Raw genomic sequence first — 57,671 nt, forward strand, 5'->3', positions numbered from 1 at the left:
GTCTGTCAGATCCAGTGAGCGCAGCATGCCGGCGTTTTCCAGGTGCGGCAGACATTTTTCCAGCGCGGCCAGCTCAGCTTTCGCGTCTTTATCGCCGCCTTTGGCTTTCTTCTGCACGCGGTGAATGGCGCGTTCACAGGTATCAAGGTCGGACAGCGCCAGCTCGGTGTTGATAACGTCAATATCTTCCGCCGGGTTTACTTTCCCCGCAACGTGGATGATGTTGTCGTTTTCAAAGCAGCGTACTACGTGACCAATCGCTTCGGTTTCACGGATGTTTGTCAGGAACTGGTTACCCAGGCCTTCGCCTTTCGACGCGCCTTTTACCAGACCGGCAATGTCGACGAACTCCATGGTGGTAGGGAGAATGCGCTGCGGCTTGACAATCTCAGCCAGTTTGTCCAGACGCGGATCGGGCATCGGCACTACACCGGTATTTGGCTCGATGGTGCAGAACGGGAAGTTTGCCGCTTCAATACCGGCTTTAGTCAGGGCGTTGAACAGGGTGGATTTCCCGACGTTGGGCAAACCAACGATACCGCATTTGAATCCCATGATTTAAATCACCTTAATATCTTGATAATCAACCTGTTGTAGAAAACAGATTGTAGAAAAGTAAACAACTTTGCCTATTATACACAGCGCACGGCAAAAATGCCGCACATCACTGCTTATTGTGCTTTAAAGGCATGTAATCGGTTCGTCGCTTTGGTTAACCCTTCTTTGAACCAGACTTCAGTACAACGTGCCGCTTCGTCAATGGCGTCGTCAATTAACTTTTGTTCCGACACCGGCGGTTTACCCAGAACAAAACCGACAACTTTATTTTTATCGCCCGGATGACCAATTCCGACACGTAAGCGATGAAAGTTAGGGTTATTACCCAGTTTGTTGATGATGTCTTTCAGGCCATTATGACCACCGTGTCCGCCGCCTAACTTAAATTTCGCGACGCCAGGGGGGAGATCCAGTTCGTCGTGGGCAACCAGAATCTCATCAGGCATGATGCGGTAAAAACTGGCCATCGCGCCGACGGCTTTACCGCTCAGATTCATAAACGTGGTCGGTACTAGCAGGCGAACATCTTCCCCTTCGAGGGTCACTCTGGAGGTGTAACCGAAGAATTTCGGCTCTTCACGCAGAGGCGCGCGTAGTCGCTCTGCCAGTAAATCGACGTACCATGCGCCCGCATTGTGGCGTGTCGCCGCGTATTCTGCGCCGGGGTTCGCCAGGCCGACAATCAATTTAATCGTCACGTTTTTTGTCCTGAGTGTGTCCATAACTGGCGCGTAGTTTACTGTCTGCGGCCGCGCTTGACAAAAAACAGCGTAGATTGCGCCGGAAGCTGAATAATTGCCTGTTTGAACTATTGGAAAGTCAAGCTGTTCAGAGGGTTATTTGTAAAGTTTTGTTGAATAACAGGTTGTAATTGTGATCGCCCACGCACTCATAAAGCACAGTGTTGTCTATACTTTACACATAAGGATTAGGGGTATTCCCTGAAACAACCCAAAAGTTCCGGAGGTGACATATGAAACGCAAAAACGCTTCGTTACTCGGTAACGTGCTCATGGGGTTGGGGTTAGTGGTCATGGTGGTTGGTGTTGGTTATTCTATTTTAAACCAGTTACCGCAGTTTAACCTGCCACAATTTTTTGCACATGGTGCGGTGCTGAGCATCTTTGTCGGTGCCATTCTCTGGCTGGCAGGCGCCCGCGTAGGTGGGCATGAGCAGGTGAGCGATCGTTACTGGTGGGTTCGCCACTACGACAAACGCTGCCGCCGTAACGACAATCGCCGTCACAGCTAAGGTATCGCGTCGGTTTAAGACCAGTCAGCGTTGGACTGACTGGTCATTGTCTTAACCATTCTCACTCGTTTTTTCTGACGAGCGTCTCTTTAATCGGCGCAAAATCAGCAGCAATGCCAGCATAATGGCCAGATAACTCATTACGTAATGGCCCTGATGCTTTCGCTGTTCAAGCGCCGGATCGGCAGCCCATGTCAGAAAAGCCGTAACGTCTCGCGCGTACTGCTCTTCGGTTTCTGGTATATCGTCCTTTTCTGACCAGTTGATCTCCCCATCAGACAACGGTTTCGGCATGTTAATTATGCCGCCGGGAGCGTATCGGTTTGCCTTCATTTCCGGGTCGTCAGGCAGATAACCGGTCAACAAGGCATAGACGTAATCCGCCCCCTGATCGGTATAGGGCAAGAAGGCATCGAACAGAAATTGCGGGAACCCCCGGTCGTACGTTCTGGCGCGAACGATATAGGTTAAATCGACGGGAAGGGCGCCATTATTGAGATATCTTGCTTCCTGATCGTTAAGGTAGGGAGAGACAAACGTATCATTGAGATTGCCTTCCCGCTCGCCGGTTTGACCATCATCCTGAATGTCGGGAAAGACGTAGCCGCTGGCAAGACGCTTTGCCTCTGTGAGCGAGAGTTCGGGTCCGCCTGGCTTTGTCAGGGTGCGAAAATTAAGATGAACCATCCCGTGGCAGGCGCGGCATTTCTCTTCGTAGACCTGTAAACCGCGCCGCAGTTGTTCTTTATCATAGTGGCCCGTTATGCCGCTAAAACTCCACGCCTGGCGAGGTGGCGTCTCTTGCGCACAGACAGCGCTGGCGCCCAGAATGCACAGCCATAAAACGCTATATCTCACTAATCCCTTCATGGCGGTTAATCCTGCTTTTCCAGAAAACGTCGGCAGGGCAGTACGATGACAAACCATCCGAAGTAAACCAGCGTTGAAAGTTGCGATGCCGCGCGTATCCAGCCCTCTTCATTACTGAAACCGTCAGGCAGGTCGGGACCGACCAGCGCTTTTGAACCCAGCCATCCTAAAAAGAATGCATTAGCAACCCAGAGCCAAAAACCACATTTAACGAGTTTGCTGTAATTGCGAAAGCGGGCGCGTGAAGTGTCGAGCCAGGGGAGAAAATAAAAAATCAGCACTGAAGCACACATGGCGACTATCCCGAGAAGTTCGTTTGGGAAGCAGCGCAAAATGGAAAAGAACGGCAAAAAATACCACTCAGGCGCCACGACAGCGGGCGTTACGGTGGGATCTGCCGGGATAAAATTATCGGCGCTGCTGAGATAGTGCGGGGCAAAGAATAAAAACCAGGCGAACAGCATCATGAAAAGAGTGAGCTTGATGGCATCACTGTCGGTGATTTTATAATCGAAAAACAGTTTCCGGGACTCGCTCTGCGTAAATGTCTTTTTCATTGCCTGCGCAAATGCGGACTGCACGGTGCGGATATGCCATATCGTTCCCCCGACAATGACGAAGGGGATAATAAAATGAAGCACATAAAACCGGCCTAATGTGGGTGTTCCTGGAGCATACCCGCCGACTAAAAACGAATACAACGTATCTCCCACCCACGGGATCGCACGAGTGAATCCGGTAATAACGGTAGCGGCCCAGTAGCTCTTTTGCCCCCAAATCAGGCTATATCCCAGAAATGCGGTGATCATCAGTAACACGTATAACGTCACGCTTATCATCCACATTTTGAGATAGGGCTTTCGGTACACGTTGTAATACATGGCGCGGAAGATGTGCAGGTAACAGGCGAAGAAAAATAGCGATGCGCCAATAGAATGCGCGTTGCGCACCAGTTCGCCGTGTCTCACGGATCGCATAATATGAATGATTGAATCAAAGGCCAGCCCTTCCGTGGGTACATAAAACATCGCCAGAACGAGACCAGAAAGGATTTGTACTCCGAGCATCACCAGCAGAATGATCCCGACGGCAAAAACCCAGACGCCTGCGACCGTACGAGGGAAGGGAATACGCCACACTCGTTCTCGTCGGGGTACGGATAGATGTTCTGCCGCCATTTCAGACTTCCTTCGCGCCAATACGCACAGTCAGGCCATCGGGATGAAACGCGTAATCGGGGATTGCGAGGTTCGCCGTAGCGGGCCCCCGCGTGACGCGCCCTGAAGTGTCAAACTCCGAGCCATGACAAGGGCATATCCAGCCTTGCCCACCGGGTTTGGCATTGGGCACACAGCCTGCGTGGGGGCAGTAACCTTGAATGACCAGCCACTGCGGATACTCTGTCTTGATACGTTCGCCGTCAGCCTGCGGATCGATAAAATGATGGACGTCCGCCTGCTGCGCTGAGCGAATTTCCTCCGGGGTACGGTGATGAATAAGGATAAGCTTTCCCTGCCAGACCCTTTTCACCGTCTGGCCGACGGCAACCCCGGCGAGAGAGACATCGACAGGTTCGTTTTCCGCTACGGTTTTATCATCCGGCCCCAGTGCGGAGATGAGCGGCCAGACGGCGGCGGTGACACCCGCAGCCCCGACAAATTTTGTGAGTTTACACAGGCATTCTCGCCGCTGTACCTGAACGTCTTCATTGCTCTGTTTTTTATCCGCCACCGTGCGCCCCTCACCATTTTCGCGTATCTGGATTACTGTTTCTCAATGCGTGTATAAATGTCCTGGAAACGCTTATCCGCGATCCCCGGCGCCTTAAAGGTTCGATAGCTGTCAGGCAGGGTTGCATCACCCACTTTAATGAGCATCACCATCCCTTGCGCGTAATGCGGGGTGCATTTAATACCGTAAAATCCAGGTTTGTCGTACTTGACCTCTATTTCCTCATCAATCTTGCCGACAAATCCGGGGTAGCCTGCTGGCGAAAGCTCTGCGATTGACGCAGCGTTATGGCTCTTATGCTTGCGAATAAACTTCACGGTGTCGCCTGGCTGAATCGCCAGATAATCCGGTTCATATACCATCGGGCCGCCCGCGCCTCTGTTTTTCATCAGCACTTCGTGGGTCTGAGCGAAAGCCGTGGTGGTCAGCGCTAACAGACATAACATGCTCAGGCTTTGCTTAATCAATTTCATGGGTTCTCCCTTAGGTGTTTATTCCGGTCGTTGGTAGCGGATGAAGCAGCTCAATCCATCCGGCGCCTGCTCAACGATGGCATTAATGCCAAACCACTGGCTGAGGTTTTCAGGCGTAAAAATGGTTGCAGGGCTGCCCTGCATTGCCAGTTGACCCGCTTTCATTACGAGAATGCGGTCGCAGAACATGGCGGCATGGTTCAGGTCGTGCAGAGCCGCAATGACGGTGAGCTTCTGGCGTTTCACCAGATTAAGCAGACCTATCTGATGTTGAATGTCGAGATGGTTCGTGGGTTCATCCATCAGCAGCACTTTCGGTTGCTGCGCCAGGGCCCGGGCGATATGCAGACGCTGTTTTTCCCCGCCAGAAAAGGTATTCCAGCAGCGATTTTGTACGCGCTGTAGATCTACCTTCTCCAGCATGGTCTGGACAATATCGTCATCTTGTTTAGACCAGGGCGAGAGCAGACTCAACCACGGGGTGCGCCCCAGAGAGACAGCCTGCAATGCGGTGAGACGTTCACTGGTTTCCGCTTGTTGTTCCACCAGCGCCACTTTTTGCGCTAAATGGCGGCGCGAGTAATGGCGGATATTTTTATTCTCCAGCGTTACGCTGCCTGACGAGGGTTTCAGTAAACCGGCAAGCAATGAGATCAGTGATGTTTTGCCTGAGCCATTGGGGCCGATAATGCCGACAAACTCACCGGGTGCGACGTGAAAAGAGACGTCGCTGACGATGGCTTTGCCTTTTACTTCCCAGTGCAGTTGCTGCGCCTGCACCAGGCTTCGGACTGTTGCAGAAGGATAGCGTGGAGCGGTGAGAGCAGAATTTACCGTCATTTTGTCTGGTTTCCTCTGATCAAAATGATGGAAAACGCAGGTGCGCCTACAAGCGCCGTAATCACCCCGATGGGTAACACCTGCCCGGGAAGTAATGTCCTGGAGATTACGTCGGCGATAATGAGAAAAATGGCGCCGATCATGGCGCTGACCGGCAGCAATCGATGGTGTTGATTACCCACCAGCAGGCGGGCGGCATGAGGGATCACCAGGCCAACAAAACCAATCGCCCCGACAATGGAGACCATAATTGCCGTCATCCCGGTAACGGCGGCAATCAGGACTCCGCGCGTGCGTTTTACCGGGATGCCAAGTGACGCTGCGGACTCTGCGCCAAACGAAAACGCATCCAGATGACGGGCGTAACAAAAACATAACGCCACACCGACCAGCGCGGTAGGGACGGCCAAAACGACATCTGGCCAGCGAACGCCGCTCAGATTGCCCAGCAGCCAGAACATAATCCCACGGGCCTGTTCTGCATTCGCTGAGCGAGTGATGATTAGTGAGGTGAGGGCATTAAATAACTGTGAACTGGCGATCCCGGCCAGGATGATTTGTGTGGTGGCGCTTCCCTGTCTCCCCCCGGCGGCGATCGCCAGTAACGCCACGAAAAGAAAAGCCGTTAACGCCCCAATAAAAGCCCCGAGCGACATGCTGACGATCCCAGCGCCAAGCCCTGTTAAGGCGATCAGAACAGCGCCGGTCGAGGCGCCGGCAGAGATCCCCAGTAGATAAGGCTCTGCCAGCGCGTTTCGTAGCAATGACTGCAATACGACGCCGGAAACCGCCAGACATGCGCCACAACAGGCAGAAACCAACGCCCGCGTCAGGCGATAGTTCCAGATAATGCCCGCATCCAGCGCATCAACGGCATAGCGCGTATCAAAGAACTGGTTAGAAAGCGTATGGATGACATGCTGCCAGGGGATAAACGTCTCGCCAATGGAGATCCCCGCCAGTAGAACGCAGCACATCAGCACGCTGACCCAAAGGGCGTGTCCCCCGATTCTTATCGTTAACTGGCCGACAGCGCGACGCGTCCTGCGAGTTTCGCTCATCATCTACCTGCAATCCTGAATACCAGAGGCGCGCTATGCCCGGTAAGACATAGCGCGACATAACGATTATTGAGCCGTTTTCGGATGCGCCAGACCGTATTCAACCAACGCATCGGCGAGTTTTTCGACGCCATCTATCGTTCTGATGCCGGCGTTCATTGTTTGCACATCCACCACTGGCAGATGGTTCTCCTTCACGGCGGGGATGAGTTTAGTCACGGGATCGGACTTGAGATATTCCAGTTTGACCTGCCAGTCATCTGCCGGGAAACGACGGCGGCTCATTTCACCGAGAACAATGACGGACGGGCTGGCTTTCGCGATGGTTTCCCAGCCAACGGTTGGCCACTCTTCAGCAGAATCAATCACATTTTTCACCCCCAGCGTCTGGGCGATCCATGCGGCAGGGCCAAATTTCCCGGCCACATAGGGGTCCAGTTGCAGGTCGGCGCTGGAAAACCAGAATACGGCGGAAACGTTCTTATCCATCCCGGCAATTTTGTTTTTGGCGGCAGCTTCACGGGCTTTCAGACTGGCGATCAATTCATCACCTTTGTCCTGCACGTCAAAAATTTTCGCCAGATCGGAGACTTCCTGATAAACCATAGCAATATCAAACATGCCTTTACGTACACCGTCGCCACCGTCTTCGTTGTCTTTAGCGCAGTCCGCAGGCGCGGTATATACCGGTACGTTCAACTCGCTAAACTGCTCGTAAGAGGCGACGGTTCCGGCAGGTCCAATTTGCCATTCAAACTGGCTGGCGACCAAATCCGGTTTTTTGGCAATAATGCCTTCAAAGCTGGGGATGTTCTGCGCAATCACGGCCACTTTTTCATTTGCCGCTTTGTAAGCATCCGGGACGGGACCGAACCACAGCGATGTGCCGACAACGCGCTCGGCCAGCCCCAGGGAATAAAGAATTTCAGTGCTGTTTTGCCCGACCGTGGCAACGCGTTCCGGGGCTTTATTGAAGGTAATATCACGGCCGCAGTTTTTAATCGTCAACGGATAGACTGTTTTTGCCGCATGAGTCAATCCTGATGTGAATAATAACGCTGCGCCAGCCACAGCCAGAAGGTATTTTTTATGAGGTAAAGTAAAGTCTGCGTACATTGTTATCGTCCTGTACATGCCAGAATCTGAACGTCTGGTCATGGTTTATTTGGTTCCATATATCGGGACAGGTACATGACGATAGATGACATTGAATGATGAAATTATGAGAATGCAAAATCTCAGCAGGAATAGGCTCATCAATTCATAATGGTATTTATGCCAAATAAATCATCCCATGGACCATCCCGTCCACTCAATGTGTACAACCCTGACAGCAGGTCTCCTGGCTCACGGTAATCAGAATATCGGCCTTCCCATAAAGCAAATCTTTACAGTGACCGGTGGTTACAATAACCACACGCAGATATTCGGTATCCGCCTACAGTTGCGGGGGCAGCTATGGAATGAGATTAAAATAATCCGCACCATATTCCTTTCAAAACAACGGCTGTGTTATGAATACTGTCACTGGCGACTGTATCGGCAATCAATAACCTCGTCAACCGTATGAAAAAAGAACAAAAACATCATACTTTATGGTGATTTTTATATTAATTAATTTAAATTCAAATGGTTGTGTTTTTGTTGGAGTGGTGATTATTGCAACCGCAAGTAATAACGGAAAGGCAAATGAGAATTGATTGACGTTGATCAATTAATCGCGATGAGAAAGAAGGCGTTATTATAAACAGTGAATGTTATCAATACTGTCGATGGTAATAATATATTTACACGGTTTTTCCATATGCACGATCTGCCACTCGTCGCCCACATCCATGAAGACGTTAAACAGATTTCGTCGCCAGAATTGATACCCGCCGGGTAAAAAATGATGGGTGTGCAAATATAATATTTTATAGTGTTGCTGCTCGCAAAATTGTTCAGCCAGCGAGACCAGCTGGCTGCCAATACCTTGCCTGCGATAATGCTGATCGACATAGCAGCGACAAATCTCAGCTGTCTCCGGTAAATTATAACGACCGTGCAACATCTCTATTCTGTCATCGTACTGACATATCGCCAGCGTCCCAATTATCTGCTGTTGTTCATTCCAGACGCCGAACAATTGGTTTCTTTCCCGCTCAAGATAATTTCCCTGGAGGTCGAATACGTCGTCACTCGCAGTGGGTAATGCTCTTCCGGCATTAAAATAAAGATTAAGATGCCGAATAATAAAGGACTGTACGGCAGGAATATCGTCCCGCGTTATTTCACGAAAAACAAACGGAGAGGTTGGTTTCATATCGGTTATCGCTAACAAATATCAGGAAAACGATAATAACAAGCCAGACGCAGAAAACCAGTTTTCAATAAGAAAACTTGCCGGTCTGTTGAGATACAGACCGGCAGTCGAGATTAGATATCCGCCAGCGCGGCATCTTTGTTCGGGAAGAATGCCAGACGACCTGGAATGGGTTTGATACCGGCGCGGGCCATGGTGCGCAGCGGCTGGAATTCCACGTTACTGACGCGCAGTTCACAGCCTTCCGGCAAACGCTTCACAAAGCGCTGGAAGGCGTCCAGACCACCGGCATCCAGCACCGGAACGGCGTCCCACTTCAGCACCACAATGCGTTTACCCTCAATGCGTGATTCGAGGTCGGTAAATAACCCTTCCGCGGCGGCGAAAAAGAGCGGCCCGATAACGCGTAATACCAGCACATCATCGGGAACCGTGATGTTTACCGCCGCGAGGCGCGTCATACGGGCAATACGGCGCATAAACAGCAGGGAAGCCAGGACAATCCCGACGCTGATCGCAATCACCATATCGAAGAGCACCGTCAGCGACATACACATCATCATCACGATGATGTCGTCTTTGGGCGCATGTCGCAGTAAATCGACCACCTTATGGGCTTCACTCATGTTCCACGCGACCATCAGCAGCAGCGCGGCCATGGCGGAAAGCGGCAGCCATGACAACAGGGGAGCCAGCGCGAGGAGGGCGAGGATGACCAGAATTGCGTGGATAACGGCGGAAATGGGCGAGGTCGCGCCTGCGCGCACGTTTGCCGCAGAACGGGCGATCGCCGCCGTCGCGGTGATCCCGCCAAAGAACGGCGCCACGATATTCCCCAGCCCCTGGCCGATCAGTTCGCTGTTTGCTTTGTGTTTGGTGCCCGTCATGCCGTCGAGCACGACCGCGCACAGCAGGGACTCAATCGCCCCCAGCATCGCCATCGAGAAAGCGGCTGGCAATAACGCCCGCAATGAATCCCAGCTTAGCGTGAAATCTGAATCCGGGAGATTCCACGGCAATACCAGCTGCGGCAGCAACTGAGGAATGCCGTTGCCCTGCGAACCATCGGCCAGCACATAGTGGAACTGTGAACCAATCGTCGCCACATGGCCACCCAGCAGATTAACCACGGCCATAACGGCGCAGCCCGCCAGCAGAGCCGGAAGATGGCCCGGCAGACGAATCCCCAGACGCGGCCAGAACATCAGCATACCGAGCGTCACCACGCCAATAGCGGCATCGCCCGGATTAATGGTCGGCAACGCCATAACCAGCGCCCCGACTTTTTGTAGGTAATGCTCCGGCACATGGGCCATTTGCAGACCGAGAAAATCTTTAATCTGCATTGTCCCGATGGTGATGCCGATCCCTGATGTAAAACCTAACGTGACCGATACGGGAATGTATTCGATCAGACGGCCAAAACGCGCGAGGCCGAAGAGGATCAGGAACACCCCGGACATGAGGGTGGCGACCAGCAGACCTGCCAGCCCGAATTGTTGCGATACCGGGTAGAGAATAACGACAAATGCGGCGGTCGGGCCGGAGACGCTGAAGCGTGACCCGCCGGTTAAGGCAATAACAATTCCCGCCACAGCGGACGTATAAAGACCGTACTGCGGTGCAACACCACTGCCAATTGCCAGCGCCATCGCCAGCGGGATAGCGATGATCCCGACGGTTACCCCGGCAATCACATCACGGGTGAACCGTGAGGCGGTATATTTTTCTTTCCAGCAAGCGTCGATGAGGGCGCGGAAAGGCATCACATGTGAGGAAAATATTCTGTTCACAATAATGTTTCATCCATGAGCGCATCATCTGTCAACTAAATGGCAGGTGAAGGAGGCATTGGTCATACAAATAAGAGTTACAGACAAAAAAACCCGCCGCAGCGGGTTTTTTAGCCGGGTTCGGTTAGTGTTCGAACATAGCTGAAATGGATTCTTCGTTGCTGATACGACGAATCGCTTCGGCCAGCATACCCGACAGTGTCAACGTGCGCACGTTCGGCAGTGCTTTAATTTCGTCGGTCAGTGGAATGGTGTCACAGACAACGACTTCATCAATCACCGAATTGCGCAGGTTGTTTGCCGCATTGCCTGAGAAAATCGGGTGAGTCGCGTAGGCGAATACGCGTTTGGCACCACGTTCTTTCAGTGCTTCTGCTGCTTTGCACAGCGTACCACCGGTATCGATCATATCATCAACCAGTACGCAGTCGCGGCCGGCAACGTCACCGATGATGTGCATCACCTGAGAAACGTTAGCGCGCGGACGACGTTTGTCGATGATCGCCATATCGGTATCGTTCAGCAGCTTAGCGATAGCGCGGGCACGCACAACGCCACCGATATCTGGAGAAACCACAATCGGGTTATCCAGGTTCAGTTGCAGCATATCTTCTAACAGAATTGGGCTACCGAATACGTTATCAACCGGAACGTCAAAGAAGCCCTGGATCTGTTCAGCATGCAGGTCAACGGTGAGAACGCGGTCAACGCCAACGCTGGACAGGAAGTCAGCGACGACTTTTGCGGTAATCGGTACACGAGCGGAACGTACACGACGGTCCTGACGCGCATAGCCAAAGTAAGGGATAACGGCGGTGATACGGCCTGCGGAAGCACGGCGCAGCGCATCGACCATAACAACCAATTCCATCAGGTTGTCGTTAGTAGGGGCACAAGTGGACTGGATGATGAAAATATCACCACCGCGTACATTTTCGTTAATTTGTACGCTGACTTCGCCGTCGCTAAAGCGACCTACAGCGGCGTCGCCGAGAGAAGTGTACAGGCGGTTGGCAATACGTTGTGCTAGTTCCGGGGTGGCGTTACCAGCAAAAAGCTTCATATCAGGCACGAGAAGAACCTCAGGCATGCGTCCATTGGTGGATAGAATCTGCCGAAAACTGTGCGGGCCAGGCAATATCCTATCCAGGCGGTGTATTAAAGAGCGCGATGCAACGTCTGGAACAGGGTGACGTTGTCACCGAAACTCAGCTTGCCCGGCTTAAAGCATGGCTTTTTGCAATGGAGAGAGGTTGACACCCTTCGCCACAAACGCATTGAGCCATTCCGGGGCTTGCTTAAGCACCTGACGAGCAGCGGATTCTGTATCGAATTCAGCAAAGACACAGGCCCCTGTACCAGTCAGGCGCGACGGCGCGTATTCTAACAGCCAGGAAAGCGCCGCATCAACCTCGCGAAAACGTTTTCTTGCGATAACCTCGCAATCATTGCCGAATTCACATTTTAATAACGTTTCTATTGACCTTTTTGGCGTGTTGCGCGGTAATTCGGGGTCCTTGAAAATAACCGGCGTGGGGATGCTTACTCCAGGGTGGGCAACCAGATACCACTTCTCCGGCGGGTCTACCGGCGTCAGGATTTCACCCACGCCCTCGGCGAAGGCCGCATGTCCACGGACAAACACCGGGACGTCTGCGCCCAGCGTTAAGCCTGTTTCCGCCAGTTCATCGACCGATAATCCGCACTGCCAGAGATGATTCAGCGCCACCAGAACGGTCGCCGCATTGGACGAGCCGCCACCCAGACCGCCGCCCATGGGCAAACGTTTCTCGATGCTGATATCCGCGCCGCTGCCTGCGGGCAAACGCCCGTGGGCGGACGCTGTCTTCATCAGCAACCGCGCCGCGCGGACGATCAGATTGTCGTCATTTTCGACGCCCTCGACAGGCGTCAAAAGATGAATTTCGCCGTCACCGCGCGGCGTAATGCCGATCGTGTCGCCGTAATCAAGAAACTGGAACAGCGTTTGCAATGTGTGATAACCGTCCGCACGCTGTCCGGTGATGTATAAAAACAGATTCAGTTTTGCCGGAGATGGCCAGTGGGTCATCATTTTACAATCCAGTTATCCATCTTCAGTTTGATGCGCTGACCGCCGTCAGAGAGTTCCATATTTGCCGGCATGGCGGGCTGCGTTTTACTGTCGTATCCGCTGTATACCACTTTCCAGTTTTTACCGTCCTGGCGGTAGTTCACTTCGCTCAGGCGGTACTGGTCGTCGAGGGTGTAATCGGTGGCGTCGCCCGGCAGACCGAGGATCCACTGGCGTAAGCTGTTAAGCGGAATGGGCATTCCGGTCAGCTTGCCGATCATCTCTTCGGCGTCGTCGGCGGTGTAACGCTGCCCTTTATTATCGACCAGTTGCACATTGCCCGGCTGGGCGTTCAGCTCCAGTTCGGTACTGCCCAGCGGATTGGTCAACAGCAGACGGTAGCGATCCTGACCGGTTTGCTGCCAGAAGAAGCGGGCATACACTTTCTGATCGTCGGAGATATAAGCAAACGCGCCACGCGTCTGATACTGATTCAACTTGCGCACGTCCTGCTGATGCTGACGCCACTGAGGGGAGTCGGGACTTTTGCCAGGACCTTTCGGCGCATTGATCGTACAGGCGGTGAGGACCAGGCTAGCCAGCGGGAGCAGGCGGATCAGGCGAAAATCAGGCAGGGTCATAGTGATGACGAATCCTTGTAATACGGTGCGATAATTGCCTGATGGCGCTATGCTTATCAGGCCGACAAACTGAACCCGTCGGTTGGTTGCAGTTATAACCCTTAATGCTAGCGCTGACCGGGTACATCGTCTACGTTCACGTTATCTTAATTTAAACAGTAAGCTATTACTCCAAAAGGAGGCTGTCTCTTTTATTGACCACGAGCATCCTGTATGATGCACCCAGTCTAACCTTATCAACGCTGGTACTATTCCCGCACACATGACCCTTTTAGCGCTCGGTATTAACCATAAAACGGCACCTGTATCGCTGCGAGAACGCGTAACGTTTTCGCCAGATACGCTCGATCAGGCGTTGGACAGCCTGCTTGCGCAGCCGATGGTGCAGGGCGGTGTGGTGTTGTCGACGTGCAACCGCACGGAGCTGTATCTCAGCGTTGAAGAACAGGATAACCTGCAAGAGGCGCTGATTCGTTGGTTATGTGATTACCATAATCTCAATGAAGACGACCTGCGCAATAGCCTCTACTGGCACCAGGACAACGACGCCGTCAGCCACCTGATGCGCGTCGCCAGCGGGCTGGACTCGCTGGTGCTGGGCGAACCGCAAATTCTCGGTCAGGTGAAAAAAGCGTTTGCGGATTCGCAAAAAGGCCATCTGCATGCCAGCGCGCTGGAACGCATGTTCCAGAAATCGTTTTCCGTCGCCAAACGCGTACGCACCGAAACAGACATCGGCGCCAGCGCCGTGTCTGTTGCTTTTGCCGCCTGTACGCTGGCGCGTCAAATTTTCGAATCCCTCTCCACGGTGACGGTGTTGCTGGTCGGGGCGGGTGAAACCATTGAACTGGTCGCGCGCCATCTGCGTGAACATAAAGTACAGAAAATGATCATCGCCAACCGCACCCGCGAACGCGCGCAAATGCTGGCAGATGAAGTGGGAGCTGAGGTTATTTCGTTGAGCGACATCGACGAACGTCTGCGGGAAGCCGATATTATTATCAGCTCAACCGCAAGTCCGCTGCCGATTATCGGCAAAGGGATGGTGGAGCGCGCATTAAAAAGCCGCCGTAACCAACCGATGCTGTTGGTGGACATTGCCGTGCCGCGCGACGTGGAGCCGGAAGTCGGGAAACTGGCGAATGCCTATCTGTACAGCGTTGATGACCTGCAAAGCATCATTTCGCATAACCTGGCGCAGCGTAAAGCGGCGGCAGTGGAGGCCGAAACGATTGTCGCGCAGGAAGCCAGCGAATTTATGGCCTGGCTGCGCTCGCAAAGCGCCAGCGAGACCATCCGCGAATACCGTAGTCAATCAGAGCACGTACGCGATGAACTGACAGTTAAAGCGTTGGCAGCCCTTGAACAGGGCGGCGACGCGCAAGCCATTTTGCAGGATCTGGCATGGAAACTGACCAACCGCCTGATCCATGCGCCAACTAAATCTCTTCAACAGGCCGCCCGTGACGGGGATGACGAACGCCTGAATATTCTGCGCGACAGCCTCGGGCTGGAGTAGCAGCACACCAATCTATTTTTTACAGGGTGCATTTACGCCTATGAAGCCTTCTATCGTTGCCAAACTGGAAGCCCTGCACGAACGCCATGAAGAAGTTCAGGCGCTGTTGGGTGATGCGGGAACCATCGCAGACCAGGAACGCTTTCGCGCGCTGTCGCGTGAGTATGCGCAATTAAGCGATGTTTCTCGCTGTTTTACGGACTGGCAACAGGTTCAGGATGATATCGAAACGGCACAGATGATGCTCGACGATCCTGAAATGCGCGAGATGGCGCAGGATGAACTGCGCGAAGCCAAAGAAAAAGGTGAACAACTGGAGCAACAGTTGCAGGTTCTGCTGCTGCCAAAAGATCCCGATGACGAACGTAACGCTTTCCTCGAAGTGCGCGCCGGAACAGGCGGCGATGAAGCCGCGCTGTTCGCAGGCGATCTGTTCCGCATGTACAGCCGTTACGCTGAAGCGCGTCGCTGGCGAGTAGAGATCATGAGCGCCAGTGAAGGCGAGCATGGCGGCTATAAAGAGATCATCGCCAAAATCAGCGGCGATGGCGTTTACGGGCGACTCAAGTTTGAGTCCGGCGGCCATCGCGTTCAGCGCGTCCCGGCGACCGAATCGCAGGGGCGTATCCACACATCCGCCTGTACCGTCGCCGTTATGCCGGAACTGCCGGAGGCCGAACTGCCGGATATTAACCCGGCTGATTTACGTATCGACACCTTCCGCTCTTCGGGCGCGGGCGGTCAGCACGTTAACACCACCGACTCCGCAATTCGTATTACGCACTTGCCGACCGGTATCGTGGTGGAGTGCCAGGATGAACGTTCACAGCATAAAAACAAAGCGAAGGCGCTGTCGGTGCTGGGCGCGCGCATCCATGCCGCAGAAACGGCGAAGCGCCAGCAGGCTGAAGCCTCAACCCGGCGTAACCTGTTAGGCAGCGGCGACCGCAGCGATCGCAACCGTACCTATAACTTCCCGCAGGGTCGCGTGACGGATCATCGTATTAACCTGACCCTCTACCGTCTGGATGAGGCGATGGAGGGGAAACTGGACATGCTCATTGAGCCGATTGTTCAGGAACATCAGGCCGACCAACTGGCGGCGTTGTCCGAGCAGGAATAATGGATTACCAGCACTGGTTGCGTGAGGCGATAAGCCGCTTACAGGAGAGTGAAAGCCCCCGACGTGATGCCGAGATTTTGCTGGGTCACGTTACCGGTAAGGCGCGCACCTTTATTCTGGCATTTGGCGAAACGGCGCTGACCGACACGCAGCGTGAGCAACTGGCGCAGTTGCTGGCGCGTCGTCAGCGCGGCGAACCGGTCGCACACCTGACTGGCATGCGCGAGTTCTGGTCACTGCCGCTGTTTGTCTCGCCCGCTACGCTGATTCCGCGCCCGGACACCGAATGTCTGGTCGAGCAGGCGCTGGCGCGTCTGCCTGATTCGCCGTGTCGGATTCTCGACCTCGGCACCGGAACCGGCGCGATTGCGCTGGCGCTGGCGACAGAGCGACCGGACTGCGAAGTCACGGCGGTAGACCGTATACCAGACGCCGTGGCGCTGGCTGGCCGTAATGCGCAACATCTGGCGATTCACAATGTTCGCATATTGCAAAGCGACTGGTTCGCGGCGTTGCCGGGGCAGCAATTTGACATGATCGTCAGCAACCCTCCGTATATTGATGCGCATGATCCCCATCTCGCGCAGGGCGATGTGCGTTTTGAACCGCTGTCGGCGCTGGTCGCAGACGATAACGGCATGGCGGATATCACGCACATTATCGCGCAGGCGCGCCATGCGCTGGCGCCGGGGGGGTATCTGTTGCTGGAGCACGGCTGGCAGCAAGGGGCGGCGGTCAGAACCGCGTTGACGCAGGCGGGGTACGTTCAGGTTGAGACCTGCCGTGATTATGGCGACAACGAACGAATCACGCTTGGGCGGATCGTGCCATGAATACATTTACGCTGCTGCTGGGCGTCCATCTGACCAGCGTTACGCTTTCCGTTAGCCTGTTCGTGCTGCGTTTCTGGTGGCGCTATACCCGCCATGCGCTGGCATCCGCACGCTGGACGCGGGTTGTCCCGCCGATTATTGACACCGTTTTGCTGCTTAGCGGAGCGGGGTTGATCATAAAAACGCACATCCTGCCATTCACCGAACAGGGGACATGGCTGACTGAGAAGTTGTTTGGCGTTATCATCTACATCGTTTTGGGTTTTATTGCGCTTGATTATCGTCAGGCGCGCAGTCAGCAGGCGCGCGTTATCGCCTTCCCGCTGGCGCTGGTGGTGCTGTACATCATCATTAAACTCGCCACCACAAAAATACCGTTACTGGGGTAAGTCATGAGGTCGTTAGCTGATTTCGAATTTAATAAAGCGCCACTGTGCGATGGGATGATCCTGGCATCGGAATCGATCCGCCTGGATTTTCCGACGCAAGCGGTCTATGACGAACTGGAACGTCTGGCCAGTCTGGCGCATGAAGAAATTAGCCAGCTCCTGTCTCAGGATGAGCAACTGGAAAAATTGCTGGCACTTTTTTATGGCGAGTGGGGGTTCAGAGATACCCACGGCGTCTACCGTCTTTCTGATGCATTATGGCTCGATCAGGTTCTGAAAAACCGCCAGGGGAGCGCGGTATCGTTAGGCGCAATCTTATTGTGGCTGGCTCACCGGCTGGGTCTCCCATTGGTGCCGGTCATTTTCCCGACCCAGTTGATTCTGCGTATTGAATCGCTGGAGGGGGAAATGTGGCTGATCAACCCATTTAACGGCGAAACGCTCGATGAGCATACGCTGGAAGTCTGGCTGAAGGGCAATATTAGCCCGGTCGCTGAGCTGTTTAACGAAGATCTGGATGAGGCGGATAACGCTGAGGTCATTCGCAAATTGCTGGATACGCTGAAATCTTCCTTGATGGAAGAGCGGCAAATGGAACTGGCGTTGCGCGCCAGCGAAGCGTTACTGCAATTTAACCCGGAAGACCCTTACGAGATCCGCGACCGGGGCCTGATTTATGCGCAACTGGAGTGTGAACATGTTGCGTTGACGGATTTAAGTTATTTTGTTGAACAGTGTCCAGAAGACCCGATCAGCGAAATGATTCGTGCGCAGATTAATACCATTGCGCACAAGCAAATTGTTTTGCATTAATTAATCGACATTTTACCCATGGTTAAGGCGATCCTATGAAACAAAAAGTGGTTAGCATTGGCGACATCAACGTGGCAAATGACCTGCCGTTTGTGCTGTTTGGCGGTATGAACGTGCTGGAATCACGCGATCTGGCGATGCGTATCTGTGAACACTACGTAACCGTGACCCAGAAGCTGGGTATTCCTTATGTGTTCAAAGCCTCTTTTGATAAAGCCAACCGTTCCTCTATTCACTCTTACCGTGGCCCGGGTCTGGAAGAAGGGATGAAGATTTTCCAGGAACTGAAACAAACGTTTGGTGTGAAAGTGATCACCGACGTTCATGAAGCCAGTCAGGCGCAGCCTGTCGCTGACGTGGTGGATGTCATTCAGCTTCCGGCATTCCTCGCTCGCCAGACCGACCTGGTGGAAGCGATGGCAAAAACCGGCGCGGTCATTAACGTGAAAAAACCGCAGTTCGTCAGCCCTGGTCAGATGGGCAATATCGTGGACAAATTCCACGAAGGCGGCAACGATAAAGTGATCCTGTGCGATCGCGGTGCGAACTTCGGCTACGACAACCTGGTTGTTGATATGCTGGGCTTTAGCGTGATGAAGAAAGTTTCCGGTAACTCGCCTGTTATTTTCGACGTCACCCATGCGTTGCAGTGCCGCGACCCGTTTGGCGCCGCGTCTGGCGGTCGTCGCGCGCAGGTTACTGAACTGGCGCGCGCCGGTATGGCGGTAGGTCTGGCCGGCCTGTTCATTGAAGCGCACCCGGACCCGGAGCATGCGAAATGTGACGGTCCGTCCGCGCTGCCGTTAGCGAAGCTGGAACCGTTCCTGAAGCAAATTAAAGCGATTGACGATCTGGTGAAAAGCTTCGGCGAGCTGGATACCGAACACTAAGCGGGAATGATGTGTGCCGGATGGCGTCTGACGCCGTATCCGGCCTACAATAAACGCGGTTTCGTAAGCCCGGTAAGCGTAAGCGCTACCGGGCTTTTTTGTCCGTCAGGCAAAAATGGTCATCAGGTAAGCGATAAACAGAGCCAGATGCGCCGCGCCGTTCAACACATTGGTTCGCCCGGTCGAGAAGGAAATGTGGCACAGTACCAGTGAGGCCACCATTACCACCATCTCCGGGGCGCCCAAACCGAAGAGCAGGTCATTTCCGGTAGCCCATGCAATCAGCGTCACCACCGGTACGGTCAGGGAGATGGTTGCCAGTACCGAACCAAAGAACAGGTTCATGGCTCGCTGTACCTGGTTATTCAACACCGCTTTCAGCGCGCCCAGCCCTTCAGGGGAGAGGATCAGCAAGGCCACGAGGAAACCGGTAAATGCCACTGGCGCATTCAGTTCGGTTAACAGCGTCTCCAGCGGATTGGCGTTCATTTTCGTCACGGCGATAACGGCAATCAGATGTACGATCAGCCATACAGCGTGCCAGATGTTGCTGTGCGCGGACGGTTTGCCGTGGTGCGGGTCATCGTCATCACTTTCATCTTCATGCTCGTAAACGAATAAACTCTGGTGCGTTTTCGTCTGAATCAGCAGGAAAACGCCGTACATCGCGGCGGAAATAAGCGCCACTAACAGCGCCTGAGCCGTAGTAAAATTCGCCCCTGGCAACGCCATAGGGAAGACCAGCACGATAATCGCCAGCGGAAACAGGGCAATTAAATACTGTTTAATGCCAAACAGGTTCATATATTGCGTGGCGAATTTACGACCGCCAAGCAGCAGAGAAAAACCGACCAGTCCGCCAGTTACAATCATGATGATTGAATAGAGCGTATCGCGCATCAGCGTTGGCGCGGCGTCGCCGGTGGCCATCAATGCGGAAATTAAACTCACTTCCAGAATAACGACAGAAAGACTTAAGATAAGGGAACCGTAAGGTTCGCCGAGTCGGTGCGCTAATACATCCGCATGGCGGACAACGCTGAAAGCGCTGCTTAAAATACCAATAAGGGCAAGTATATTAATACCGATGACCACTGGTAGTGACTGACTGCTTCCCCATAAGAACAGCACCACCAGTGCCAGAACCGGGAAAATAAGCGAGGTCTCCTTGTGGCGGGTTTTCACCGCCTCATGTGCGTGTGTCATTATGATTCTCCATCTCCGCAGGTGTTTTTAATTATAAATGTATTAAAGATTGTAAAAAATAACAGAAATCGCGGCTTCATCATTGTGTTTTTACGTAATTTTACGGCATGGGCTATTTTTCCCCGCAGAGTGAATAAAAAAGTACGTCTTGTTTAGAGAGTATATGAATAACAGTGGGTTAGTGACAAATAAAAAGTAAAATAGCACCCGACTGGCGAGACAAAACATTGTTGACCACACTAAAGGTTTACAGCAAAAAGAGGAGTCAGCAATGCCTTATAAAACGAAAAGCGATTTGCCGGAAAGCGTTCAGAATGTGCTGCCTGCGCACGCGCAGGATATCTATAAAGAGGCGTTTAATAGCGCCTGGGAACAATATAAAGATAAAGCGGACAGACGTGACGACGCCAGCCGGGAGGAGACCGCGCATAAGGTTGCCTGGGCTGCCGTCAAAAATGATTACCAAAAAGGGGATGATGATAAGTGGCATAAAAAGCGCTGATCGTCTTCATACCAGACCAGGCAAATGATGCGCGTTGAGCGTCTGTTGCCTTGCAAGCGGCGATTGAATTGCATATTGTCCTGTTAGTGGTTTCAAAATGAGCAGTTAAAATGCCCGGAAGGCGTCAAAAAAGTGTTGCAGGGAAGTTTGCAGTGGCGGAGGTGTAAGGTGTTAACGCGTGATTTTTTACTGAATGCCGATTGTAAAACGGCGTTTGGCGCTATTGAAGAATCACTACTTTGGTCAGCAGAACAACGGGCCGCTTCACTGGCGGCGACGCTTGCCTGTAGGCCCGATGATGGGCCGGTGTGGATCTTCGGTTATGGATCGTTGATGTGGAATCCGGTGTTAGAATTTGACGAGTCCTGTACCGGTACGCTGGTCGGCTGGCACCGGGCGTTTTGTCTGCGTCTGACGGCAGGGCGTGGAACGGCGTGCCAGCCCGGACGGATGCTGGCGCTGAAAGAGGGCGGGCGAACTACTGGCGTGGCTTATAAACTGCCGGAGAACGCGCTGGAGCAGGAGCTGACGCTGCTGTGGAAGCGGGAAATGATTACCGGCTGCTATCTTCCCACCTGGTGCCAGCTGGCGCTGGATGATGGCCGGACGGTCAATGCGCTGGTGTTTATTATGGACCCGCGACACCCGCTGTATGAGTCGGATACTCGCGCTCAGATTATCGCGCCGCTGATCGCTGCCGCCAGTGGGCCGTTGGGCACCAACGCGCAATATCTGTTCTCGCTGGAACAGGAGCTTGCCAGACTGGGGATGCGGGACGATTGTCTGAACGATCTGGTGGCGAAAGTCAGAGGCTTGTTAGGCGAGAATCAGCCGGAAAGGGGATTCAACCCCGGATTTGCCTGAGCGTTGCCCCTGAATCCAGGGGCAAAAACATCAGGCTGCGATATAACTGATGGAGTGTTCCAGTGACTGGCTGTGGCTGTCGATCAGCACGTTCCAGACACCGGTGTACGGTACGGTCAGCCAGGCATTATCACGGTTCTGCACGCTTAAAATATCGGTCTGCGTGTCTTTGACGTGTTTTTTCTCGCTCATTAAATGGATGTGGCAGCGTTCAGAACAACGCACTATCACCGTATCCCCACCAAACAATTTCAAACTTGCTTTCACTAATGCCATTTTTCACCCCGTTCTTGAAAACAACGTACTCCCTTGCGGAAGTGCTGCGTGATGTTGTTCACATTTCACTCACTGCATAACACCAAAGGGTGAGCTCACGGATGCTGATTTTGATCAAAAAATGGCATAACCATTAAACAAAAATGACAAAATGCCTGAAAATCATTGAAAGGGCGTGGTAACTTTCGACAAAAACACGCCCTTATAAGATTAAATTCGGAAATGCCCGGCAGTTTCAGCCAGCTCGCCTGCCTGGCTCTGCAAGGCGCCTGCGGCGGCGGCAGACTGCACCACCAGTTCAGCGTTCTGTTGCACCATGCGATCAAGGTGGTTCACGGAGTGATTTATTTCCTGAATGCCTTTCATCTGTTCACTGGTGGCGATGCTGATTTCATGCATGATGCCGGAGACATGGCCGATGCTGGACAGGATCTCCTGCATACTTTCTCCGGCCAGATGAACATAACGTGAACCTGTCGCGACGCTGGTAGTTGTGGAGTCGATCAGAGATTTAATCTCTTTTGCCGCCTGTGCGCTGCGGCTGGCAAGGTTGCGCACTTCACCCGCGACAACGGCAAACCCGCGGCCTTGCTCTCCCGCCCGGGCGGCTTCGACCGAAGCATTCAGCGCCAGAATATTGGTCTGGAACGCAATGCCGTCGATCACGCTGGTGATATCGCCGATTTTCGCCGATGCCCCTTCAATAGATTGCATTGTCGTGATTGCCTGCGAGACCACGTCGCCGCCGCGCGTGGCGGCCTGTGAGGCTTTTTGCGCCTGATCGTTGGCTTCGGCGGCAGATTCCGTGGACTGGGCGACCGATGCGGTGATTTGCTCAACGGCGCTGGCGGTTTCACGCAGGCTGGAGGCGGCCTGCTCGGTACGGCCTGAAAGGTCGCGGTTACCGGCGGCAATCTCCTGCGCGGCCATTTTCACCGAGGCGCTGGCATCGCGTAGCTGTACCATCACTACGGACAGCTTATCGCTAAAACCGTTAAACGCCCTGGCGATTTGCGCGACTTCGTCCGTGCCGCTGTCCGGCAAACGCTGAGACAAATCGTTCGTCCCGTTGGCAATGGCATGCATCGCGTCGCGGATCGTGGACAGACGCTTCATCAGGCGAGCCACCAGAAGGTGCATCACTGCGCCGCCCGCGAGAACCAACAGCAGCAGGGACAGGGTGGACGCCTTCAGCAGCGCCAGCATGCCGGAGGTCGCCTCTTTTTCGTCTAACGCCACGACCAGCCACCAGTGGGTTCCTTGCACCGGCGTCGCCAGCAGCGTTTTACTGCTCTCGCCGATCAGCGCCTGAACAGGGTGTCCGCTTTTTACCTGATTGAAATCCACGCCGCTGACGACCTGCGCGAAAGGTTTCATCGTCAGCGCCGGATCGTTGGCGGCGATGAGCGTTCCGTTTTGGTCGAGCAACATACCGCTGCTGGCGGGCGTCGGTTGAATACCGTGTACATTCGCCACGACGGCATCCATCGCGACATCACCGGCGACCACCGCTTTCAGTTCGCCGTTCTCTTTCACCGGAACGGCGAACGTTACCACCAGCTTGCCGGTTCCGGCATCAACATAGGGGGCCGTAACGACGGCAGCGTCAGCGCTGACAACCTGTTGATACCAGGGACGTGACGTCGGATCGAAATCTGGCGGTATGCCTGCCGGGTCGGAGAATTTTGCTGTTTTGCTGGCATACCCGACATAGATATTCGTAAAGCCGCCGCCCAGCGCCATTTGACGAAATACCGGCACCGGATCGTCGGTTAGCGCCGCCTGCTGCAACGAGGAAATCATATTCATTTTACCGCTAACCCAGTCGGCAATCGCCAGACTGTGGCTGGCGCTGGTACTGATGAGCGTATCCTGCTGCGCTTGTCGGTTATCGAGACGCGTTACCTGAAGGTTAATCAGCGTGTTAAGGAGGAGGGCGACAACCAGACATCCCGTTGTCGCCGCAATAATACGGGCGCGAATTGAGCTGAACATAGTATTTCCTTCAGTGTGGTATTGGAAATCCTATCGGCTACCGGGCGGCGAATCTTGAGGCTGCAACCGCGTCCATAAGAAAATAGTATCAGCAGGGCTAAACGCGCGTTAAGCGCTAATGAAGGTGCGCGGAAACCAGGGGCAATTCCCGCGCCGGGGATCAGAAGGTCAGAACTTTATCCGCCGCCAGCGTCCACTGGGCCAGTTCGACCAGCGTACCGACTTCCACGCCGTCAATGAGCGGCAATGTGGTGATTCCCCGCCCGTCGGTACAGGTTTTACACAGTTTCACCGGGACGTTCTGCGCGGTCAGGATCTCCAGCATTTGCTGGATATTGTAACCTTCCGCAGGCTTCTGTCCGCGTAATCCTGCGGTGACGGCATCCGACATTAAAAATAAACGCAGATCGAGGTCGCCGGCCTGTTCACGTAGCGCAATGGCCAGACGCAGGCTGTTAAATAACGCTTCGCTACCGTATGCCGCACCGTTTGCGACGATCACTATCTTTTGCATTTTGACTCCTGTTGTCAGGGGGGCATGGATATTGCTTGTAGTACGGGTAGACCTGTTACCCGGGAGAGCAACGATGATGACGAATATGGAAAGCCGCCCCGGCGCCACCCAATGGTTTCATTATGCGCGCCAGCTTGAGAATACGCAGCTTCGCCAACTGGCGCAGTCAGGGAAGCTGGTGTCCCGGATTAGCCATCTGGTGCATATGCTACAGTGCGAACGCGGCGCATCCAACATCTGGTTGTGTTCCGCAGGGCAACTTTATGGGCCGGAGATACGCGCCAGCCGCGCGCTGGTGGACGAAGAACACGCCCGGTTGCAGTCCCTGTTGCAGGAGATGAGGCCGATGGCGAACAGCGCGCTCTGTCATCGCATCGCCGGGGCTGTCTGGTGTCTGGAGCAGTTGCCGCAGCTGCGCGAAGCGGTCAGTGGACGGCATGGCGATGCGCCACAGGCGATGGATCAGTACAGCCGCACGCTGCGCCACCTGCTAAGCATTGTGCCGCAGCTTAACGACAACATCGACCATCCCCACATCGCCGGAGGGATGGTCGCGCTGTACAGCTTTATGCAGGGTAAGGAGCTGGTGGGGCAGGAGCGGGCGCTGGGGGCGATAGGGTTTACGCAAGGGGCGTTCAGCCACGAGATGCGACAGGAGCTGGTGGATCGCATTGACGGACAGCAGCTCTGCTTTGACACCTTTATATCGCTGGCGTCTCCGACGGTGGTTCACGCATTTCGCCAACAGTGCGAAGCGGAAGCCGCTATCGAACAGTGGCGCCGTCTGGCCTGTACGCGCCAGCCTGCGCCCGATAAGGGCGAAAGCGCTTTACGCTGGTTCACGCTCCAGACGCAACGGCTGGAGCAACTGCGCAGCATCGAGGAGATGCTGATCGCCGAGTTAATGTCTGCGGTGGAGCGTCGTCTGGCGCAGGATGAGACAACGTTGCCGCTCGCCAGCTGGCTGGATGATGCCACCGACGATACGTTCTCATTGCGCCGGGATAAGCAGTTGCTGCTGGTTGTGCGGCAACAGGCGCGGGAGCTGGAGCAGCTCAGCGGGCAACTGGCGTCGCTACAGGATGCGCTGGAGGAGCGAAAGGTTATTGATAAGGCTAAATATGTGCTGATGCATCACCAGAATCTGTCTGAAGAGCAGGCCTGGCAGTCGCTGCGCAAAATGGCGATGGATAAGAATCAGCGGATGGTGGACATCGCGCGTGCGCTGCTCACGGTGAAATCGCTCTGGCAGGTGACAACCAAAGGGTAGCTGCACAATGGCTGGGCATCGTGTGCCAGATTCGGGTGCAAGCGCGTTCGCGTACCGCCTGAAAAGCGGCGGGATAAGGGCATGTTGATGTTGGCATCTGAATTGCAATACTGAAATGGTAAAAGAGTTCTGAAAACAGTTTAGCGGCAAACCAACGACGGTTTGCGCGCGTTTGGGATAAAGGCGTCCTGCAATGCTTCGGCATTGCCGGGCGCTTTTTTTTGCAATGGGGAGCATGTATGGGTGACAGGTCTGTTTCATTGACGCGACGTCGATTATTGCAGGCAGGGGCCGCGATGGGCGGGGCGCTGCTGGTACCCGGTTTGATGCAGTCCGTGTGGGCGGCAGGGTCGGACAAACCCGAACTTGAAACCGTCAGAGTCGGCTTTATTCCACTCACCGACTGCGCGCCGCTGATCATCGCCGCGTTGAAAGGGTTTGATAAGAAATACGGCATTACCCTTGTGCCGACCAAAGAGGCCAGTTGGGCGGCGGTGCGCGACAAACTCGTTTCCGGCGAACTGGACGCGGCGCATGTGCTGTATGGCCTGCTCTATGGCCTTGAGCTTGGTATTGCCAGTAAGCCGCAGCCGATGGCGAACCTGATGACGCTAAATCAGAACGGGCAGGCAATCACGCTGTCGACGGCGCTCCAGGAGAAAGGCATTACCGATGCTGGCGGATTGAAAAACATGATCGCCGGACAAGCGCCCGGCACTTACACCTTTGCGCATACATTTCCGACCGGAACGCATGCGATGTGGCTCTATTACTGGCTGGCCAGCGCGGGGATTAACCCGTTCTCTGATGTCCGAATGGTCGTCGTGCCGCCGCCGCAAATGGTGATGAACATGCGTATTGGCAACATGGTGGGTTTTTGCGTCGGTGAACCGTGGAATGCCCGTGCGATTAATGATCGCATTGGTTTTACTGCCACGACCTCGCAGGCCATCTGGCCCGATCACCCGGAAAAAATCCTGGGAACGCGCCGTGACTGGGTCGAACAGCATCCAAACACCGCCAGAGCGCTGGTCAGCGCGGTACTGGAGGCGGCGCGCTGGATCGACGCCTCAGTGGAAAACCGACGCGAAACCGCACAAATACTGGCTCGTCGCGCCTGGCTCAACACTAAAGAGCAGTACCTGACCGGACGTATGTTGGGCGAGTACGACAACGGCGCAGGGCATCGCTGGCAGGACGCGCACGCCATTCGTTTTTATCACGATGCGGAAGTGAGTTTTCCGTGGCATTCCGACGGGATGTGGTTCCTGACGCAGTTTCGTCGCTGGGGGCTGCTCAAGGACGCGCCGGATTATAACGCCATCGCCGCCCGGATTAACCGCACGGACATCTGGCGGGACGCCGCCGCAGCGGTAGGCGGCATCACGCCGCCTTCTCAGCTGTTACGCACCAGCACCCTCATGGATGGTTCCGTATGGACCGGGCGGGACCCCGAACGTTACGCCAACAGCTTCACTCTCCATCATCAAGGGGCCTGACATGAAAACAGTACAAAACGCGCAAAGACGCATTCCTGAACCCGCCGCCGGTGAAGTGATTACGCTGCCGCCCGTTACGGTGCGCAGGCGTAATCCGCCGCTGTCGCATCTGATGCGAACGCTGGCGCAGCGAACCGTTCCCGCATTGCTGGGGCTGGCGCTGCTGGTGGTGGGCTGGCAACTGGCGGCCATTAACAGCAAAGGCTTCCCGACGCCGCTCAGCACCCTTGATTCCGCGCTGACGCTGTTTGCCGACCCGTTTTATAACGGTGGGCCTAATGATATGGGGATTGGCTGGAATGTGCTGGCGTCGCTACAGCGTGTGGCGATTGGTTTTGGGCTGGCGGCGCTGGTGGGGATTCCGCTTGGCTTCCTGATCGGCCGGTTCACCTTTTTCTCACGCATGTTTACCCCGCTGATCGCGCTGCTGCGACCGGTCAGCCCGCTGGCCTGGTTGCCAATTGGCTTGCTGCTGTTTCAGAAAGCGGAACCGGCATCAAGCTGGACCATTTTTATCTGCTCTATCTGGCCGATGGTGATCAACACCGCCGAAGGCGTGCGCCGCATCCCACAGGATTACCTTAACGTTGCCCGTGTCCTGCAACTCCCGGAATGGACGGTGATGCGCCGTATTCTCTTTCCGGCGGTTCTGCCTGCGGTGCTGACCGGCGTACGCCTGTCTATCGGCATCGCCTGGCTGGTGATTGTGGCGGCGGAAATGCTCACCGGCGGTCTCGGCATTGGCTTTTGGATCTGGAACGAGTGGAACAACCTCAATGTGGAAAACATTCTCATCGCTATCGTCATCATCGGCGTGGTTGGCCTGCTGCTGGAGCAGGGCTTAATGCTGGTGGTGCGTCGTTTTAGCTGGCAGGAAAAATAAGGGGAACACCATGAAACCGTTAATTCAGGTACAGGCCGTCAGTCAGCGTTTTTCTACCGCCAGCGGCGAATTTCTGGCGTTGCAAAACGTCTCTTTCGACATTCATGAAGGTGAAACCGTCAGCCTTATTGGGCATTCCGGCTGCGGGAAATCGACGCTGTTGAATCTGATTGCCGGAATTACGCTCCCTACCGACGGGGGGCTTATTTGCGACAACCGGGAAATCGCCGGGCCGGGGCCGGAAAGGGCGGTGGTCTTTCAGAATCACTCGCTGCTGCCGTGGCTGACCTGCTTCGATAACGTTGCGCTGGCGGTTGATCGGGTCTTTCGCCGCACGATGGGGAAAACAGAGCGTCGGGAATGGATTGAACACAATCTTGAACGGGTGCAAATGGGGCACGCCATGCACAAGCATCCGGGAGAAGTGTCCGGGGGGATGAAGCAGCGCGTCGGCATCGCCCGGGCGCTGGCGATGAAACCCAAAGTGCTGCTGATGGATGAACCGTTTGGCGCGCTGGACGCCCTGACGCGCGCGCATTTGCAGGACACGGTGATGCAAATCCAGCAGTCGCTCAATACCACCATTGTGCTGATTACCCACGATGTGGATGAAGCGGTGCTGCTCTCCGATCGCGTGCTGATGATGACCAACGGCCCGGCGGCGACGGTAGGCGACATTTTGCCCGTCACGCTTCCTCGCCCGCGTAATCGCGTGCAGTTGGCTGACGACAGCCGATACCACCAGCTGCGCCAGCAGATTCTTCACTTCCTCTACGAAAAGCAGCCGAAGGCGGCGTAGGGAGGTGGTATGACGCAGCGACTGGTCATTATCGGCAATGGAATGGCTGCCACCCGTCTGGTGGAGGCGCTGTTGGCGCAGGCGCCGCAGGCCTTCACGATAACCGTGGTGGGGGAAGAACCGCAGCATGCGTATAACCGCATTCAGCTTTCGCCCGTACTGGGCGGCGAAAAGCGCTTTGCGCAGACGCTGCTGCATCTGCCTGAGTGGTATCAGCGCCACGGCGTCACGGTGCTGACGGGGGAAGCCGTCATCGCCGTTGACGTGATAGCGCGTACCGCCACCACCACCGGTCGAACGCTGGCGTGGGATGCGCTGGTGTTTGCCACCGGCTCGGTTCCGTTTATTCCGCCGATCCCCGGCGCTGATTTACCCCATGTGCATGCTTTTCGCACGATTAACGATGTGGACAGCATCCTGCATGGCTGCGGGCCGGTTGCCGTGCTGGGCGGCGGTGTGCTTGGCGTCGAGGCGGCTGCCGCGCTGCGACTAAAAGGTGACAATGTCACGTTAATTCATCGCGGCAATCGGTTCATGGAGCAACAGCTTGATGAGCAGGCCGGGGAACTGCTGGCGGAACACCTTAACGCACGCGGGATTGACTGCGTGCTGTCGTCCGGTATCGACAGGATTACGCCTGATGACGTCACGTTGACGAACGGTTGCGTGCTGTCTGCAACGCGCGTGGTGATTGCCACTGGCGTAAAACCCAATACGGCGCTGGCGCAGGCAAGCGGGGTGCCCTGTCAGCGTGGAATTGTGGTGGACGGGCAACTGCGCACGGCGGTGGCGGGGATCAGCGCGATAGGCGAGTGCTGTGAAATCGACGGCCAGACCTGGGGGCTGGTCGCGCCCTGTCTGGCGCACGCGGAGGTGCTGGCGGCTCGCCTGGCGGGAACCCCCGGCGCTGATTTTCACTGGCAGGACAGCGGTACGCGTCTGAAGGTGACGGGCATCGATCTGTTCAGCGCCGGGGAGGTAAACGCCACGGCAGGTGATGACCTGCTGCGCACATTTGACCCGCTGAGCGGTCATTACCGTCGTCTGCTGATCCGCAATGGACGGTTACAGGGGGTGCTGCTGATGGGCGATTGCCGCAGCGCCGCGCCGTTGACTGATTTGCTGGCGCAGGCTGCGTCGGCGAATCCTGACTGGTTATTCGACAGATTCGATACGCAGCCTGCGGCTGCAGGACAGGTGACTATGACAAAACCCACGTTGGCTGTTGTTGGACACGGTATGGTTGGCCACCATTTTCTTGAGCAATGCGTTAGCCGCAATCTGCATCTTGACTATCAGATTGTGGTCTTTGGCGAAGAGCGTTATGCCGCCTATGACCGCGTTCATCTGTCGGAGTATTTTGCCGGGCGCAGCGCAGAATCGCTCTCGCTGGTGGAAGGCGATTTTTTTGCCCGCCACGGTATTGAGCTGCGGTTGTCGCAATGCGTCACGGCGATCGATCGGGATGCCCGCATTATTCGCACCGCCAGCGGACATGAAACGCACTGGGATAAACTGGTGCTGGCAACCGGATCATATCCCTTTGTTCCGCCGGTGAAAGGCGGTGATTCGGCGGCGTGTTTCGTCTATCGCACGCTGGACGATCTGGATGCGATTGCCGCGAAGGCAAAACACTCTCGCCGTGGGGTGGTGATTGGCGGCGGGCTGTTGGGGCTGGAGGCGGCGAACGCCTTGCGGCAATTAGGGCTGGAGACGCATGTTGTCGAGTTCGCGCCATCTTTAATGGCGGTTCAGCTTGATAACGCTGGCGCGGCGATGCTGCGCGAAAAAATCGAGGCGCTGGGCGTGAGCGTGCATACCTCGAAATCCACTGCGGAAATTGTCTCCACCCCGCAAGGGTTACAGTTGGTGTTTACGGATGGTGAGCGTCTGGAGACGGATATGGTGGTGTTTTCTGCCGGTATTCGCCCGCAGGATGCGCTGGCGCGCGGCGCCGGACTTCGTATTGGAGAACGCGGCGGGGTGTGTATTGATAACCACTGTCTGACCTCTGACGCGGATGTTTTTGCCATCGGTGAATGTGCGCTCTGGGACGGCAGGGTGTTTGGGCTGGTTGCGCCGGGATACCAGATGGCGCGCGTGGCGGCAGCGCAGCTGGCCGGTGAAGATGCGGCGTTCAGCGGGGCGGATATGAGCACTAAACTCAAATTACTGGGGGTGGATGTGGCCTCGTTCGGCGATGCGCAGGGGCGCACGCCAGGCGCGCAAAGCTATCAGTGGACGCATGGCCCGGAGCAAATCTACAAAAAAATTGTGGTCAGTGCGGACGGCAAGACACTGCTGGGCGGCGTGCTGGTGGGGGATGCGGCGGATTACGCCACGTTATTGCAAATGATGCTTAACGGTATGGCGCTGCCTGGGCAGCCGGAATCGCTGATTTTACCTGCACTGGCGGGCAGCGCGCCGAAAGCGTTGGGCGTTGCGGCATTACCGGACAGCGCGCAAATATGCTCTTGTCATAACGTCAGCAAGGCAGATATTTGCCAGGCGGTCAGCGCGGGCGCAACGGAGATGGGTGCAATCAAGCAGTGCACCAAAGCGGCAACCGGCTGCGGTGGGTGCAGCGCGCTGGTGAAACAGGTGATGGAGTTCCAGCTGGCGGCACAGGGCGTGGAGGTTAAAAAGGATATCTGCGAACACTTTGCGTACTCGCGACAGGAGATTTACCACCTGGTGCGGGTGAACCGCATCCACACCTTTGAGCAGCTGATTAGCCGCTATGGTCGCGGGCATGGTTGTGAGATTTGCAAACCGCTGGTGGGCTCGGTGCTGGCTTCCTGCTGGAATGAGTATCTGCTAAAACCTGCGCATCTGCCGTTGCAGGACACCAACGATCGTTATTTTGCCAATATCCAGAAAGACGGTTCGTATTCCGTCGTACCGCGCATGGCGGCTGGCGAGGTAACGCCGGATGGGCTGATCGCCATTGGCGAAATCGCCAAACGTTATCAGCTCTACAGCAAAATTACCGGCGGGCAGCGTATCGACTTGTTTGGCGCGCGCCTCGAACAGCTGCCGGATATCTGGCGCGATCTGGTTGCCGCCGGTTTTGAAACCGGGCACGCCTACGGGAAGTCGTTGCGCACGGTGAAATCCTGCGTCGGGTCAACCTGGTGTCGCTATGGCGTTCAGGATTCAACCGGTCTGGCCGTCACGCTGGAGAACCGCTACAAGGGACTGCGCGCCCCGCACAAAATCAAAATGGCGGTCTCCGGCTGTACCCGCGAGTGTGCCGAAGCGCAGGGGAAAGACGTTGGCGTGATCGCCACCGATAAGGGCTGGAACCTGTATGTCTGCGGAAACGGCGGTATGAAGCCACGTCATGCGGATCTGTTCGCCAGCGATCTGGATGACGCCACGCTGATTAAATTCGTGGATCGCTTCCTGATGTTCTATATCCGTACCGCCGATCGCCTGCAACGCACCAGCACCTGGATGGATAATCTTGAAGGGGGCATCGACTATCTGCGTGAGGTGGTTATACACGACAGCCTGGGTATCGGCGACGAGCTTGAACAAGAGATGGCGCGGATTGTGGAAACATACCAGTGTGAATGGCAAACCACGCTGAACGATCCGCAGCGTCTGGCGCTGTTCCGCTCTAGCGTGAACGGCGACGAACCGGATGAAGCCGTAGCACGCCAGATGCTACGTGGACAACCGCAGCTGGCGAAACCGGCGGCGCCAGCGAGAACCATCCTGCCGACAAAACCCTGGCAGGAGGTTTGTCAGCTGGAGGAGATCCCCGAGCAGGCGGGCATTGGCGCCCGTCTAGGCAACCTGCAAATTGCGCTGTTTCGCTTTGGTCAGACGATTTACGCCCTTGATAACCATGAACCCGGCAGCGACGCAAACGTGCTTTCCCGGGGAATTCTGGGGGATGCCGGCGGTGAACCCGTTGTCATTTCACCGCTCTACAAACAGCGTATTCGCCTGCGCGATGGTCGGCAGTATGACAGCGGTGAGCCCGTTGTGCGCGCCTGGCCGGTGAAAGTCGAAGCAGGCAAGGTATGGGTAGGGAATCAGGCGCTACTGCTGCGTGCGGAGGCGTCATGAATGAAACCCGGACAACGTGCCCTTACTGCGGCGTCGGCTGTGGGGTGATCGCCCGCGTCAGCGAACAGGGCGTCACGGTTCAGGGCGATCCCGATCACCCGGCCAATTTTGGGCGACTGTGTGTGAAAGGCGCCGCGCTGGGGGAAACCACCGGACTGAGCGGGCGGTTATTACACCCGCAGGTTAACGGTGAAACGGTAAGCTGGCAGCAGGCGCTGAACACGGCGGGCGAGCGCCTGCGCAGCATCATCGCGCAATATGGCCCAACGTCGGTGGCTTTCTACGCCTCGGGGCAACTGCTGACAGAAGACTACTATGCGGCGAATAAATTGATGAAGGGATTTATCGGTGCGGCCAATATCGATACCAATTCGCGCCTGTGCATGTCGTCAGCCGTTACGGGCTACAAACGCGCGTTTGGCGCGGATGTGGTGCCATGCAGCTACGAAGATATAGAGCGCAGCGATCTGGTGATTCTGGTCGGCTCGAACGCGGCGTGGACGCATCCGGTGCTCTATCAGCGCCTGGTGCAGGCGCGAAAAGAGAACCCGTCCATGAAAGTGGTGGTGATTGATCCCCGGCGCACCGCCACCTGTGATATTGCGGATATGCACCTTGCCCTGACGCCCGGCAGCGATGGCGGGCTGTTTGTCGGGCTGTTGCACGCCATCGCGACAAGCGGCGAACATGACGTCGATTTTGATGATGCGCAGGCGGCGTTTGCCCGCGCCAGCCGCTGGCCTGTTGAGCGAGTCGCGCAATTTTGTGGTCTGGAACCCGCGGAAATCCGCCGGTTTTATGATGGTTTTCTGACCGCGCCGCGCGCAATCACCCTTTACACGATGGGGATTAACCAGTCCGCCAGCGGCAGTGATAAATGCAATGCGATCATTAACGTACACCTTGCCAGCGGTAAATACGGGCGGGAAGGCTGCGGGCCCTTTTCGCTGACCGGACAGCCAAATGCGATGGGAGGGCGTGAAGTCGGCGGGCTGGCGACACAGCTGGCGGCGCACATGAATTTTGAGCCGCAGGATCTGTCGCGGGTTGCCCGTTTCTGGGGCACGGAGCGGCTGGCGCAGACGCCGGGGCTGATGGCGGTGGATCTGTTCGACGCTATTGCGCGCGGTGAGGTGAAGGCGGTGTGGATCATGGGCACGAATCCGGCGGTATCGCTGCCGGACACTCATGCCGTTTGCCAGGCGCTGTCTGCCTGCCCGTTGGTCATTGTCTCGGAGGTGGTAGCCGATACCGATACCAGTCGACTGGCGCATATCCGGTTTCCGGCGCTGGCCTGGGGGGAGAAAAACGGCACCGTCACCAACTCTGAACGGCGCATCTCGCGTCAGCGCGTATTTTTAACCGCCCCCGGCGAGGCCAGAGCAGACTGGTGGATTGTCGCGCAGATGGCGAAACAACTCGGTTTTGGTGAGGCATTCGCCTGGCAGGATGCGTGGGATGTCTTTCGGGAACACGCTGCGCTGTCGGGGTTTGAAAATGACGGCGACCGCGCGTTTGATATTGGCGCGCTGGCGGATCTGAACCGCGCGGCGTGGGATGAAATGGCGCCTGTCCGCTGGCCGGTCAGCCGTCACCACGGAGCGCTGAACCTGGCTCGCGGCTGGCATCGCAATAAGCGTCTGCGGCTGGTGCCCGTTGAACCGGAGGGCATGAGAACGCGCTGTGACGCGCTCTATCCGCTTATTTTAAACAGCGGCCGCCTGCGCGATCAGTGGCACACCATGACCCGAACCGGAACGGTGGTTCGGCTTATGCAGCACATTAGCGAACCGATTGTTGAGGTTTCACCGTCCGATGCCGCCCGTTTTCACCTGGTGGATGGCGCATTTGGCCGTATCAGCTCTTCGCGTGGGGTAATGGTCGCCAGAGTGGTGATTCAGGCCGGCTTGCGGGAAGGGACGGCGTTTACGCCGATGCACTGGAATAATCGCTTTGCCCGTCAGGGAAGGGTGAATGCGCTGGTCGCGCCCGTCTGCGATCCTCAATCAGGGCAGCCGGAGAGTAAACAAACGGCGGTGCGCATCACGCCGTGGCAGCCGCGCTGGCAGGGGGAACTGTTCATCCGCGAGGAGATAACCTTTCCTCCTTTTGTTCACTGGTGGCGTAAAGCGGCGGAAGGCGTGGCGCGTTTCACCCTCGCAAGCGATCGTGACGATCGCGACTGGTTGCTGGCGATGTGCCGCGAACAGCGCTGGCAATTGCAGACCGCGCAGACGCCGCAGGGGCTGAATATTCTGGCCTGGCAGGCGGGACAATTAATGCTGGGGTTCTGGTCAGATGCGATAAAACCCGAAACAGACGATGCGGCGGTGATTGCCGCGTTCCGCCATCCGCCGGAAAACGCCCCTGAACGGCATGGCCTGTTGAGTGGCAAACCGGGCGGCGGGATGCCCGACCAGGGACGCATTATCTGTAGCTGCTTTAGCGTGGGGGAGTGTGCTATTCAGCAGGCTATCGTACAAGGGTGCGACTCCGTTCAGGCGCTGGGCAAAACATTACGCTGCGGCACCAACTGCGGCTCATGTGTACCGGAGCTGAAAGCGCTGCTGGCGCAAACGGCATCCGCCGGAAGCCTGGGATTCTCCTGAAAATGCGATAAAGGGCTGCAAAACGCGGATGGAAACGTTATGGTTTTAGTTAAGTGTGAGATTTCATTCGTTTAATGTAAAAGCAGCTGACAATTTGAGCCGTATTGTTTATCGCCCTCTTTCCCTTTGCATACTCTTGCTGCTGGCAGGCGGTACTGCCAGCGCGCAATCCTCGTTTATTCAACAGGCGGAAAATCCCTTCGATAACAACCAGGATGGTTTACCTGATTTGGGCATGACGCCTGAGTCACACGAAGGTGAAAAACAGTTTGCTGAGATGGTGAAAGCCTTTGGCGAAGCGAGCATGACCGACAATGGGCTGGATACCGGCGAGCAGGCGCGTCAGTTTGCGTTTGGCCAGGTGCGGGACGCCGTGAGTGAACAGGTTAATCATCAACTGGAGTCCTGGCTTTCGCCCTGGGGGAATGCGAGTGTCGATCTCAGGATTGATAACGAAGGGAGCTTTACCGGCAGTCGTGGAGGCTGGTTTATTCCCTGGCAGGACAACACGCGGTATCTGACCTGGAGTCAACTCGGGCTGACTCAGCAGGACGATGGCCTGGTCAGTAATGTCGGCATCGGCCAACGTTGGGCACGCGACGGCTGGCTGTTAGGGTACAACACTTTTTATGACAATCTGCTGGATGAAAATCTGCAACGGGCGGGATTTGGCGCGGAAGCGTGGGGCGAATACCTGCGATTATCCGCCAATTACTACCAGCCTTTCGCTTCCTGGCATGAACAGACCACCGCCTTAGAGCAGCGTATGGCGCGCGGCTACGATGTTACCGCGCAGATGCGTATGCCGTTTTATCAACACCTCAACACCAGCGTCAGCGTGGAACAGTATTTCGGCGAACGGGTGGATCTGTTTGACTCAGGCACGGGATACCATAATCCGGTAGCGGTAAAACTGGGGCTTAATTACACGCCGGTGCCGTTGGTGACGGTGACGGCGCAACATAAACAGGGCGAGAGCGGGGTGAGCCAGAATAATCTGGGGTTGAACCTGAATTACCGTTTCGGCGTGCCGCTGAACAAACAGCTGTCGGCCAGCGAGGTGGCGGAGAGTCAGTCGTTGCGCGGCAGTCGCTATGACAACCCGCAGCGCAATAATCTCCCGACGATGGAGTATCGTCAGCGTAAAACGCTCACTGTTTTTCTGGCGACGCCGCCGTGGGATCTCCAGCCTGGCGAGACGGTGCCGCTGAAGGTGCAGATTCGCAGTCGGCATGGCGTTCGTCATGTGACGTGGCAGGGCGATACGCAGGCGCTGAGTCTGACGGCAGGAGCGAAGGCGGACAGCGCAGAGGGCTGGACCATTATCATGCCGGCCTGGGACAGCAGCGAAGGGGCGACAAATCGCTGGCGGCTGTCGGTCGTTGTTGAAGATGAGCAGGGCCAGCGTGTCTCCTCCAATGAGATCACGCTATCACTGACTGAACCGTTTATGGCGATGCCCGATAACGATCCGCGCTGGAAGCTGCTCCCGGAGGAGTAATCAGAAGATGCGTTCCTGATGCACCCATACCGCCGCTTCGACGCGTGACTTCAGCTTCATCTTCTTCAGCATATGTTTCACATGCACTTTGACCGTACTCTCGGTGATATCCAGGCGGCGGGCGATCATTTTATTCGGCAGTCCCTGGGCGATCAGCTTCAGGATATCGCGTTCGCGCGGCGTCAGTTGGGTCACGTCGCGGTCAGAGGTCGCGCGGTTTGCCCGCAGGCTGGCGGCCAGAACCGGCGTTAACGCTTCGCTCAGCACCATTTCGCCAGCGGCCGCTTGCTGTAAGGCTTTCAGCAGATCTTCCGGCTCCATATCTTTTAACAGATAGCCGTCTGCGCCGCGCTTCAGCGCCGTCACCACGTCTTCTTCATGATTGGACACGCTGAATACCACGATACGGCCTGACAGTGATTTCTCACGCAGCTTATCCAGGGTTTCCAGACCGTTCATGCCCGGCATGTTCAGATCCAGCAGGATCAGATCGGGATCAAGAGACTCTGCCAGCTCAATACCCTGCTCGCCATTACTGGCTTCGCCGATCACGCTAATATCGGGCGCCATGCTGACAAGCTGTTTAACACCGGTCCGTAACATCGGATGATCGTCGATCAGCAGGATGGTAGCCGGTTCCTGATTACTCATGGGTATCTCCTTGGACTTCTGTGAAGTTTGTTTCGGGAATAAAGGTGACAGCAACTTCCGTACCGCCCGTCTCACGACGGCGTACACGACAATCGCCACGCAGGCTCTGCGCGCGGTCACGCATAATAATCATGCCATAATGGTTACTGCGCTCGGCATTTTCCGGTACGCCGCAGCCGTTGTCTTTTACTGTCAGTTTGACCTGATTGCCATTTTGCACCACGGCGACGGCCACCTCATCGGCATGGGAATGCTTGAGGGCGTTACTTAACGCTTCGCGGGCAATTTGCAACAGGTGGATAGCCTGATGCGACGGCACCCGTCGCGGCGGGAGCTGATAATCCAGCTTCACCGTAAAACCAAATCGGGCGCTATATTCCTGACAGCTCGCCTCCAGCGCAGGCCGCAGGCCGGGTTCGGTCAACTGTAACCGGAAGGTGGTCAACAGTTCACGTAGCTGTACCCAGGAGGTATTCAGTTCGTTGCGGATCTGGCTGAGCAACTCGCGGCTGCTTTCCGGCAACGTCGCGCCCTGCATTTGCAGACAGCTGACCTGCATCTTCATGCAGGAGAGCGATTGTGCAATAGAATCATGAAGTTCGCGGGCAATGGTGGCACGCTCTTCCATCACAATCAACTGTTGCTGGCGTTCCTGATTTCTGTCCAGTGCCAGCGTAGCGGTCAATTGCTCGACCAGCGTATCAATCATCTGCTGCTGATCGTGACTCAGATGGCGCCCGTGCGGCAGCGTCGCCAGCAGAATGCCGTATTGCGTATGGGCATCGGTAAGTCGCCATTTCAGCGTGGTGCCGCCGTTGATCGCGGGCAGCGCGCCGCGCGGGCAGAGGTGGCACCCTTTGTCATCACAACTGCTGTCGGACTGGCAGGTGAACTCCTGATGATTATCTTCATCTTCCAGGTCATAAACCCGCAGTTCAATATCGTGCAGCAGCGTCAGGTTTTGCAGGCCGTTCAGCACCGGGGAGAGGCGCTCGCACAGCGGCACCTGGGAATGCAGGCGGCGGTTGGCCTGCCACAGGAATGAGAGGATCTGGTTTTTATGCTCCAGCCCGGCCGTCTTTTCCTGCACGCGTTGTTCCAGTACGGCGTAACTTTCGGCCAGCTCTTCCGACATGTTGTTGAGCGCTGAGCCTAACATCGCCATCTCATTGCGCCCGCTGATATGCGCCCGCTGGGTGAAGTCGCGCTGGCTGACGGCTCGCGCCATCGAAAGCAGTTGTTTCCACGGTTGCAGCAGGCGCGCCCGTAGCCAGATGATCGTAAAGACGAACAGCAGCGCCATAAAGATGGCCATTAATCGATGCACCATCACCACGCGCTCAATGCGCAGCTCGGTCGTGTGATCAAAGGCGGTGACTAACCGATCCAGACCGGTGACAAAACGCATAACATCGCCGGCAACGGCGTTTCTGTCCTGCGCGCGTTGCAGCCCTGGCGCCAGTTCCGTATGCCAGTAGTCCTGTAGTGCGCGAAGCTGCTCTTGTTGCCCGTCGCGTTCCGCAGCGCGGGTCAGTTCAGGGCTGAACGCCGTCTGTTTCATCTCATCCAGCAGCTTTTGGTCGTGGGCGCTCAGCGGCACTGCTGCCAGCAGGCGATAGCTCTGCATACGCAGCGAACCGGCCTTGTTGATCGCATGGGCGCTGCCTTGTACGCCCTGAACCAGCCAGCCAGAGATAGCCATGCCCGCCACACCGATAGCGGTGGACAGGAGAACAATAAGCGCCAGTTGGTTGACCAGCGTGAGTGGAGAGAGACAACGTTTAAACATGTAGACTTCTTCCTTCAGGCTTCCTGCTCAGGAAACCTTAATGAATGACGATTCTGCCGGGATGCTCACCGAGGGGCGTTTCGACAGTGACGTTATTCTCAGCCATACCCTGGAGTATACCCATACCTATAACGAGTTACCTCTTAATTGCTGGTGGTGGGAGGGGATCGCGAAGCCGGGGGGTAGGGTTATACAGCACCGTGAAAAACCACATCTTTTTTGTCGACAAAGCCTACTCACTAAGGGGCATGATAATTTTTAGCCGCGAATAATGACGGCTTTTCCTTTGATTTATATCAACTTACCCCCGGCTGTAAACCCTAATGTGGCAGACATCGAATCGAGTAACAGAGGTGTCTATGAGTCACTCATCTGCCCCCGAAAGGGCATCTGGAGCTGTAATCACAGAATGGCGGCCGGAAGATCCCGCTTTCTGGGAACAGCGTGGTCATCGTGTTGCCAGCCGCAACCTGTGGATTTCCGTCCCCTGTTTGCTGCTGGCGTTTTGTGTATGGATGTTATTCAGCGCTGTCGCGGTGAATTTACCGAAGGTCGGTTTTAACTTCACCACCGATCAGCTGTTCATGCTGACCGCCTTGCCGTCTGTTTCTGGCGCATTACTGCGTGTGCCGTACTCCTTTATGGTTCCTCTGTTTGGCGGCCGCCGCTGGACGGCGTTCAGCACCGGGATTCTGGTCATTCCTTGCGTATGGTTAGGTTTTGCCGTGCAGGACACCTCCACGCCGTTTAGCACCTTTATTCTGATTTCTCTGCTGTGCGGTTTTGCCGGCGCGAACTTTGCCTCCAGCATGGCTAACATCAGCTTCTTCTTTCCAAAACAGAAACAGGGCGGCGCGCTGGGTCTGAACGGCGGTTTAGGCAACATGGGCGTGAGCGTTATGCAACTGGTCGCGCCGCTGGTGGTCTCGTTGTCTGTCTTTGCCGTATTTGGCAGTCACGGTGTGGAACAGCCGGACGGTTCGCAGCTGTATCTGGCGAACGCCGCCTGGATTTGGGTGCCGTTCCTGGCCATTTTCACCCTGGCCGCCTGGTTCGGTATGAATGAGCTGGCGACCTCGAAGGCTTCGCTGAAAGATCAGTTGCCGGTACTTAAACGTGGGCACCTGTGGATGATGAGCCTGCTGTATCTGGCGACGTTCGGTTCATTCATCGGCTTCTCCGCCGGGTTTGCGATGCTGTCTAAAACACAGTTCCCGGAAGTACAGATCCTGCATTATGCCTTCTTCGGCCCGTTAATCGGCGCGCTGGCCCGTTCTGCGGGCGGGGCAATTTCCGACCGTCTGGGCGGAACGCGGGTGACGCTGGTTAACTTTGTGCTGATGGCGATTTTCAGCGCCTTACTGTTCCTGACCTTGCCTTCTAACGGCCAGGGCGGCAGCTTTATCGCCTTCTTCGTTGTCTTCCTGGCGCTGTTCCTGACTGCCGGGCTGGGCAGTGGGTCTACTTTCCAGATGATCTCCGTTATTTTCCGCAAGCTGACGATGGACAGGGTTAAAGCGGAAGGGGGTTCTGAAGAGAAAGCGCTGCGTGAAGCCGCGACCGATACCGCAGCCGCATTGGGCTTTATCTCTGCGATTGGCGCAATCGGCGGTTTCTTTATTCCGAAAGCATTCGGGACATCTCTGGCATTAACCGGCTCACCGGTCGATGCGATGAAAGTGTTCCTGATTTTCTATATCGCCTGCGTAGTCATCACCTGGGCGGTATACGGACGTCATTCTAAAAAATAAAAAAGTAATTGTTTGATTATCCATTGCGCGGCGTTAGACCGCGCTTTTTTTTGTCTGTTTTTAGTTACAACATACTTATTTATAAATAAACAGCGCCGGTTTGTCAGAACAGCGTTCATTTATGCCTTGCAGGGGGCATACCCCTTAATACCCACTTATAAAGAATTTAACATTTACATAATGGATGAATTTGAAAATATTTATATTAATCAGTATGTTGAATGAATAAAAATCATCCTCCTTAAGGGGTATGTCAAAAAACACCCCCGATTTTCATCCCCGTCTGCCTTGATCGTTATCAATTCTGACGCCCTTTCAGAGCGTTACCTTCACAGCCAATCCAGCAATGTCGATTTATCAGAGAGCCGTCAGGCTCCAAACAGGAGAAACCCGATGAGTAAATTCCTGGACCGGTTTCGCTACTTCAAACAGAAGGGCGAAACCTTTGCCGATGGGCACGGCCAGCTTCTCGAAACAAACCGGGACTGGGAGGATGGATACCGCCAACGTTGGCAGCATGACAAAGTCGTGCGTTCAACCCACGGGGTAAACTGTACCGGCTCTTGCAGCTGGAAAATTTATGTGAAAAACGGTCTGGTCACCTGGGAAACCCAGCAGACAGACTACCCGCGCACCCGCCCGGATATGCCGAACCATGAACCTCGCGGCTGCCCACGCGGCGCGAGCTACTCCTGGTATCTCTACAGCGCAAACCGCCTGAAATATCCGCTGATGCGTAAGCGCCTGATGAAAATGTGGCGTGATGCGAAAAAACTGCACAGCGATCCGGTAGAAGCCTGGGCTTCCATCATCGAAGACGCCGATAAAGCAAAAAGCTTCAAACAAGCGCGTGGTCGTGGTGGCTTCGTTCGTTCTTCCTGGCAGGAAGTGAACGAACTGATTGCGGCATCCAACGTTTATACCATTAAAAATTACGGTCCCGATCGCGTGGCGGGCTTCTCGCCGATTCCGGCAATGTCGATGGTCTCTTACGCATCCGGTGCTCGTTACCTGTCTCTGATCGGCGGGACTTGCCTGAGCTTCTACGACTGGTACTGCGACCTGCCGCCTGCGTCTCCGCAGACCTGGGGCGAGCAGACGGACGTACCGGAATCCGCTGACTGGTACAACTCCAGCTACATCATCGCCTGGGGCTCTAACGTTCCGCAGACCCGTACCCCGGATGCCCACTTCTTTACTGAAGTGCGTTACAAAGGCACCAAAACGGTTGCCGTTACGCCTGACTACGCTGAAATCGCCAAACTGTGCGACCTGTGGCTGGCGCCGAAGCAGGGGACTGACGCCGCGATGGCGCTGGCGATGGGCCACGTCATGCTGCGTGAATTCCACCTTGATAACCCGAGCCAGTATTTCACCGATTACGTCCGTCGCTATACCGACATGCCGATGCTGGTGATGCTTGAAGAACGCGACGGTTACTATGCCGCTGGCCGTATGCTGCGCGCCGCCGATCTTATTGACGCGCTGGGTCAGGAAAACAACCCGGAATGGAAAACCGTTGCCATCAACACCCGCGGCGATATGGTTGCGCCGAACGGTTCTATTGGCTTCCGCTGGGGCGAGAAAGGCAAATGGAACCTCGAACAGCGTGACGGTACGTCAGGCGAAGAAACCGAACTGCAACTCAGCCTGCTGGGTAGCCAGGACGATATCGCAGAAGTGGGCTTCCCGTACTTTGGCGGTGAAGGCACTGAACACTTCAACAAAGTCGAGTTGCAAAACGTTCTGCTGCACAAGCTGCCGGTGAAACGCCTGCAACTGGCAGACGGAACCACCGCGCTGGTGACTACCGTTTACGATCTGACGATGGCGAACTATGGCCTGGAACGCGGTCTGAACGACGAAAACTGCGCAACCAGCTACGACGACATTAAAGCGTATACTCCGGCGTGGGCAGAGCAGATAACCGGCGTACCGCGTGCGCAAATCACCCGTATCGCCCGTGAATTTGCGGACAACGCCGATAAGACGCATGGTCGTTCAATGATCATCGTTGGCGCCGGTCTGAACCACTGGTATCACCTCGATATGAACTATCGTGGGCTTATCAACATGCTGGTGTTCTGCGGCTGTATCGGTCAGAGCGGCGGCGGCTGGGCGCACTATGTCGGCCAGGAAAAACTGCGTCCGCAGACCGGCTGGCAGCCGCTGGCGTTTGCTCTTGACTGGCAGCGTCCGGCGCGTCACATGAACAGCACCTCCTATTTCTATAACCACTCCAGCCAGTGGCGCTACGAGACGGTTACCGCGCAGGAACTGCTGTCGCCGATGGCGGATAAATCCCGCTACAGCGGCCATCTGATCGACTTCAACGTGCGTGCTGAACGCATGGGCTGGCTGCCGTCTGCGCCGCAGTTGGGCACCAACCCGCTGTACATCGCGCGTGAAGCGGAAAAAGCCGGGATGACGGCGGTGGATTACACCGTTAAATCGCTGAAAGAAGGCTCGATTCGTTTTGCGGCGGAGCAGCCGGAAAACGGGAAAAACCACCCGCGTAACCTGTTTATCTGGCGCTCGAACCTGCTGGGTTCATCCGGTAAAGGGCATGAGTACATGCTGAAGTACCTGCTGGGTACGGAAAACGGTATTCAGGGCAAAGATCTGGGTATGCAGGGCGGCGTGAAGCCGGAAGAAGTGGAATGGCAGGATAACGGTCTTGACGGCAAGCTGGACCTGGTGGTGACGCTGGACTTCCGTCTGTCGAGCACCTGCCTGTACTCTGACATCGTACTGCCGACCGCCACCTGGTATGAAAAAGACGACATGAATACCTCGGATATGCATCCGTTTATTCACCCGTTGTCTGCCGCCGTTGACCCGGCCTGGGAATCGAAAAGCGACTGGGAAATCTATAAAGGCATCGCGAAGAAATTCTCTGAAGTCTGCGTGGGACACCTTGGCAAAGAAACCGATGTGGTGACGCTGCCGATTCAGCATGACTCCGCTGCCGAACTGGCGCAGCCGCTGGACGTGAAAGACTGGAAAAAAGGCGAATGCGACCTGATCCCAGGTAAAACCGCGCCGCACATCATTCCGGTGGAACGCGACTACCCGGCGACGTATGAACGCTTTACCTCTATCGGCCCGCTGATGGAGAAAATCGGCAACGGTGGCAAGGGTATCGCCTGGAACACTCAGAGCGAAATGGATTTGCTGCGCAAGCTCAATTACACCAAAGCTGAAGGCCCGGCAAAAGGCCAGCCGATGCTGAATACCGCGATTGATGCCGCCGAGATGATCCTCACGCTGGCGCCGGAAACTAACGGCCACGTAGCGGTGAAAGCCTGGGCGGCGCTGAGTGAGTTCACCGGTCGCGACCATACGCATCTGGCGACCAATAAAGAAGAAGAAAAAATTCGCTTCCGCGATATTCAGGCGCAGCCGCGTAAGATTATCTCCAGCCCGACCTGGTCTGGCCTGGAAGATGAACACGTCTCTTACAACGCCGGTTATACCAACGTTCACGAGCTGATTCCGTGGCGTACGCTGTCTGGCCGCCAGTCCCTGTATCAGGATCATCAGTGGATGCGTGACTTTGGCGAAAGCCTGCTGGTTTACCGTCCGCCGATCGACACGCGTTCAGTGAAAGCGGTGATGGGTGAGAAATCTAACGGCAACCCGGAAAAAGCGCTCAACTTCCTGACGCCGCACCAGAAGTGGGGTATCCACTCTACCTACAGCGACAACCTGCTGATGCTGACGCTGTCGCGCGGTGGGCCGATTGTCTGGATGAGCGAAACCGATGCTAAAGATCTGGGTATTGAAGATAACGACTGGATCGAGGTCTTTAACAGCAACGGTGCGCTGACGGCACGCGCGGTGGTAAGCCAGCGTGTTCCGGCCGGGATGACCATGATGTACCACGCGCAGGAACGTATCGTTAACCTGCCGGGTTCAGAAATTACCCAGCAGCGCGGCGGTATTCACAACTCGGTAACCCGTATCACGCCGAAGCCGACCCACATGATCGGCGGCTATGCGCAGCTGGCCTACGGCTTTAACTACTACGGTACGGTCGGTTCAAACCGCGATGAGTTTGTTGTGGTGCGTAAGATGAAGAACATTAACTGGTTGGATGGCGAAGGCAATGACCAGGTACAGGAGAGCGTAAAATGAAAATTCGTTCACAAGTCGGCATGGTGCTGAATCTCGATAAATGCATCGGCTGCCACACCTGTTCAGTGACCTGTAAAAACGTCTGGACCAGCCGTGAAGGTATGGAATACGCCTGGTTCAATAACGTGGAAAGTAAGCCTGGCGTCGGTTTCCCGAACGACTGGGAAAATCAGGAAAAATGGAAAGGCGGCTGGGTCCGTAAAATTAACGGCAAACTGCAACCTCGCATGGGCAACCGCGCGATGCTGCTGGGTAAAATCTTCGCTAACCCGCATCTGCCGGGCATTGATGATTACTACGAGCCGTTTGATTACGACTACCAGAACCTGCATACCGCGCCGGAAAGCAAGCATCAGCCGATTGCGCGCCCGCGCTCGCTGATCACCGGTCAGCGGATGAACAAAATCACCAGCGGTCCGAACTGGGAAGAAATTCTGGGCGGCGAATTTGAAAAACGCGCCAAAGACCAGAACTTCGAAAATATGCAGAAGGCGATGTACGGCCAGTTCGAAAACACCTTCATGATGTATCTGCCGCGCCTGTGCGAGCACTGCCTCAACCCGGCGTGCGTGGCGACCTGCCCGAGCGGCGCCATCTACAAGCGTGAAGAGGATGGCATCGTCCTGATTGATCAGGACAAATGCCGCGGCTGGCGTATGTGCATCACCGGTTGTCCGTACAAGAAGATCTACTTCAACTGGAAGAGCGGGAAGTCCGAGAAGTGTATTTTCTGCTATCCGCGTATTGAAGCGGGTCAACCGACCGTATGTTCCGAAACCTGCGTGGGTCGTATCCGTTACCTTGGCGTGCTGCTGTATGACGCCGATGCGATTGAAAGCGCAGCCAGCACCGAGAACGAGAAAGATCTGTATCAGCGCCAACTGGATGTGTTCCTCGATCCGAACGATCCGTCGGTCATTGAACAAGCGCTGAAAGACGGCGTTCCGCAGAGCGTTATCGATGCGGCGCAGCAGTCCCCGGTTTACAAAATGGCGATGGACTGGAAGCTGGCGCTGCCGCTGCACCCGGAATACCGTACGCTGCCGATGGTCTGGTACGTGCCGCCGCTGTCACCGATTCAGTCTGCGGCGGACGCCGGCGAACTGGGCAGCAATGGCATCCTGCCGGACGTGGAAAGCCTGCGTATCCCGGTTCAGTACCTGGCGAACCTGCTGACCGCAGGCGATACCCAGCCGGTACTGCTGGCGCTGAAACGTATGCTGGCGATGCGTCACTACAAACGTGCGGAAACCGTTGACGGTAAACTGGATACCCGCGCGCTGGAAGAGGTGGGTCTGAGCGAAGCGCAGGCGCAGGAAATGTACCGTTACCTGGCAATTGCGAACTATGAAGATCGTTTCGTTATTCCGAGCAGCCATCGTGAGCTGGCGCGTGAGGCGTTCCCGGAGAAAAGCGGTTGCGGCTTTACGTTCGGCGATGGTTGCCACGGTTCAGATACCAAATTCAACCTGTTCAACAGCCGCCGCATTGATGCCATCGATGTGAGCAGCAAAACGGAGCCGCACCAATGATTGAACTCGTCATTGTTTCGCGTCTGCTCGAGTACCCGGATGCTGCCTTATGGCAGCATCAACAGGAACTTTTCGATGCACTCGCGTCATCCGAAAACCTGGATAAAGAAGATGCTCAGAGTCTGGCGGTTTTCCTGCGCGATCTCACTGCGCAGGAGATGCTGGATGTACAGGCAAGCTACAGCGAACTGTTTGATCGCGGTCGCGCCACGTCGCTGTTGCTGTTTGAGCATGTTCATGGCGAATCCCGCGATCGCGGCCAGGCAATGGTCGATTTGATGGCACAGTACGAGCAGCACGGCCTGCAACTCGACAGTCGTGAGTTGCCTGACCATTTGCCGCTGTATCTGGAGTATCTGGCACAGTTGCCGAAAAACGACGCGCTTGGCGGCTTGCAGGACATCGCGCCGATTCTGGCGTTGCTGGGCGCACGTCTGCAACAGCGGGAAAGTCGCTATGCGGTGCTGTTCGATCTGCTGCTGAAGCTGGCTAATACCGTTATCGACAGCGACAAAGTGGCAGAGAAAATTGCGGATGAAGTCCGTGACGATACCCCGCAAGCACTGGATGCCGTCTGGGAAGAAGAACAGGTGAAATTCTTTGCTGAGCAGGGTTGCGGCGAGTCGGAGATTTCCGCTCACCAGCGTCGTTTTGCCGGGGCTGTCGCTCCGCAATATTTGAATATCACCACCGGAGGACAGCAATAATGCACTTCCTGAATATGTTCTTCTTTGATATCTATCCGTACATTGCCGGGTCAGTGTTCCTGATTGGCAGCTGGCTGCGCTATGACTACGGTCAGTACACCTGGCGTGCGGCTTCCAGCCAGATGCTGGATCGCAAAGGGATGAACCTGGCTTCGAACCTGTTCCACTTCGGTATTCTGGGGATCTTCGCGGGTCACTTCCTTGGGATGCTGACGCCGCACTGGATGTACGAAGCGTTCCTGCCGATTGAAGTGAAGCAGAAAATGGCGATGATTGCCGGCGGCGCCTGTGGCGTGATGACGCTGGTCGGTGGCGTACTGCTGCTCAAACGCCGTCTGTTCAGCCCACGCGTGCGTGCAACGACCACGGGAGCGGATATTTTGATCCTTTCTCTGCTGGTGATTCAGTGCGCGCTGGGACTACTGACTATTCCGTTCTCTGCGCAACATATGGACGGTAGCGAAATGATGAAACTGGTGGGATGGGCGCAATCTGTAGTGACCTTCCACGGCGGCGCGTCTGAGCATTTAGAGGGCGTAGCGTTCATTTTCCGCCTGCACCTGGTGCTGGGGATGACGTTGTTCCTGCTGTTCCCGTTCTCGCGCCTGGTTCACATCTGGAGCGCGCCGGTCGAGTACCTGACGCGTAAATACCAGGTCGTGCGCGCCCGTCGCTGATACGGCTTTGCGTGCGGCTAAACCCTGCTTCGGCAGGGTTTTTTTATGCCTGTCTGCCGGATGGCGGCTGCGCCTTATCCGGCCTACGATCGGACATAACATGTGGTTATGTGATCATGTAGGCCCGGTAAACGGAGTGCCACCGGGCAAAACATGGAGCACAGGAATTTAATTTGGCTGGGGTGCAACAGATAAGTAATGGTGGTGGGGGAAGGATGACTCGGCGCGTTGCGCCTCGCCCTTCGGGTCGTTGCCTTCGGCAACGCTTTCTCGCTTCCGCTCGAATCGAACCTTAGTCGAAGTTTCTCATCCTTCCCCGTGAGGGCAGAATATGGGGCAAGGTTATTAAAAGTAGTTTGTGTGCTTTCAGGAAGTAATGGTGGTGGGGGAAGGATTCGAACCTTCGAAGTCGATGACGGCAGATTTACAGTCTGCTCCCTTTGGCCACTCGGGAACCCCACCAGGGGTAATTCAAATTGTAGAGGTCTTGCGAAGAGATGGTGGTGGGGGAAGGATTCGAACCTTCGAAGTCGATGACGGCAGATTTACAGTCTGCTCCCTTTGGCCGCTCGGGAACCCCACCACGGGGTAATGCTTTGTACTGGCCTGCTTCCTGTTGGGAAGCGGGGCGCATCATATCAAATGACACGCCGCTGTAAAGCATTCCTTTGCTTAAAATGAACTGTTTGCGTACTTTTCATCCGTAACGGAGTAAAGCTAATCAATTCATATCGTTGACGATTACAGAATGATGGTGCGATTCCCGTAAACAAACACACGCTGGGCCAGCACCTTATACAATGCGCGGCTTAACACATTCTTTTCAACATCACGCCCTGCACGCATCATATCCTCAGCCGTATAGGTGTGATCGACATGAATTACGTCCTGCATAATGATCGGGCCTTCGTCCAGATTATCGTTCACGTAGTGCGCGGTAGCGCCGATAATTTTCACGCCACGCTCATAAGCCTGATGGTAAGGACGTGCGCCAATAAAAGCCGGCAGGAACGAATGGTGAATATTGATAATCTTATTCGGGAAGCGGGAAACGAATTCCGGCGTCAGGACGCGCATATACTTAGCCAGCACGACATAATCAGGCTGGTGCGCATCAATGGCGTCCGCCATCTGTTTATCGTGCTCGTCGCGCGTTAACCCTTCGTGGCTGACCAGCTCGAAAGGAATATCAAAACGTTCAACCAGAGGTCGCAGGGTTTCGTGGTTGCCGATTACGGCGGAAATCTCAACGTCGAGCCCGCCATAGTTGGCTTTCATTAACAGATCGCCCAGACAATGCGCTTCTTTGGTGACCAGAATAACGACGCGGCGACGCCCGGCAGGATTTAGCTCGCGCACCGAACCTTCCGGTAATGCGCTGTCGAGATCGGCAAGCAGCGTGACATCATTAAAAATGCCTTCCAGCTCTGTGCGCATAAAGAAGCGCCCGGTTCGGTGGTCAACAAATTCGTTGTTTTGCACGATATTGAGTTCGTGCTTGTAGCAGATATTTGTAATACGCGCGATGAGGCCCTTCTGATCGGGGCAGATAGTGCGCAGAACTTTTCGTTGTAGTGAGTGCATTACCGGGTAAATCCTGTTTAATGTGTTTGCTGTATCAGCACTGTCAGGCGTTTTAGCCGCAGCACTTTTTAAATTTTTTGCCGGACCCGCAGGGGCAGGGATCGTTTCGACCAAACTGGGGGCGCGTACCGTCAATATAGTACCACTGACCGTTTTCTTTTAAGAAACGCGAACGTTCAATAATCGCGCCGGGTGTTCCCTGTTCGATAAAACGGGCCACAAAACTGACATACCCTGTGTTTTCCGCGTCTGACCCGCTCTCTTCAAAAATGGTCAACCCAAGCCACTCAGTATGGGCGAACCCCGCGACAATATCGTCCCGAAAGGCGGTTGCACCACAGGCGGGATGCCAGGTTCTAATCAGGTAATTTGCGTCTTTCATCACAAAAGCGCAGTAGCGAGAACGCATGAGATGTGACGGATCGGGTGCAACTCGCTCACCGGACACAATAGGGCCGCAACATAGGCTATACTCGACAGCGCTACCGCAGGGACAAAGCTGAGACACAATCATCTCCCTGGATAAAAAAAACGGCGTACAAACGCCAGGGTAGCGCTATGTTAACCGAGTGGTGACGATGTTGCTACGTCTGGAAGCCAGGGGAAGTTTTTACGTACGATGAGAAAAATTAAAATAGGGCTGGCGCTAGGTTCCGGCGCCGCAAGAGGATGGTCGCATATTGGTGTCATCAAAGCCCTGAAACACATGGGCATTGATATCGATATCGTGGCGGGATGTTCAATTGGTTCGCTGGTTGGCGCCGCATACGCCTGCAATAAGCTGCCCGCGCTTGAACAGTGGGTGTGCTCATTCAGCTACTGGGATGTCCTGCGCCTGATGGATCTCTCCTGGCGCAGAGGAGGGTTATTGCGCGGCGAGCGCGTTTTCAATCAGTACCGGAATGTTATGCCGGTACTGGATTTTGAACAATGCACCCGACGTTTTGGTACGGTGGCGACCAACCTGAGTACAGGGCGAGAATTGTGGTTTACCGAAGGCGACCTGCACCTTGCGGTTCGCGCGTCTTGCAGTATGCCTGGCCTGATGTCTCCGGTGGCGCATAACGGCTACTGGCTGGTGGATGGCGCCGTCGTTAACCCTGTTCCCGTTTCTCTGACGCGTGCGATGGGCGCCGATATTGTTATTGCGGTCGATCTTCAGCACGATGCGCACCTCATGCAGCAAGATCTTCTGTCTTTGAATGTCAGCAATGATAACGACGAGAGTGATGATTCGCTCTCCTGGCATGCGCGTTTGAAAGAACGCCTCAGCAGCATGACTTCACGCCGTGCGGTCACCGCGCCAACGGCGATGGAGATTATGACAACGTCCATTCAGGTGCTGGAAAACCGCCTTAAACGCAACCGAATGGCAGGCGACCCGCCGGATATTCTGATTCAACCGTTCTGTCCGCAAATATCCACGTTGGACTTCCACCGTGCCAGTGCCGCTATTGCTGCGGGACAACTGGCGGTAGAGAAAAAGATGGACGAACTTTTGCCTTTGGTGCGTACCGACGTTTAACGCACCTTTTATACACACTTAAGCAAATTCTGACAGGCGCGAGCGGCAATAGCATGCCACTATTTACTAAAGCCAGTCAGGGGAGAAAACATGACGCAGCCATTGGTCGGAAAACAGATTCTTATTGTGGAGGACGAGCCTGTATTTCGCTCGCTTCTGGATTCGTGGTTTTCCTCTTTGGGAGCGACAACGGCACTGGCGGGCGATGGTCTTGACGCCCTGGAGTTACTGGGAAGTTTTACGCCTGATCTGATGATCTGCGATCTTGCGATGCCAAGGATGAACGGTCTCAAACTGGTAGAGCATTTACGTAATCGGGGCGATCAGACCCCCATTCTGGTTATCTCGGCGACAGAAAATATGGCAGATATCGCCAAAGCGCTGCGACTGGGCGTTGAGGACGTCCTGCTAAAGCCAGTGAAAGATCTCAATCGTCTGCGGGAAACCGTCTTCGCCTGCCTCTATCCCAATATGTTTAACTCTCGGGTTGAAGAAGAAGAACGCCTGTTTCGGGACTGGGATGCGATGGTTGATAACCCGGTGGCGGCAGCAAAGCTGTTGCAGGAGTTGCAACCTCCGGTTCAGCAGGTTATCTCGCATTGCCGAATCAATTACCGCCAACTTGTTGCGGCAGACAAACCCGGCCTGGTGCTGGATATTGCGCCGCTGTCTGATAACGATCTCGCTTTTTATTGCCTCGACGTGACGCGGGCAGGGGATAATGGCGTACTGGCCGCGTTATTACTGCGGGCGCTATTTAATGGCTTATTGCAGGAACAGCTCGCTCATCAGAATCAGCGTTTGCCGGAACTGGGGGCGTTATTGAAACAGGTCAATCATCTGCTTCGGCAGGCGAATTTGCCGGGGCAGTTTCCGCTATTAGTGGGTTATTACCACAGCGGTCTTAAAAATTTGATACTGGTTTCAGCAGGCCTGAATGCGACGTTAAATACCGGTTCTCACCAGGTACAGATCAGTAATGGCGTTCCGCTGGGCACATTGGGCAATACCTACCTGAACCAATTAAGCCAACGCTGCGAGTCATGGCAGTGCCAAATTTGGGGCGCGGGCGGGCGTTTGCGTCTTATGTTGTCTGCGGAATGAGCAAATGAAAAGGCAAAGTGAAATTGATTTACCCGCCTTTCTCTGTGGGTGCTACTATCAGCGCCAGATTATACGTATTTGTCTTAATTATACTAACACGCATCCTTTTCGGAACTGAGGCTTGTACCAGTGCTGATATACTCGGATGCGATACAGATTGATGAACACGTTCAATACATGAACAGTCCAGGAGATTTTTAAATGGCTGCCCTAAATTCGAAAGTCAAAAAAGCCGTTATCCCGGTCGCGGGATTAGGAACCAGGATGTTACCGGCGACGAAAGCGATTCCGAAAGAGATGCTGCCGCTGGTTGATAAGCCATTAATTCAGTATGTCGTGAATGAATGTATTGCTGCGGGCATCACTGAAATTGTGCTGGTGACGCACTCTTCCAAAAACTCGATCGAAAACCATTTCGATACCAGCTTCGAGCTGGAAGCCATGCTGGAAAAACGTGTTAAGCGTCAGCTGCTGGAAGAGGTGCAATCTATTTGCCCTCCGCACGTAACGATTATGCAGGTGCGTCAGGGGCTGGCGAAAGGCCTGGGTCATGCCGTATTGTGCGCGCATCCTGTTGTTGGTAATGAGCCCGTCGCGGTGATTCTGCCGGACGTTATTCTGGATGAATACGAATCTGATCTGTCTCAGGATAACCTTGCTGAAATGATTCGTCGTTTTGACGAAACCGGTTGTAGCCAAATTATGGTTGAGCCTGTTGAAGATGTTACCGCGTACGGCGTTGTTGATTGCAAAGGCGCGGCGCTGGCACCGGGCGAAAGCGTGCCGATGGTTGGCGTTGTAGAGAAGCCGAAAGCGGATGTCGCGCCGTCTAATCTCGCGGTAGTTGGCCGTTATGTCCTGAGCGCGGACATCTGGCCTCTGCTGGCGAAAACCCCTCCGGGAGCGGGCGACGAAATTCAGCTGACCGACGCGATTGATATGCTGATCGAAAAAGAAACGGTCGAAGCCTATCATATGAAGGGCAAAAGCCACGACTGCGGTAATAAATTAGGTTACATGCAGGCGTTCGTTGAATATGGCATCCGTCATAATTCTCTGGGCGCTGAATTTAAAGCATGGCTTGAAGACGAGCTGGGTATTAAGAAGTAAGCGGTATAATCTGAAAGGCGCGGCGCTGTTAAAGCGCCGTTTTTTTTGCCCTGAACAGACGAGGTATGAGGGAAGGGCAAAAAAAATCCCGCCGCTGGCGGGATTTTAAGCAAACATATTCCGAATTATCCCTTGATCAGGAAATCGTCCAGTTGTTTACCTTGTTCTTCCATCGCTTTTTTGATCACTGCCGGTGTACGACCCTGGCCAGTCCAGGTTTTCGTTTCACCGTTTTCATCAACGTAGCTATATTTAGCCGGACGAGCAGCGCGTTTAGCTTTAGTGCCAGATTTAACGGCAGCCATGCTATTCAGCAGTTCGTTCGGATCAATACCGTCGGCAATCAGCATTTCACGATATTGTTGTAGTTTACGGGTACGCTCTTCAACTTCAGCTGCGGCGGCGCTTTCTTCTTCGCGACGCTCGTTAACAACAACTTCTAATTTTTCCAGCATTTCTTCAAGCGTTTCCAGGGTACATTCTCTTGCCTGTGCACGAAGAGTACGGATGTTGTTCAGAATTTTAAGTGCTTCGCTCATTGTAGTAATCTCAAACTTATATTGGGGGTGGTTTGTTGAGCTAATAATAGAGCGATAAATTCAGATGTGCAATAGCCTGGAATGTAAGGAATTCAAAATTGCTCTTTATTAAGTACAGATATTAATTATCCCATCTTAAATTTTTCTTGAAGAACCGCACAAAAAAGAGCTTATTGGCAACGAGGTTACTCCTGGCATAACGTTAAAATTCCAGGATTTTAGTCACATTTTATCAGGGTGGAATAGGCTGTCATTGCAGTAATTTCAACCTTTTGTATTAGTTTCCCTTACGGGAAAGTCCTAATACGTTGCCACATTTATGAGGAAGCGTAACAATAAGTATGAGCGCCCGGTTATGCGATGAGATGATAAGCAGCATTGATGAATATCTTAGGCACAATTTGTGAAGGAATGTGTATAACCGAACGATGTTTGCTCAATTCTTTATACCGGAGGCGTGACGAGGCGCCCCCGACATGCCGGTAAATTATGATACAATCCCGCCCAATCTTTATTTCAGCCAGGTGAGGGCCTGCTGCCAATGGCACAGCTATATTTCTACTATTCGGCAATGAATGCGGGTAAGTCGACTGCATTGCTGCAATCTTCATACAATTATCAGGAACGCGGGATGCGTACCGTTGTATATACAGCGGAAATTGATGACCGCTTCGGCGCCGGTAAAGTCAGTTCGCGTATCGGTCTCTCCTCGCCAGCAAAATTGTTTAACCAAAATTCATCGTTGTTTGAAGAGATTCGCGCCGAGAATGCGCAACAGACAATACATTGCGTTCTGGTTGATGAGTGTCAGTTTTTGACTCGCCAGCAGGTGTACGAATTATCTGAGGTTGTTGACCAACTGGATATTCCGGTGTTGTGTTACGGGTTGCGTACTGATTTTCGTGGCGAGTTATTTGGCGGCAGCCAATACTTACTCGCGTGGTCAGATAAACTCGTCGAATTAAAGACAATCTGTTTTTGTGGCCGTAAGGCAAGCATGGTATTGCGTCTTGATCAGGCTGGCAGACCTTATAATGAAGGGGAGCAGGTTGTGATTGGTGGGAACGAGCGTTATGTCTCCGTATGCCGCAAGCATTACAAAGAAGCCCTTGCCGAAGGCTCCCTGACGTCGATTCAGGAGAAACACCGCCACGCGTGATTGCACGCGTTCTGTAGGCCGGATAAGGCACTTGTGCCGCCATCCGGCGACCCCTACAACATTACGCAGAACCTGTAGGCCTGATAAGGCGCTTGTGCCGCCATCAGGCAAAAAAAAAAGCCCCCGAAGACGGGGGCTTTTTCAGAATGTCGCCTGGGCTAACGAATTAAGCAGATTTCTTCGCTTTCTTGTCAGCTTTCGGTGCGGCAGCTTCTTTCTTCGCAGCAACTTCACCTTCAGTGAATTCACGGCCGTAGTAGGTATCCAGCAGAATCTGTTTCAGCTCGGAGATCAGCGGGTAACGCGGGTTAGCGCCGGTGCACTGGTCATCGAATGCATCTTCAGACAGCTTGTCTACATGAGCCAGGAAGTCAGCTTCCTGCACGCCAGCTTCACGGATAGACTTAGGAATACCCAGTTCCGCTTTCACGCTTTCCAGCCATGCCAGCAGTTTCTCGATCTTAGCGGCAGTACGGTCGCCCGGTGCGCTCAGACCCAGATGGTCGGCGATTTCTGCATAGCGACGGCGAGCCTGCGGACGGTCATACTGGCTGAACGCAGTCTGCTTGGTCGGGTTGTCGTTCGCGTTGTAACGGATAACGTTACAAATCAGCAGGGCGTTTGCCAGACCGTGCGGAATGTGGAACTGAGAACCCAGTTTATGCGCCATAGAGTGGCACACACCCAGGAAGGCGTTCGCAAACGCGATACCGGCGATAGTCGCTGCACTGTGAACGCGTTCACGCGCTACCGGGTTTTTAGACCCTTCGTGGTAGGACGCTGGCAGGTTTTCTTTCAGCAGTTTCAGTGCCTGCAAAGCCTGACCGTCAGAGAACTCAGATGCCAGTACGGAAACGTAGGCTTCCAGAGCGTGAGTGACCGCATCCAGACCACCGAACGCACACAGAGACTTCGGCATGTCCATAACCAGGTTCGCATCGACAATCGCCATATCCGGCGTCAGCGCATAGTCTGCCAGCGGATATTTCTGACCGGTCGCATCGTCGGTAACAACAGCAAACGGCGTTACTTCAGAACCAGTACCGGAAGTGGTAGTGATTGCGACCATTTTCGCTTTCACGCCCATTTTCGGGAACTTGTAGATACGTTTACGGATGTCCATAAAGCGCAGCGCCAGTTCTTCGAAGTGGGTTTCAGGATGTTCGTACATGACCCACATGATTTTCGCCGCATCCATCGGGGAGCCGCCGCCCAGCGCGATGATCACGTCTGGTTTGAAGGAGTTTGCCAGCTCTGCGCCTTTACGAACGATAGTCAGCGTCGGGTCAGCTTCAACTTCAAAGAAGACTTCAGTTTCAACGCCAGCCGCTTTCAGCACGGAGGTGATCTGGTCAGCATAGCCATTGTTGAACAGGAAACGGTCGGTCACGATGAGCGCACGTTTGTGGCCATCAGTAATCACTTCATCCAGCGCGATTGGCAGAGAGCCACGGCGGAAGTAGATAGATTTCGGAAGTTTGTGCCACAACATGTTTTCAGCTCGCTTAGCAACGGTTTTCTTGTTGATCAGGTGTTTCGGACCAACGTTTTCAGAGATGGAGTTACCACCCCAGGAACCACAACCCAGAGTCAGGGAAGGTGCGAGTTTGAAGTTATACAGGTCGCCGATACCACCCTGAGAAGCCGGGGTGTTAATCAGGATGCGCGCGGTTTTCATCATCTGACCGAAGTAAGCAACGCGTTCTGGCTGGTTGTCCTGGTCGGTGTACAGGCAGGAGGTATGACCGATACCGCCCATTGCAACCAGTTTTTCTGCTTTATCAACAGCGTCTTCGAAGTCTTTAGCGCGATACATTGCCAGCGTCGGAGACAGTTTTTCGTGAGCGAACGGTTCGCTATCATCAACAGCCGTTACTTCGCCGATCAGAATCTTAGTGGTTTCTGGTACGGTGAAGCCTGCCAGTTCAGCAATTTTATATGCCGGTTGACCAACGATAGCCGCGTTCAGCGCGCCATTTTTCAGGATAACGTCCTGAACGGCTTTCAGCTCTTTGCCTTGCAGCAGGTAGCCGCCGTGGCTGGCGAAACGTTCGCGAACTGCGTCATAAACGGAGTCAACAACAACAACGGACTGTTCAGATGCACAGATTACGCCGTTATCGAAGGTTTTGGACATCAGTACGGAAGCCACCGCACGTTTGATATCTGCTGTTTCGTCGATAACAACCGGCGTGTTACCTGCACCAACGCCGATAGCCGGTTTACCAGAACTGTATGCAGCTTTAACCATGCCCGGACCGCCTGTCGCC

The 57,671-nt window shown here is 54.8% G+C and carries 49 protein-coding genes, 2 tRNA genes, 1 other RNA gene and 1 riboswitch (2 of these 53 running past the window's edge); of the genes, 25 read left to right on the forward strand and 27 right to left on the reverse strand.

Translation table 11 applies throughout. The annotated features are described in order from the left end of the window. Both ychF and pth read right to left on the reverse strand, forming a co-directional pair. Positions 1-555 carry the 5' portion of a redox-regulated ATPase YchF gene (gene ychF, locus OGX80_RS20605; protein ID WP_012132142.1) on the reverse strand. It extends 537 nt beyond the left edge of the window, so 555 of the gene's 1,092 nt are visible here — the first part of the coding sequence; its start codon is at positions 553-555; the stop codon falls past the left edge of the window. A 116-nt stretch (positions 556-671) separates the two neighbouring features. Continuing rightward, a complete protein-coding gene (gene pth, locus OGX80_RS20610) occupies positions 672-1,256 on the reverse strand; it encodes an aminoacyl-tRNA hydrolase (RefSeq protein WP_012132143.1) in 585 nt (194 codons plus the stop codon). Between the two features lie 275 nt (positions 1,257-1,531). On the opposite strand from pth, the gene ychH reads away from it, so the two are divergent. Then, a complete protein-coding gene (gene ychH, locus OGX80_RS20615) occupies positions 1,532-1,810 on the forward strand; it encodes a stress-induced protein YchH (RefSeq protein WP_012132144.1) in 279 nt (92 codons plus the stop codon). Between the two features lie 51 nt (positions 1,811-1,861). Here the strand turns inward: ychH and OGX80_RS20620 are convergent, their stop codons facing one another. The 12 genes from OGX80_RS20620 to lolB form a co-directional block, all read right to left on the reverse strand. Continuing rightward, the gene (locus OGX80_RS20620; RefSeq protein WP_115181576.1) at positions 1,862-2,680 is read right to left on the reverse strand and encodes a cytochrome c1; all 819 of its coding nucleotides are present in this window, start codon (positions 2,678-2,680) and stop codon (positions 1,862-1,864) included. Positions 2,681-2,685: 5 nt separating this feature from the next. Then, positions 2,686-3,858 (reverse strand): cytochrome b, encoded by a 1,173-nt coding sequence (locus OGX80_RS20625; protein WP_047463409.1) that lies wholly within the window; start codon positions 3,856-3,858, stop codon positions 2,686-2,688. A 1-nt stretch (position 3,859) separates the two neighbouring features. Further along, positions 3,860-4,411 (reverse strand): ubiquinol-cytochrome c reductase iron-sulfur subunit, encoded by a 552-nt coding sequence (petA, locus tag OGX80_RS20630; RefSeq protein WP_115181577.1) that lies wholly within the window; start codon positions 4,409-4,411, stop codon positions 3,860-3,862. 32 nt (positions 4,412-4,443) lie between these two features. After that, complete coding sequence (locus OGX80_RS20635; RefSeq protein WP_012132148.1) at positions 4,444-4,884, reverse strand: pseudoazurin; 441 nt, start codon at positions 4,882-4,884, stop codon at positions 4,444-4,446. 18 nt (positions 4,885-4,902) lie between these two features. After that, on the reverse strand, positions 4,903-5,724 hold the full coding sequence (locus OGX80_RS20640) for an ABC transporter ATP-binding protein (RefSeq protein ID WP_115181578.1): 822 nt from the start codon (positions 5,722-5,724) through the stop codon (positions 4,903-4,905). Then, positions 5,721-6,785 (reverse strand): FecCD family ABC transporter permease, encoded by a 1,065-nt coding sequence (locus tag OGX80_RS20645; protein WP_024130289.1) that lies wholly within the window; start codon positions 6,783-6,785, stop codon positions 5,721-5,723. Before OGX80_RS20645 ends, OGX80_RS20640 begins: the two co-directional genes overlap by 4 nt. 66 nt (positions 6,786-6,851) lie before the next feature. Further along, entirely contained in the window at positions 6,852-7,901 is a 1,050-nt protein-coding gene (locus tag OGX80_RS20650) for an ABC transporter substrate-binding protein (RefSeq protein WP_060816069.1), read from the reverse strand. A 199-nt stretch (positions 7,902-8,100) separates the two neighbouring features. Beyond that, positions 8,101-8,326, reverse strand: a riboswitch (cobalamin riboswitch). Between the two features lie 200 nt (positions 8,327-8,526). Beyond that, a complete protein-coding gene (locus OGX80_RS20655) occupies positions 8,527-9,087 on the reverse strand; it encodes a GNAT family N-acetyltransferase (RefSeq protein WP_286471418.1) in 561 nt (186 codons plus the stop codon). A 113-nt stretch (positions 9,088-9,200) separates the two neighbouring features. After that, positions 9,201-10,880, reverse strand: a complete 1,680-nt coding sequence (gene dauA, locus OGX80_RS20660) for a C4-dicarboxylic acid transporter DauA (RefSeq protein WP_115181580.1) — start codon at positions 10,878-10,880, stop codon at positions 9,201-9,203. Positions 10,881-11,004: 124 nt separating this feature from the next. Continuing rightward, a complete protein-coding gene (gene prs, locus OGX80_RS20665) occupies positions 11,005-11,952 on the reverse strand; it encodes a ribose-phosphate diphosphokinase (protein ID WP_001518537.1) in 948 nt (315 codons plus the stop codon). A gap of 150 nt (positions 11,953-12,102) precedes the next feature. After that, positions 12,103-12,954 (reverse strand): 4-(cytidine 5'-diphospho)-2-C-methyl-D-erythritol kinase, encoded by an 852-nt coding sequence (gene ispE / locus OGX80_RS20670; RefSeq protein WP_012132155.1) that lies wholly within the window; start codon positions 12,952-12,954, stop codon positions 12,103-12,105. Then, positions 12,951-13,574, reverse strand: coding sequence for a lipoprotein insertase outer membrane protein LolB (gene lolB / locus OGX80_RS20675; protein ID WP_047463422.1), 624 nt, complete (start codon positions 13,572-13,574; stop codon positions 12,951-12,953). Before lolB ends, ispE begins: the two co-directional genes overlap by 4 nt. A gap of 262 nt (positions 13,575-13,836) precedes the next feature. Between lolB and hemA the strand changes: the two genes are divergently transcribed. The 6 genes from hemA to kdsA are packed head-to-tail and all read left to right on the forward strand — an operon-like array spanning position 13,837 to position 19,141. Further along, positions 13,837-15,093, forward strand: coding sequence for a glutamyl-tRNA reductase (gene hemA, locus OGX80_RS20680; protein WP_115181581.1), 1,257 nt, complete (start codon positions 13,837-13,839; stop codon positions 15,091-15,093). Between the two features lie 40 nt (positions 15,094-15,133). Next, positions 15,134-16,216 (forward strand): peptide chain release factor 1, encoded by a 1,083-nt coding sequence (gene prfA / locus OGX80_RS20685; protein ID WP_012132158.1) that lies wholly within the window; start codon positions 15,134-15,136, stop codon positions 16,214-16,216. After that, on the forward strand, positions 16,216-17,049 hold the full coding sequence (gene prmC, locus OGX80_RS20690) for a peptide chain release factor N(5)-glutamine methyltransferase (protein WP_115181582.1): 834 nt from the start codon (positions 16,216-16,218) through the stop codon (positions 17,047-17,049). The genes prfA and prmC overlap by 1 nt, the downstream gene beginning before the upstream one ends. Beyond that, positions 17,046-17,438, forward strand: a complete 393-nt coding sequence (sirB2, locus tag OGX80_RS20695) for an invasion regulator SirB2 (RefSeq protein WP_047463430.1) — start codon at positions 17,046-17,048, stop codon at positions 17,436-17,438. Before prmC ends, sirB2 begins: the two co-directional genes overlap by 4 nt. Positions 17,439-17,441: 3 nt before the next feature. Continuing rightward, positions 17,442-18,251, forward strand: a complete 810-nt coding sequence (gene sirB1, locus OGX80_RS20700) for an invasion regulator SirB1 (RefSeq protein WP_012132161.1) — start codon at positions 17,442-17,444, stop codon at positions 18,249-18,251. Positions 18,252-18,286: 35 nt separating this feature from the next. Next, complete coding sequence (gene kdsA, locus OGX80_RS20705) at positions 18,287-19,141, forward strand: 3-deoxy-8-phosphooctulonate synthase (protein WP_012132162.1); 855 nt, start codon at positions 18,287-18,289, stop codon at positions 19,139-19,141. 105 nt (positions 19,142-19,246) lie between these two features. Here kdsA and chaA read toward each other — a convergent pair whose 3' ends face one another. Continuing rightward, positions 19,247-20,347 (reverse strand): sodium-potassium/proton antiporter ChaA, encoded by a 1,101-nt coding sequence (chaA, locus tag OGX80_RS20710; protein ID WP_012132163.1) that lies wholly within the window; start codon positions 20,345-20,347, stop codon positions 19,247-19,249. Positions 20,348-20,618: 271 nt separating this feature from the next. Here chaA and chaB point away from each other — a divergent pair, with 271 nt between their 5' ends. Then, positions 20,619-20,849: a putative cation transport regulator ChaB gene (chaB, locus tag OGX80_RS20715; protein WP_012132165.1), complete on the forward strand. Its 231-nt coding sequence runs from the start codon at positions 20,619-20,621 to the stop codon at positions 20,847-20,849. Positions 20,850-21,017: 168 nt separating this feature from the next. Further along, positions 21,018-21,713: a gamma-glutamylcyclotransferase gene (locus tag OGX80_RS20720; protein ID WP_048902386.1), complete on the forward strand. Its 696-nt coding sequence runs from the start codon at positions 21,018-21,020 to the stop codon at positions 21,711-21,713. Between the two features lie 30 nt (positions 21,714-21,743). On the opposite strand, the gene OGX80_RS20725 is transcribed toward OGX80_RS20720, so the two are convergent. The 3 genes from OGX80_RS20725 to OGX80_RS20735 form a co-directional block, all read right to left on the reverse strand. Next, on the reverse strand, positions 21,744-21,989 hold the full coding sequence (locus tag OGX80_RS20725; RefSeq protein WP_012132167.1) for a DUF1883 domain-containing protein: 246 nt from the start codon (positions 21,987-21,989) through the stop codon (positions 21,744-21,746). Positions 21,990-22,199: 210 nt separating this feature from the next. After that, the gene (locus OGX80_RS20730; RefSeq protein WP_115181583.1) at positions 22,200-23,984 is read right to left on the reverse strand and encodes a methyl-accepting chemotaxis protein; all 1,785 of its coding nucleotides are present in this window, start codon (positions 23,982-23,984) and stop codon (positions 22,200-22,202) included. 160 nt (positions 23,985-24,144) lie between these two features. Further along, a complete protein-coding gene (locus OGX80_RS20735; protein WP_049010651.1) occupies positions 24,145-24,498 on the reverse strand; it encodes a DsrE/DsrF/TusD sulfur relay family protein in 354 nt (117 codons plus the stop codon). 73 nt (positions 24,499-24,571) lie between these two features. On the opposite strand from OGX80_RS20735, the gene nasR reads away from it, so the two are divergent. The 7 genes from nasR (at position 24,572) to OGX80_RS20770 (ending at position 37,136) form a co-directional block, all read left to right on the forward strand. After that, positions 24,572-25,768, forward strand: coding sequence for a nitrate regulatory protein NasR (gene nasR, locus OGX80_RS20740; protein WP_115181584.1), 1,197 nt, complete (start codon positions 24,572-24,574; stop codon positions 25,766-25,768). 239 nt (positions 25,769-26,007) lie between these two features. Continuing rightward, positions 26,008-27,267, forward strand: a complete 1,260-nt coding sequence (locus OGX80_RS20745) for a CmpA/NrtA family ABC transporter substrate-binding protein (RefSeq protein ID WP_114847851.1) — start codon at positions 26,008-26,010, stop codon at positions 27,265-27,267. Between the two features lies 1 nt (position 27,268). Continuing rightward, the gene (ntrB, locus tag OGX80_RS20750; RefSeq protein ID WP_115181585.1) at positions 27,269-28,150 is read left to right on the forward strand and encodes a nitrate ABC transporter permease; all 882 of its coding nucleotides are present in this window, start codon (positions 27,269-27,271) and stop codon (positions 28,148-28,150) included. A 10-nt stretch (positions 28,151-28,160) separates the two neighbouring features. Continuing rightward, complete coding sequence (locus tag OGX80_RS20755; protein WP_012132175.1) at positions 28,161-28,949, forward strand: ABC transporter ATP-binding protein; 789 nt, start codon at positions 28,161-28,163, stop codon at positions 28,947-28,949. A gap of 9 nt (positions 28,950-28,958) precedes the next feature. Beyond that, positions 28,959-33,026 carry a nitrite reductase large subunit NirB gene (gene nirB / locus OGX80_RS20760; protein WP_115181586.1) on the forward strand — a complete coding sequence of 1,356 codons (4,068 nt, stop codon included), beginning with the start codon at positions 28,959-28,961 and terminating at the stop codon, positions 33,024-33,026. Then, entirely contained in the window at positions 33,023-35,635 is a 2,613-nt protein-coding gene (locus OGX80_RS20765) for a nitrate reductase (protein ID WP_115181587.1), read from the forward strand. Before nirB ends, OGX80_RS20765 begins: the two co-directional genes overlap by 4 nt. Before the next feature lie 94 nt (positions 35,636-35,729). Beyond that, entirely contained in the window at positions 35,730-37,136 is a 1,407-nt protein-coding gene (locus OGX80_RS20770) for a YchO/YchP family invasin (RefSeq protein WP_024130295.1), read from the forward strand. Here OGX80_RS20770 and narL read toward each other — a convergent pair whose 3' ends face one another. Together narL and narX are read right to left on the reverse strand one after the other, a co-directional pair. Beyond that, the gene (narL, locus tag OGX80_RS20775; protein ID WP_012132179.1) at positions 37,137-37,787 is read right to left on the reverse strand and encodes a two-component system response regulator NarL; all 651 of its coding nucleotides are present in this window, start codon (positions 37,785-37,787) and stop codon (positions 37,137-37,139) included. Continuing rightward, positions 37,780-39,576 carry a nitrate/nitrite two-component system sensor histidine kinase NarX gene (narX, locus tag OGX80_RS20780; RefSeq protein ID WP_049010662.1) on the reverse strand — a complete coding sequence of 599 codons (1,797 nt, stop codon included), beginning with the start codon at positions 39,574-39,576 and terminating at the stop codon, positions 37,780-37,782. Before narX ends, narL begins: the two co-directional genes overlap by 8 nt. A gap of 359 nt (positions 39,577-39,935) precedes the next feature. Here narX and OGX80_RS20785 point away from each other — a divergent pair, with 359 nt between their 5' ends. The 5 genes from OGX80_RS20785 to narI all read left to right on the forward strand — a co-directional run bounded on the left by OGX80_RS20785 (position 39,936) and on the right by narI (position 48,380). Then, entirely contained in the window at positions 39,936-41,327 is a 1,392-nt protein-coding gene (locus OGX80_RS20785; RefSeq protein WP_024130296.1) for a NarK family nitrate/nitrite MFS transporter, read from the forward strand. 393 nt (positions 41,328-41,720) lie between these two features. After that, positions 41,721-45,464: a nitrate reductase subunit alpha gene (locus tag OGX80_RS20790; RefSeq protein ID WP_012132184.1), complete on the forward strand. Its 3,744-nt coding sequence runs from the start codon at positions 41,721-41,723 to the stop codon at positions 45,462-45,464. Continuing rightward, positions 45,461-46,996: a nitrate reductase subunit beta gene (gene narH / locus OGX80_RS20795; RefSeq protein ID WP_115181588.1), complete on the forward strand. Its 1,536-nt coding sequence runs from the start codon at positions 45,461-45,463 to the stop codon at positions 46,994-46,996. Before OGX80_RS20790 ends, narH begins: the two co-directional genes overlap by 4 nt. Beyond that, positions 46,993-47,703, forward strand: a complete 711-nt coding sequence (gene narJ, locus OGX80_RS20800; RefSeq protein WP_012132186.1) for a nitrate reductase molybdenum cofactor assembly chaperone — start codon at positions 46,993-46,995, stop codon at positions 47,701-47,703. Before narH ends, narJ begins: the two co-directional genes overlap by 4 nt. Next, complete coding sequence (narI, locus tag OGX80_RS20805; RefSeq protein WP_012132187.1) at positions 47,703-48,380, forward strand: respiratory nitrate reductase subunit gamma; 678 nt, start codon at positions 47,703-47,705, stop codon at positions 48,378-48,380. The genes narJ and narI overlap by 1 nt, the downstream gene beginning before the upstream one ends. Positions 48,381-48,579: 199 nt before the next feature. Here the strand turns inward: narI and OGX80_RS20810 are convergent. The 5 genes from OGX80_RS20810 to OGX80_RS20830 form a co-directional block, all read right to left on the reverse strand. After that, a non-coding RNA gene (locus OGX80_RS20810) (RtT sRNA) lies at positions 48,580-48,711 on the reverse strand. A 46-nt stretch (positions 48,712-48,757) separates the two neighbouring features. Next, positions 48,758-48,842: transfer RNA gene (locus OGX80_RS20815), tRNA-Tyr, on the reverse strand. A gap of 36 nt (positions 48,843-48,878) precedes the next feature. Then, positions 48,879-48,963: transfer RNA gene (locus tag OGX80_RS20820), tRNA-Tyr, on the reverse strand. Between the two features lie 158 nt (positions 48,964-49,121). Continuing rightward, entirely contained in the window at positions 49,122-49,964 is an 843-nt protein-coding gene (gene purU, locus OGX80_RS20825; RefSeq protein ID WP_049011367.1) for a formyltetrahydrofolate deformylase, read from the reverse strand. 52 nt (positions 49,965-50,016) lie between these two features. After that, complete coding sequence (locus tag OGX80_RS20830; protein WP_115182331.1) at positions 50,017-50,472, reverse strand: YchJ family protein; 456 nt, start codon at positions 50,470-50,472, stop codon at positions 50,017-50,019. A gap of 111 nt (positions 50,473-50,583) precedes the next feature. Between OGX80_RS20830 and rssA the strand changes: the two genes are divergently transcribed. The 3 genes from rssA to galU all read left to right on the forward strand — a co-directional run bounded on the left by rssA (position 50,584) and on the right by galU (position 53,703). Continuing rightward, positions 50,584-51,489, forward strand: a complete 906-nt coding sequence (gene rssA / locus OGX80_RS20835; protein ID WP_012132192.1) for a patatin-like phospholipase RssA — start codon at positions 50,584-50,586, stop codon at positions 51,487-51,489. A 90-nt stretch (positions 51,490-51,579) separates the two neighbouring features. Continuing rightward, entirely contained in the window at positions 51,580-52,593 is a 1,014-nt protein-coding gene (rssB, locus tag OGX80_RS20840; RefSeq protein ID WP_012132193.1) for a two-component system response regulator RssB, read from the forward strand. Positions 52,594-52,794: 201 nt separating this feature from the next. After that, positions 52,795-53,703: a UTP--glucose-1-phosphate uridylyltransferase GalU gene (gene galU / locus OGX80_RS20845; protein ID WP_012132194.1), complete on the forward strand. Its 909-nt coding sequence runs from the start codon at positions 52,795-52,797 to the stop codon at positions 53,701-53,703. 125 nt (positions 53,704-53,828) lie between these two features. On the opposite strand, the gene hns is transcribed toward galU, so the two are convergent. After that, the gene (gene hns / locus OGX80_RS20850) at positions 53,829-54,242 is read right to left on the reverse strand and encodes a histone-like nucleoid-structuring protein H-NS (protein WP_012132196.1); all 414 of its coding nucleotides are present in this window, start codon (positions 54,240-54,242) and stop codon (positions 53,829-53,831) included. A gap of 541 nt (positions 54,243-54,783) precedes the next feature. Between hns and tdk the strand changes: the two genes are divergently transcribed. Then, on the forward strand, positions 54,784-55,401 hold the full coding sequence (tdk, locus tag OGX80_RS20855) for a thymidine kinase (RefSeq protein WP_058669235.1): 618 nt from the start codon (positions 54,784-54,786) through the stop codon (positions 55,399-55,401). 166 nt (positions 55,402-55,567) lie between these two features. Here tdk and adhE read toward each other — a convergent pair whose 3' ends face one another. Then, a protein-coding gene (adhE, locus tag OGX80_RS20860) for a bifunctional acetaldehyde-CoA/alcohol dehydrogenase (protein WP_047463440.1) crosses the window boundary here: on the reverse strand, positions 55,568-57,671 show its 3' portion. It continues 572 nt past the right edge of the window; 2,104 of the gene's 2,676 nt are visible here — the last part of the coding sequence; its start codon lies off the right edge, out of view; its stop codon occupies positions 55,568-55,570.

Source organism: Citrobacter sp. CK194 (assembly GCF_030333395.1).
Classification (GTDB): domain Bacteria; phylum Pseudomonadota; class Gammaproteobacteria; order Enterobacterales; family Enterobacteriaceae; genus Citrobacter_B; species Citrobacter_B koseri.

Bases quoted from the DNA above. Each gene is read 5' to 3' on its own strand.
- narL (WP_012132179.1), bottom strand. From the start codon at position 37,787: ATGAGTAATCAGGAACCGGCTACCATCCTGCTGATCGACGATCATCCG.
- ispE (WP_012132155.1), bottom strand. From the start codon at position 12,954: ATGATGACCCACTGGCCATCTCCGGCAAAACTGAATCTGTTTTTATAC.
- OGX80_RS20650 (WP_060816069.1), bottom strand. From the start codon at position 7,901: ATGTACGCAGACTTTACTTTACCTCATAAAAAATACCTTCTGGCTGTG.
- nasR (WP_115181584.1), top strand. From the start codon at position 24,572: ATGATGACGAATATGGAAAGCCGCCCCGGCGCCACCCAATGGTTTCAT.
- OGX80_RS20765 (WP_115181587.1), top strand. From the start codon at position 33,023: ATGAATGAAACCCGGACAACGTGCCCTTACTGCGGCGTCGGCTGTGGG.
- narX (WP_049010662.1), bottom strand. From the start codon at position 39,576: ATGTTTAAACGTTGTCTCTCTCCACTCACGCTGGTCAACCAACTGGCG.
- sirB2 (WP_047463430.1), top strand. From the start codon at position 17,046: ATGAATACATTTACGCTGCTGCTGGGCGTCCATCTGACCAGCGTTACG.
- lolB (WP_047463422.1), bottom strand. From the start codon at position 13,574: ATGACCCTGCCTGATTTTCGCCTGATCCGCCTGCTCCCGCTGGCTAGC.
- sirB1 (WP_012132161.1), top strand. From the start codon at position 17,442: ATGAGGTCGTTAGCTGATTTCGAATTTAATAAAGCGCCACTGTGCGAT.
- hns (WP_012132196.1), bottom strand. From the start codon at position 54,242: ATGAGCGAAGCACTTAAAATTCTGAACAACATCCGTACTCTTCGTGCA.
- OGX80_RS20735 (WP_049010651.1), bottom strand. From the start codon at position 24,498: ATGCAAAAGATAGTGATCGTCGCAAACGGTGCGGCATACGGTAGCGAA.
- chaB (WP_012132165.1), top strand. From the start codon at position 20,619: ATGCCTTATAAAACGAAAAGCGATTTGCCGGAAAGCGTTCAGAATGTG.
- rssA (WP_012132192.1), top strand. From the start codon at position 50,584: ATGAGAAAAATTAAAATAGGGCTGGCGCTAGGTTCCGGCGCCGCAAGA.
- OGX80_RS20725 (WP_012132167.1), bottom strand. From the start codon at position 21,989: ATGGCATTAGTGAAAGCAAGTTTGAAATTGTTTGGTGGGGATACGGTG.
- tdk (WP_058669235.1), top strand. From the start codon at position 54,784: ATGGCACAGCTATATTTCTACTATTCGGCAATGAATGCGGGTAAGTCG.
- OGX80_RS20745 (WP_114847851.1), top strand. From the start codon at position 26,008: ATGGGTGACAGGTCTGTTTCATTGACGCGACGTCGATTATTGCAGGCA.
- purU (WP_049011367.1), bottom strand. From the start codon at position 49,964: ATGCACTCACTACAACGAAAAGTTCTGCGCACTATCTGCCCCGATCAG.
- ychH (WP_012132144.1), top strand. From the start codon at position 1,532: ATGAAACGCAAAAACGCTTCGTTACTCGGTAACGTGCTCATGGGGTTG.
- chaA (WP_012132163.1), bottom strand. From the start codon at position 20,347: ATGACACACGCACATGAGGCGGTGAAAACCCGCCACAAGGAGACCTCG.
- OGX80_RS20620 (WP_115181576.1), bottom strand. From the start codon at position 2,680: ATGAAGGGATTAGTGAGATATAGCGTTTTATGGCTGTGCATTCTGGGC.
- OGX80_RS20730 (WP_115181583.1), bottom strand. From the start codon at position 23,984: ATGTTCAGCTCAATTCGCGCCCGTATTATTGCGGCGACAACGGGATGT.
- kdsA (WP_012132162.1), top strand. From the start codon at position 18,287: ATGAAACAAAAAGTGGTTAGCATTGGCGACATCAACGTGGCAAATGAC.
- prfA (WP_012132158.1), top strand. From the start codon at position 15,134: ATGAAGCCTTCTATCGTTGCCAAACTGGAAGCCCTGCACGAACGCCAT.
- OGX80_RS20625 (WP_047463409.1), bottom strand. From the start codon at position 3,858: ATGGCGGCAGAACATCTATCCGTACCCCGACGAGAACGAGTGTGGCGT.
- nirB (WP_115181586.1), top strand. From the start codon at position 28,959: ATGACGCAGCGACTGGTCATTATCGGCAATGGAATGGCTGCCACCCGT.
- prmC (WP_115181582.1), top strand. From the start codon at position 16,216: ATGGATTACCAGCACTGGTTGCGTGAGGCGATAAGCCGCTTACAGGAG.
- OGX80_RS20640 (WP_115181578.1), bottom strand. From the start codon at position 5,724: ATGACGGTAAATTCTGCTCTCACCGCTCCACGCTATCCTTCTGCAACA.
- rssB (WP_012132193.1), top strand. From the start codon at position 51,580: ATGACGCAGCCATTGGTCGGAAAACAGATTCTTATTGTGGAGGACGAG.
- OGX80_RS20645 (WP_024130289.1), bottom strand. From the start codon at position 6,785: ATGAGCGAAACTCGCAGGACGCGTCGCGCTGTCGGCCAGTTAACGATA.
- OGX80_RS20655 (WP_286471418.1), bottom strand. From the start codon at position 9,087: ATGAAACCAACCTCTCCGTTTGTTTTTCGTGAAATAACGCGGGACGAT.
- hemA (WP_115181581.1), top strand. From the start codon at position 13,837: ATGACCCTTTTAGCGCTCGGTATTAACCATAAAACGGCACCTGTATCG.
- narH (WP_115181588.1), top strand. From the start codon at position 45,461: ATGAAAATTCGTTCACAAGTCGGCATGGTGCTGAATCTCGATAAATGC.
- galU (WP_012132194.1), top strand. From the start codon at position 52,795: ATGGCTGCCCTAAATTCGAAAGTCAAAAAAGCCGTTATCCCGGTCGCG.
- narI (WP_012132187.1), top strand. From the start codon at position 47,703: ATGCACTTCCTGAATATGTTCTTCTTTGATATCTATCCGTACATTGCC.
- narJ (WP_012132186.1), top strand. From the start codon at position 46,993: ATGATTGAACTCGTCATTGTTTCGCGTCTGCTCGAGTACCCGGATGCT.
- OGX80_RS20755 (WP_012132175.1), top strand. From the start codon at position 28,161: ATGAAACCGTTAATTCAGGTACAGGCCGTCAGTCAGCGTTTTTCTACC.
- OGX80_RS20635 (WP_012132148.1), bottom strand. From the start codon at position 4,884: ATGAAATTGATTAAGCAAAGCCTGAGCATGTTATGTCTGTTAGCGCTG.
- OGX80_RS20790 (WP_012132184.1), top strand. From the start codon at position 41,721: ATGAGTAAATTCCTGGACCGGTTTCGCTACTTCAAACAGAAGGGCGAA.
- OGX80_RS20785 (WP_024130296.1), top strand. From the start codon at position 39,936: ATGAGTCACTCATCTGCCCCCGAAAGGGCATCTGGAGCTGTAATCACA.
- ntrB (WP_115181585.1), top strand. From the start codon at position 27,269: ATGAAAACAGTACAAAACGCGCAAAGACGCATTCCTGAACCCGCCGCC.